The sequence below is a fragment of the Acetobacteraceae bacterium genome, assembly GCA_004843165.1.
GTDB lineage: Bacteria > Pseudomonadota > Alphaproteobacteria > Acetobacterales > Acetobacteraceae.
This window is the reverse complement of sequence record CP039459.1, coordinates 286860-344530: the sequence shown is the minus strand read 5'-3', so window position 1 is coordinate 344530 and position 57671 is coordinate 286860. Positions and strand designations below refer to the sequence as shown.

53 protein-coding genes and 1 tRNA gene (2 of these 54 cut by a window edge) are annotated in these 57671 nt (G+C 42.9%); 36 read left to right on the top strand and 18 right to left on the bottom strand.

Features of this window, described 5'->3' with window-relative positions; translation table 11 throughout:
* On the bottom strand, window positions 1–783 hold the 5' portion of the coding sequence (locus FAI41_01675; protein QCE32394.1) for a citrate synthase. It extends 567 nt beyond the left edge of the window; the window shows 783 of its 1350 coding nt (coding positions 1–783); it begins with the start codon at window positions 781–783; the stop codon falls past the left edge of the window.
* Between the two features lie 156 nt (window positions 784–939).
* Here FAI41_01675 and FAI41_01670 point away from each other — a divergent pair, with 156 nt between their 5' ends.
* From FAI41_01670 to FAI41_01585, 18 genes are all read left to right on the top strand, one after another.
* Window positions 940–1971 carry an NAD-dependent isocitrate dehydrogenase gene (locus tag FAI41_01670; GenBank protein ID QCE33758.1) on the top strand — a complete coding sequence of 344 codons (1032 nt, stop codon included), beginning with the start codon at window positions 940–942 and terminating at the stop codon, window positions 1969–1971.
* The gene (locus FAI41_01665; protein ID QCE32393.1) at window positions 1972–2469 is read left to right on the top strand and encodes a hypothetical protein; all 498 of its coding nucleotides are present in this window, start codon (window positions 1972–1974) and stop codon (window positions 2467–2469) included.
* A 283-nt stretch (window positions 2470–2752) separates the two neighbouring features.
* Window positions 2753–3373, top strand: a complete 621-nt coding sequence (locus FAI41_01660; protein QCE32392.1) for a 3'-5' exonuclease — start codon at window positions 2753–2755, stop codon at window positions 3371–3373.
* Window positions 3370–5193, top strand: a complete 1824-nt coding sequence (locus tag FAI41_01655) for a hypothetical protein (protein ID QCE32391.1) — start codon at window positions 3370–3372, stop codon at window positions 5191–5193. Before FAI41_01660 ends, FAI41_01655 begins: the two co-directional genes overlap by 4 nt.
* Entirely contained in the window at window positions 5190–5531 is a 342-nt protein-coding gene (locus tag FAI41_01650; GenBank protein QCE32390.1) for a hypothetical protein, read from the top strand. The genes FAI41_01655 and FAI41_01650 overlap by 4 nt, the downstream gene beginning before the upstream one ends.
* A gap of 16 nt (window positions 5532–5547) precedes the next feature.
* A complete protein-coding gene (locus tag FAI41_01645; protein ID QCE32389.1) occupies window positions 5548–6519 on the top strand; it encodes a flippase-like domain-containing protein in 972 nt (323 codons plus the stop codon).
* A 109-nt stretch (window positions 6520–6628) separates the two neighbouring features.
* Complete coding sequence (locus tag FAI41_01640) at window positions 6629–6973, top strand: hypothetical protein (protein ID QCE32388.1); 345 nt, start codon at window positions 6629–6631, stop codon at window positions 6971–6973.
* A 229-nt stretch (window positions 6974–7202) separates the two neighbouring features.
* Window positions 7203–7739 carry a hypothetical protein gene (locus FAI41_01635; protein ID QCE32387.1) on the top strand — a complete coding sequence of 179 codons (537 nt, stop codon included), beginning with the start codon at window positions 7203–7205 and terminating at the stop codon, window positions 7737–7739.
* Window positions 7740–7952: 213 nt separating this feature from the next.
* A complete protein-coding gene (locus FAI41_01630) occupies window positions 7953–10001 on the top strand; it encodes a hypothetical protein (protein QCE32386.1) in 2049 nt (682 codons plus the stop codon).
* A gap of 204 nt (window positions 10002–10205) precedes the next feature.
* A complete protein-coding gene (locus FAI41_01625) occupies window positions 10206–10472 on the top strand; it encodes a hypothetical protein (protein ID QCE32385.1) in 267 nt (88 codons plus the stop codon).
* Window positions 10469–11188 (top strand): glycosyltransferase family 2 protein, encoded by a 720-nt coding sequence (locus tag FAI41_01620; GenBank protein QCE32384.1) that lies wholly within the window; start codon window positions 10469–10471, stop codon window positions 11186–11188. The genes FAI41_01625 and FAI41_01620 overlap by 4 nt, the downstream gene beginning before the upstream one ends.
* 747 nt (window positions 11189–11935) lie before the next feature.
* A complete protein-coding gene (locus tag FAI41_01615) occupies window positions 11936–12367 on the top strand; it encodes a hypothetical protein (protein ID QCE32383.1) in 432 nt (143 codons plus the stop codon).
* A 16-nt stretch (window positions 12368–12383) separates the two neighbouring features.
* A complete protein-coding gene (gene rmuC, locus FAI41_01610; protein ID QCE32382.1) occupies window positions 12384–13841 on the top strand; it encodes a DNA recombination protein RmuC in 1458 nt (485 codons plus the stop codon).
* Window positions 13838–14722 (top strand): hypothetical protein, encoded by an 885-nt coding sequence (locus FAI41_01605; protein QCE32381.1) that lies wholly within the window; start codon window positions 13838–13840, stop codon window positions 14720–14722. The genes rmuC and FAI41_01605 overlap by 4 nt, the downstream gene beginning before the upstream one ends.
* Window positions 14723–15005: 283 nt before the next feature.
* Entirely contained in the window at window positions 15006–17798 is a 2793-nt protein-coding gene (gene gyrA, locus FAI41_01600) for a DNA gyrase subunit A (GenBank protein ID QCE33757.1), read from the top strand.
* A 16-nt stretch (window positions 17799–17814) separates the two neighbouring features.
* Window positions 17815–18312: a pantetheine-phosphate adenylyltransferase gene (coaD, locus tag FAI41_01595; protein ID QCE33756.1), complete on the top strand. Its 498-nt coding sequence runs from the start codon at window positions 17815–17817 to the stop codon at window positions 18310–18312.
* 43 nt (window positions 18313–18355) lie between these two features.
* Window positions 18356–18832: a peptidylprolyl isomerase gene (locus FAI41_01590; protein QCE32380.1), complete on the top strand. Its 477-nt coding sequence runs from the start codon at window positions 18356–18358 to the stop codon at window positions 18830–18832.
* Window positions 18833–19081: 249 nt separating this feature from the next.
* Window positions 19082–19157 (top strand) — tRNA-Lys (locus FAI41_01585).
* Window positions 19158–19271: 114 nt separating this feature from the next.
* Here the strand turns inward: FAI41_01585 and FAI41_01580 are convergent.
* Window positions 19272–19859, bottom strand: a complete 588-nt coding sequence (locus tag FAI41_01580; GenBank protein ID QCE32379.1) for a hypothetical protein — start codon at window positions 19857–19859, stop codon at window positions 19272–19274.
* Between the two features lie 695 nt (window positions 19860–20554).
* Here FAI41_01580 and FAI41_01575 point away from each other — a divergent pair.
* Complete coding sequence (locus FAI41_01575; GenBank protein ID QCE32378.1) at window positions 20555–20857, top strand: DUF3792 family protein; 303 nt, start codon at window positions 20555–20557, stop codon at window positions 20855–20857.
* 18 nt (window positions 20858–20875) lie between these two features.
* Complete coding sequence (locus FAI41_01570) at window positions 20876–21463, top strand: hypothetical protein (GenBank protein QCE32377.1); 588 nt, start codon at window positions 20876–20878, stop codon at window positions 21461–21463.
* A gap of 60 nt (window positions 21464–21523) precedes the next feature.
* Here the strand turns inward: FAI41_01570 and FAI41_01565 are convergent, their stop codons facing one another.
* Window positions 21524–22492, bottom strand: a complete 969-nt coding sequence (locus FAI41_01565) for an NYN domain-containing protein (protein QCE32376.1) — start codon at window positions 22490–22492, stop codon at window positions 21524–21526.
* A 263-nt stretch (window positions 22493–22755) separates the two neighbouring features.
* On the opposite strand from FAI41_01565, the gene FAI41_01560 reads away from it, so the two are divergent.
* Window positions 22756–23211: a hypothetical protein gene (locus FAI41_01560; protein ID QCE32375.1), complete on the top strand. Its 456-nt coding sequence runs from the start codon at window positions 22756–22758 to the stop codon at window positions 23209–23211.
* A 339-nt stretch (window positions 23212–23550) separates the two neighbouring features.
* Here the strand turns inward: FAI41_01560 and FAI41_01555 are convergent, their stop codons facing one another.
* The 3 genes from FAI41_01555 to FAI41_01545 all read right to left on the bottom strand — a co-directional run bounded on the left by FAI41_01555 (window position 23551) and on the right by FAI41_01545 (window position 27509).
* Window positions 23551–24267 carry a hypothetical protein gene (locus FAI41_01555; GenBank protein QCE32374.1) on the bottom strand — a complete coding sequence of 239 codons (717 nt, stop codon included), beginning with the start codon at window positions 24265–24267 and terminating at the stop codon, window positions 23551–23553.
* A 66-nt stretch (window positions 24268–24333) separates the two neighbouring features.
* The gene (locus FAI41_01550; protein QCE33755.1) at window positions 24334–25902 is read right to left on the bottom strand and encodes a DNA topoisomerase IV subunit B; all 1569 of its coding nucleotides are present in this window, start codon (window positions 25900–25902) and stop codon (window positions 24334–24336) included.
* Between the two features lie 659 nt (window positions 25903–26561).
* The gene (locus tag FAI41_01545) at window positions 26562–27509 is read right to left on the bottom strand and encodes a hypothetical protein (protein QCE32373.1); all 948 of its coding nucleotides are present in this window, start codon (window positions 27507–27509) and stop codon (window positions 26562–26564) included.
* 128 nt (window positions 27510–27637) lie between these two features.
* Here FAI41_01545 and FAI41_01540 point away from each other — a divergent pair, with 128 nt between their 5' ends.
* Window positions 27638–28168, top strand: coding sequence for a hypothetical protein (locus tag FAI41_01540; protein ID QCE32372.1), 531 nt, complete (start codon window positions 27638–27640; stop codon window positions 28166–28168).
* Here the strand turns inward: FAI41_01540 and FAI41_01535 are convergent.
* From FAI41_01535 to FAI41_01510, 6 genes are all read right to left on the bottom strand, one after another.
* A complete protein-coding gene (locus tag FAI41_01535; protein QCE32371.1) occupies window positions 28161–29372 on the bottom strand; it encodes an OmpA family protein in 1212 nt (403 codons plus the stop codon). The genes FAI41_01540 and FAI41_01535 overlap by 8 nt on opposite strands.
* Window positions 29373–29468: 96 nt before the next feature.
* Window positions 29469–32120: a type I DNA topoisomerase gene (topA, locus tag FAI41_01530; GenBank protein ID QCE32370.1), complete on the bottom strand. Its 2652-nt coding sequence runs from the start codon at window positions 32118–32120 to the stop codon at window positions 29469–29471.
* Between the two features lie 17 nt (window positions 32121–32137).
* On the bottom strand, window positions 32138–33319 hold the full coding sequence (gene dprA, locus FAI41_01525; protein ID QCE32369.1) for a DNA-protecting protein DprA: 1182 nt from the start codon (window positions 33317–33319) through the stop codon (window positions 32138–32140).
* Window positions 33316–33957, bottom strand: coding sequence for a glycerol-3-phosphate 1-O-acyltransferase PlsY (gene plsY / locus FAI41_01520; protein QCE32368.1), 642 nt, complete (start codon window positions 33955–33957; stop codon window positions 33316–33318). Before plsY ends, dprA begins: the two co-directional genes overlap by 4 nt.
* A 17-nt stretch (window positions 33958–33974) precedes the next feature.
* Window positions 33975–34913, bottom strand: a complete 939-nt coding sequence (locus tag FAI41_01515) for an aspartate carbamoyltransferase catalytic subunit (GenBank protein QCE32367.1) — start codon at window positions 34911–34913, stop codon at window positions 33975–33977.
* A 5-nt stretch (window positions 34914–34918) separates the two neighbouring features.
* Window positions 34919–36349, bottom strand: a complete 1431-nt coding sequence (locus tag FAI41_01510; GenBank protein ID QCE32366.1) for a glutamate--tRNA ligase — start codon at window positions 36347–36349, stop codon at window positions 34919–34921.
* Between the two features lie 227 nt (window positions 36350–36576).
* Here FAI41_01510 and FAI41_01505 point away from each other — a divergent pair, with 227 nt between their 5' ends.
* Entirely contained in the window at window positions 36577–38709 is a 2133-nt protein-coding gene (locus FAI41_01505; GenBank protein ID QCE32365.1) for a ComEC family competence protein, read from the top strand.
* Between the two features lie 17 nt (window positions 38710–38726).
* Here FAI41_01505 and nth read toward each other — a convergent pair whose 3' ends face one another.
* On the bottom strand, window positions 38727–39362 hold the full coding sequence (nth, locus tag FAI41_01500) for an endonuclease III (GenBank protein QCE33754.1): 636 nt from the start codon (window positions 39360–39362) through the stop codon (window positions 38727–38729).
* Between the two features lie 185 nt (window positions 39363–39547).
* Here nth and FAI41_01495 point away from each other — a divergent pair, with 185 nt between their 5' ends.
* The 3 genes from FAI41_01495 (at window position 39548) to accC (ending at window position 42547) form a co-directional block, all read left to right on the top strand.
* Window positions 39548–40474: a YihY/virulence factor BrkB family protein gene (locus tag FAI41_01495; GenBank protein QCE32364.1), complete on the top strand. Its 927-nt coding sequence runs from the start codon at window positions 39548–39550 to the stop codon at window positions 40472–40474.
* Between the two features lie 233 nt (window positions 40475–40707).
* A complete protein-coding gene (locus FAI41_01490) occupies window positions 40708–41148 on the top strand; it encodes an acetyl-CoA carboxylase biotin carboxyl carrier protein (protein QCE33753.1) in 441 nt (146 codons plus the stop codon).
* Between the two features lie 37 nt (window positions 41149–41185).
* Window positions 41186–42547 carry an acetyl-CoA carboxylase biotin carboxylase subunit gene (gene accC, locus FAI41_01485; GenBank protein ID QCE32363.1) on the top strand — a complete coding sequence of 454 codons (1362 nt, stop codon included), beginning with the start codon at window positions 41186–41188 and terminating at the stop codon, window positions 42545–42547.
* A 16-nt stretch (window positions 42548–42563) separates the two neighbouring features.
* Here the strand turns inward: accC and FAI41_01480 are convergent, their stop codons facing one another.
* On the bottom strand, window positions 42564–43238 hold the full coding sequence (locus tag FAI41_01480) for a heme exporter protein CcmB (GenBank protein QCE32362.1): 675 nt from the start codon (window positions 43236–43238) through the stop codon (window positions 42564–42566).
* A complete protein-coding gene (ccmA, locus tag FAI41_01475; protein ID QCE32361.1) occupies window positions 43238–43831 on the bottom strand; it encodes a heme ABC exporter ATP-binding protein CcmA in 594 nt (197 codons plus the stop codon). The genes FAI41_01480 and ccmA overlap by 1 nt, the downstream gene beginning before the upstream one ends.
* Before the next feature lie 76 nt (window positions 43832–43907).
* On the opposite strand from ccmA, the gene FAI41_01470 reads away from it, so the two are divergent.
* Both FAI41_01470 and FAI41_01465 read left to right on the top strand, forming a co-directional pair.
* A complete protein-coding gene (locus FAI41_01470) occupies window positions 43908–44702 on the top strand; it encodes an amino acid ABC transporter ATP-binding protein (protein QCE32360.1) in 795 nt (264 codons plus the stop codon).
* Entirely contained in the window at window positions 44699–46252 is a 1554-nt protein-coding gene (locus FAI41_01465; GenBank protein ID QCE32359.1) for a transporter substrate-binding domain-containing protein, read from the top strand. The genes FAI41_01470 and FAI41_01465 overlap by 4 nt, the downstream gene beginning before the upstream one ends.
* 46 nt (window positions 46253–46298) lie before the next feature.
* On the opposite strand, the gene FAI41_01460 is transcribed toward FAI41_01465, so the two are convergent.
* From FAI41_01460 to FAI41_01450, 3 genes are read right to left on the bottom strand one after another with little or no spacing between them, the layout of a single operon-like run.
* Entirely contained in the window at window positions 46299–47177 is an 879-nt protein-coding gene (locus FAI41_01460) for a hypothetical protein (GenBank protein QCE32358.1), read from the bottom strand.
* A 6-nt stretch (window positions 47178–47183) separates the two neighbouring features.
* Complete coding sequence (locus FAI41_01455) at window positions 47184–48440, bottom strand: ATP-dependent Clp protease ATP-binding subunit (protein QCE32357.1); 1257 nt, start codon at window positions 48438–48440, stop codon at window positions 47184–47186.
* A gap of 43 nt (window positions 48441–48483) precedes the next feature.
* Entirely contained in the window at window positions 48484–49092 is a 609-nt protein-coding gene (locus FAI41_01450) for a hypothetical protein (GenBank protein ID QCE32356.1), read from the bottom strand.
* Window positions 49093–49334: 242 nt separating this feature from the next.
* Between FAI41_01450 and rimP the strand changes: the two genes are divergently transcribed.
* The 8 genes from rimP to pnp form a co-directional block, all read left to right on the top strand.
* Window positions 49335–49907: a ribosome maturation factor RimP gene (gene rimP / locus FAI41_01445; GenBank protein ID QCE32355.1), complete on the top strand. Its 573-nt coding sequence runs from the start codon at window positions 49335–49337 to the stop codon at window positions 49905–49907.
* A gap of 67 nt (window positions 49908–49974) precedes the next feature.
* On the top strand, window positions 49975–51531 hold the full coding sequence (gene nusA, locus FAI41_01440; protein ID QCE32354.1) for a transcription termination/antitermination protein NusA: 1557 nt from the start codon (window positions 49975–49977) through the stop codon (window positions 51529–51531).
* A gap of 69 nt (window positions 51532–51600) precedes the next feature.
* The gene (locus FAI41_01435) at window positions 51601–52218 is read left to right on the top strand and encodes a DUF448 domain-containing protein (GenBank protein QCE33752.1); all 618 of its coding nucleotides are present in this window, start codon (window positions 51601–51603) and stop codon (window positions 52216–52218) included.
* The gene (infB, locus tag FAI41_01430) at window positions 52215–54920 is read left to right on the top strand and encodes a translation initiation factor IF-2 (protein ID QCE32353.1); all 2706 of its coding nucleotides are present in this window, start codon (window positions 52215–52217) and stop codon (window positions 54918–54920) included. The genes FAI41_01435 and infB overlap by 4 nt, the downstream gene beginning before the upstream one ends.
* Window positions 54917–55402 (top strand): 30S ribosome-binding factor RbfA, encoded by a 486-nt coding sequence (gene rbfA / locus FAI41_01425; protein ID QCE32352.1) that lies wholly within the window; start codon window positions 54917–54919, stop codon window positions 55400–55402. Before infB ends, rbfA begins: the two co-directional genes overlap by 4 nt.
* Window positions 55390–56364, top strand: coding sequence for a tRNA pseudouridine(55) synthase TruB (gene truB / locus FAI41_01420; GenBank protein QCE32351.1), 975 nt, complete (start codon window positions 55390–55392; stop codon window positions 56362–56364). Before rbfA ends, truB begins: the two co-directional genes overlap by 13 nt.
* A complete protein-coding gene (rpsO, locus tag FAI41_01415) occupies window positions 56348–56617 on the top strand; it encodes a 30S ribosomal protein S15 (GenBank protein ID QCE33751.1) in 270 nt (89 codons plus the stop codon). The genes truB and rpsO overlap by 17 nt, the downstream gene beginning before the upstream one ends.
* A 66-nt stretch (window positions 56618–56683) precedes the next feature.
* Window positions 56684–57671, top strand: partial view of a polyribonucleotide nucleotidyltransferase gene (gene pnp / locus FAI41_01410; protein ID QCE32350.1) — the start only. 1133 nt of this gene lie beyond the right edge of the window; only the first 988 of its 2121 coding nucleotides appear in the window; it begins with the start codon at window positions 56684–56686; the stop codon falls past the right edge of the window.

Sequence of the window (57671 nt, the reverse complement as noted above, 5' to 3'; positions counted from 1 at the left end):
GCCTGTCATACGAACGGTCGAGGTTGAAACATTCTGGCCGTGATCAATATGTAAAATCATGATCTTATCAAAAGCTTTGGCAAGAATTGGATTAACTTTCCAAGGCTTTTCAGGCATCGAAAAAAGAAGATGCAGAAAATTTTCGGCATAACTTAATTCTGGTTTTGGATAAATAAGTGGCAATCCTTGGCGGTAGCGATAAATCCATGCCGCAAGGGTTGGCATTTTGGCAATCATTTTAATTGCAGAAAGACTACGCTCTTCCGGCGTTATCATGTGTCGCTGGTCGGCTGAAGGATCGGCATAAAAGCTCGATAAGGCACCCATTGTGCCGCATAGCATCGCCATAGGATGGGAGCTACGCCGAAAACCGTTAAAGAAATTCCCTATTTGCTCATGGAGATAGGCCTCTTCTTTGAGAGAATTTTCAAAAGAAACAAGCGTTTTAGCGTTGGGAAGTTCGCCATGCAGGAGGAGATAGGCAACTTCTGGATATGTTGCATGTTCGCAAAGCTGGTCAATGGGATAGCCACGATGCAAAAGAATACTTTTATTGCCATCAATAAAAGTGATTGCACTTTCACACGAAGCGGTGCTGGCAAAGCCTGCATCATAAGAAAGGATTTTATGATCGGGATATAAGCGATCTGTCGTGAGTCCCAAAGGCCCCATTGTCGCTTCTTGGATTTTTAAAGGGATATTTATATTCTGTTGCTTTGAGGTGAGTTGCCAGTCTGATTGGCGAGTTCCGTTAGCAAAAGGGGTGTTTAATGTATCAGACATAGGGATTTCCTTCCGAAACAGATTAAGAATATATTTTGCTTCGCCAGATTATTCAGGTATTTTTAGGATATTAGGCAGCGTCATATTCTTTGATAGTAGTAAAGAGACAGCCAGCCGCAAAGCAATATTTTATAAAATAGGGAGGGAACGGTAATGGTGTCATTGCAAGGAAATATTCCAGCAACTTTAATCTCAGGGGATGGGATAGGCCCAGAAATTACGCAGGCGACACTTTCCGTTTTGGAAGCTCTGAGGGCACCTTTTCTGTGGGACGAGCAGATTGCGGGTATGACCGCTCTCGAAAAGACGGGGACACCCTTACCGCCGGAGACAGTTGCAAGCCTTCATAAGACAGGATTGGCTTTAAAAGGCCCCTTAACGACACCCAGTGGCGGAGGATTCCGTTCCATTAACGTGACTTTGCGGCAGGAATTTGATCTTTTTGCTAACCTGAGACCAGCAAGAACATTACTCTCACGCCCTGATCTGTCTCGTTATGACAATCTCGACATTGTTCTTATTCGTGAAAATATAGAAGGCTATTACGCTGCGCGTGAATATTATTTACCTCAAGGGAGTGATCCGCAGGGGATGGCACTGTCGGCTGGCTATGTTACGAAAAAAGAATGCTATCGTATCATTAGATATGCTTTTGAATATGCGTTGCGCCATGGTCGAAAGAAAGTAACACTTGTTCATAAAGCCAATATTATCAAATTAATGTGCGGCATGTTCCTCGAAATTGGTCGTGAAGTCGCCAAAGAATATGCTGGTAGAGTGGCTTGCGAGGAACGTATCGTAGATGCTTGCGCCATGCAGCTTTGTTTAGATCCGTCTCAGTTTGATGTTATTGTAACAACCAATTTATTTGGCGATATTTTATCGGATCAAATTTCTGGTCTTATAGGGGGACTTGGACTTGCACCTGGTGCCAATATAGGTGAAAACATGGCAGTTTTTGAGGCTGTTCATGGCTCTGCTCCGGATCTGGTTGGTAAAGCCTGTGCTAATCCTGTTGCCTTAATGTTAGCCGGTGCTTTGATGTTGGAGCATATTGGAGAGGTAGAAAAGGCGAATATTTTACGTAAAGCGATTGATAAGACTTTGCAAAATAACATTAGAACACCAGATTTGGGCGGGACAGCGACAACATCCGATTTTTCTCAGGCTGTGATACAGCATCTCTAAATGCTTGAATTACCTCAAAAATTTTTTTTGAATGCTTCGGATCAGAACGATATTTTTTATCAGGATGAAGGGGTAAAAGTTACCCATGAAGGCATTCAGACGATCGACCGGTTTTATCCGATAAGGGATATTCGGAAAGTCTATATTCAAAAGGCAGAAAATCGCTTTGTATGGATGCGTGTGCTGATTTGTTTGGGGCTTTTTATACCGGCAATTGCGATGTCAGTAAATTTTTTGGGAAAAGGGCCTGTCGGATTTTTAATGATTGTCGGCTTAACGGCCCCTTTGCTTCTTGTGGGCGGCGGCGGAATTTATAGTCTTTATCGGCCATCCTATTATTTATATGTTCAGAGCTTTCTTCAGGAGAGCAGGGTGCTTGAAACGAATTCCCCTCATCAGATCGTCAGGATAAAAAAGGCAGTTCTAAAAGCTGTAAAAAGGATTCAAGAGGAGGAGAGGCGTTTAGAGGAAAGAGGCAAAGTCCTAAACTTTTTTTAACAAAGTTAAGGATTGTTTTTCTTTTTTGGAAGTAGTTTCAAGATAAGCCAGCTAAAGCCAACGCCAAGGAACATTGCAATGGCTGTTGTTCCAATAATCATTCCGGTACCCATAAGCGCATTTCATCCTTTGAAAATGATATTTTGAAAATAAGAATTCTTTTTAAAGGAGTTTTTGTCTTTAGTCCAAAATATCCCTTTATTTTTTAAGGTGTTTTCTGCAAATTGCTTTCTGAAACTTCCGATAATTTAAAAATATTTAAAAATAAGGTGCCGTAAATTAAATGTCTGAAAGAGATGCTGTCTTATTTTTTGATACAGAAACGACCGGTCTTGTTCGCAAAGATCTCCCAATCGGGGATCCAGCACAGCCACATTGTGTCCAAATCGCTGCTTTATTGTGCAATAAAGAGGGAGAAATACAGTCTTCTTTAAATCTTTTGGTTCGTGCAGATGGATGGCGTATTCCGTATCAGGCAACGCAAGTCCACGGCATTACAGAAGAGCAGACGAGGCGGTATGGTGTTCGGGAAGAGGTTGCGGCTGAAATCTTCTATAATTTAGCTTCAAACGCTTTTGCGGTTGTCGGACATAATGTCGGATTTGATGTTTCGGTCATTGAAACCTTATTTCACAGGGTAAAGAAAAGTGCATGGACTTTGCCTGAGCATAAATATTGTACGATGAATCTTTCCAAAAGAACTTTAAATCTTCCCCCTACCCAAAAGATGCTAAACGCTGGTATGAATGAACCAAAGGCACCGTCTTTGGCAGAGGCGTATCGTTTCTTTTTTAAGGAAGAAATTGATGGTGCGCATGATGCCATGGCGGATACACGGGCTTGCCATCGTATTTTTTATGAACTTAGACGCCGTCGGCAGGAAGAGAAGAGAGGGACGGAATGACGAATTCTTCCACCTTAAAAGCAGAATCTCCTTTGGAAGAAAATACTCTTTCTCAAGAGGCCGCCACAGAAAAATTTGGTGAGGCTCTTGTTGATGAGGTGCAGGCAGAATTTGCCAAAGATGCGCAAGAAACTTTTGCTGCAGAAACGGCTGTCGAGGAGACTATCGCTGCCCAAGAAAACGTGCCTGTAGCTGCCGAGGAAAATAGCCTGCCAGAAACAGAATTTCCTTTGGAAGAAAATACGCTATCTCAAGAGGCTGCCACAGAAAAATTTGGTGAGGCTCTTGTTGATGAGGTGCAGGCAGAATTTGCCAAAGATGCGCAAGAAACTTTTGCTGCAGAAACGGCTGTCGAGGAGACTATCGCTGCCCAAGAAAACGTGCCTGTAGCTGCCGAGGAAAATAGCCTGCCAGAAACAGAATTTCCTTTGGAAGAAAATACGCTATCTCAAGAGGCTGCCACAGAAAAATTTGGTGAGGCTCTTGTTGATGAGGTGCAGGCAGAATTTGCCGAAGATGCGCAAGAAATTTTTGTTGCAGAAACTGCTGTTGAGGAGACTGTCGTTGCTCAAGAAAACGTGCCCGTGGCTGCCGATGAAAATGTCCTAACAGAAGCAGAATCTCCTTTGGAAGAGAATACGCTGTCTCAAGAGGCCGCCACAGAAAAATTTGGTGAGGCTCTTGTTGATGAGGTGCAGGCAGAATTTGCCAAAGATGTGCAAGAAACTTTTGAGATGGAAACTGTGGCAGAAAAGGAATCTCTGAAAACAGATCATCTTCTTTCTGATGCTGGTATACAGGCGCTTTTATCTGTGTTTTGGGAGGGCTTTCAGCATCCGGAAGCAGAGAGGAAAGAATTTTTTAAAGAAGTACTTTCTCAAGAGGAGTTTCGGTTTTTCCCCTTATTGGCAGATCCGATGAAATTATCTCTTTTGCCATTGGAGGCTGAAGAAAAGCAGGTTCTGGAAAATAATTTTGGAAAAGTAGAGACCAATTTATCTTTTGAATATGCAAAGGGATTAGCGCAGATTACCTTACAAATGGGAACATTAAGGGAATTGCGCCGGAATGCTTTGGCACTCCTTTCATGGTGTATTGGATTATTTTCAATTTCCGCTTTGTTCGCCGCAATTATTTTTACAGTGCCGCATCTCTCTCAGGGAAAAGCGACATTTCTGGCCTTTTTGCTGACTGTGCCTGTTATTACCATTATTCTCGCCGTTGCAAGCCTGGGGCGTGTTTGGGAATATTTTACTTTTATTCAGGGGAGTGGAGAGCCGTCACAAGCGGCAAGTAATGCACTTCTTTCGGATAGCGGTAATTTTCTTTCAAAGGGTATCGCAGGAATTGAAGAAAAGCTCACAGAAAACAAGGCCGCTTTACTTAGAGTGTCCAACGCTTTAGAGCAAGCTGTTCAAAGACTTATTCTCTCAGGTTGCTTGATTGCTTTTTCCACAGTGATCTGGTTAAGCCTTTCTATCGCCGCGACATTCCAAAAGTTTCTTTCTTGGGAACATGTCGGTTTCTTTGTGCTGACTTGTTTTATCCTTTTTTTAACGACGTTTTTTGTTCGGATTGGAAACTGGAAAGCACCTTCCGCTGGAAGAAATTGGGGCTGGTGTTTTGCCTTAGTGGTTTTTGTGTTTACCCTGTTCGGTGCAGGAGCTATTGGAAGAGGGCCTATTCGTGTGAACCCTAATGAAATGCCGGAGATTTCCAGCTCATGGATTCATAATTTTTCTCCAAATGGCTTTTTCGAGGGACTACGTGGATGGTTTTACCCCGGTGTCGCCTTACAATGGGTGCCGCCTAAATCGTGAAAAAGAAATTTAAAAATCTTTTTATGTTTTTAGCGCTCTTGGTGTTTTTTTATGATTTGCCTACTTTTGCGCTATCATCCTCAAAATCTTTAAAAGCTCAACAGAATGAAACTTCTGAATCAGAGGCGTCACCGCAAGAAGTTCTGGAGTTTTTATCTTTAGGAGAATATTGGGGTGTTCGCACGGATATTGATGCGGCGCAGGGTGGCAATGCTGAACGAAAGATCATTGACCTCCAGTATGACTGGGATAATGTACGCTCTGCCTCTAAGGAAGAAGAGGCTTTTTCTAAGGCAGAAAAAGAAAGCAAGACCTCCCAAAATCTTCAAAAAGATTAACATTTAGAAAGTTCCTATGAAAAAGAAAATTTTAAAAGTTTTGTTCGCTTTTGCTGTAAGCGGTGTGTTCCTTGCCCTTTTTCTGCACGGTTTGAATTGGCACGAAGTTTGGGAGGAAATGAAGCAGGTGAAAGTTGAATGGTTTGGCTTTGCTGTTCTTTCGATTGCGCTTTCTTTTTTCTTACGTGGTGAACGCTGGCGTCAAATTTTAAAGCCTTTAAATTCAAATGTGCCAACTTTTGCGACATGGCGGATTTTTATCTTAGGAATTGCCGCCAATAGCATTCTACCATTCCGTTTGGGAGATGTTTTGCGGGGAACGATTTTTTCGAAGAAGCTTGGTGTGCCTGTTGGGGCTTTAATGACAAGCATCTTAATCGAAAAAATGTGCGATCTCATTTTTATCGTTCTTTTAGGCGGATTTGCCTTGCTGGTGATTCCTAAAACGGGACATGCTGAGTTTTTTAATATTTTGGGAACATTAATTTTTGCTGTTGGTTTTACGGCGATTATCTTCCTATTTTGCGCACGTTGGTTTCGCCGTCCTGTTGTTTTTACATTGGTAAAAATTTTGAAGAAGACACCTAAAATTTCAGAAAAACTATTGCCGCTAGTCGGGCATATTTTTGATGCGCTTGATATGGTGGCACGCCCGTCTGTTATGCTGAGAGTCATGCTGTTTTCTGCCCTGACATGGCTTGGGGAGTGGGGGGCTTTCGTTTTGGTGGCGCTGGGTACGCCTTCTCTTGTAAAGCCGACAGCTGCCTTTTTAGCGATGCCGATGGCAACACTTTCAACGGCAATTCCAGCAGCGCCGGGCGCCATTGGTACATTTGATGAAGCCGCTAAAAAAGCGATGAGTATGCTTGGAAATACGTCAGCATCCGCCGCCGCTTATGCCTTGCTTATTCATGCGGTGATCTGGGCTGCACCCATCATTATGGCATTCATTGCATTGATCGGTTTTCGTTGGAAAAAGGCTTCTTAAGTGATAGGGGCTTTGGATAGAAAAGAAAATGCGGCGCTTATAAAGCAAGTTTTTTTTAGCTTATCAGATTGGCGCATTTTGCTTTGTCTTTGTGACAGCTTTTCTTTTGATGAAATTGGGAAAATATCTTGTTTCTTTAAAAGCCGGCGTTTTTGCTGCCCTTTTATATATTGCCGCTTTTAATTGTTTTGAGGGTAGGGGGCAAAGCCCCATTTTTTATAGTTTCTTGGTGCTGTTAGCCTTTAGCAGTGTCATTGTGAATTTCGAGAAAATAAAAAATGATTCAGCTTCTCTGCTGAAAACAGGTGTATTTGCCATGTGTTTTCTAGGGGTTGCGATCGAGATAAAGCCAACAGTTGTTTCTGAAGGGATATCTTTAGGGCTATATCTTGTATGGTTGACATGGCAGCATGGAAAAAAGGGAAAAGCCGTTTTTTCTCATATGCTCATTTGAATAGGGATTGCTTTCTTACTAACTTTTTTGGTTATCTTATTTTATATTTCCATTGGGCTTTTGCAAATATTGTTTCCTTTTTTCAAAAGAGCTCCTCACAGCCAATGCATTTTTACAGCATCTCTGCAATTGTAGAGTTGTTTTTTATCATTGCGCCTTTGTTATCGTTTATTTTTTCTTCGAAAAAAAGAGAATAATCGTTTGGTATTTTTTCCGTTTGGCTGGGTAATTGTTTCGTGGTTTGCCCTGTTTAGCATTTTGCCTGCATGGCCACATTATGCCTTGCCGGTTCTTTTTCCTGTTTTGTTGTTGTCGGTATATTTATGGGAAGGTAATTTGTTTTTTAAAATACTTTTCATGCTTTTCTTTACTTTTATCTTTTCGCAAGGCGCATGGTCTGAGGAACAAAAGAAGTGCTGTCTATCCGGATATAAAAGACCTTATCAAGGGTAAAGAAGGATGCCTTTACAGCTATAATACCTATATTGTTTTATCAGATATTACGAAAAATATTGCCGTTTGCCATTTAACAAAATATTCATTCCCTCTTCACCTTTCTTCCTTGCAAGAACAAGGCGCCTTGGGTTTAAAAGATGAGGAGGCTGAAGTGAAGAATATTTTAAATAAATCTCCATGGTTGATCGCTGTCACATCTTACGAAAAAGAGAATTTTTCCGAAAGTACAAACCATGTCTTACCTCAAGACAGGGATGTGGCGATTATTTTGAAAAATTTACCATATGATTTATGCCGCTTCAGAAAATGATCGTTATTCTATGTTTAGATTATATGAAATAAATACTTAAAATTTCTTATTTAGGCATTTTTTATAGAAATAAGATTAGGGACGCTTCTTTTAAAAATATTCGCTTCTCAGAGGCCTGGTTCCATTTTTTAGAAACTTGTATCAATGCTTGCTTTACTTTAGAAAAAAATCTTGTTTTCTGTTCCTAATGCTTTCCGGTAGATGTTTCAACGAATGCTTTGCTTCAAACAAAAGATACTTATCAAAAATCTTTTACCTATTATTTTCATTATTATAGGGCTATTTCAGTCTTTTCGGCAGGCTTTTTCGGTTTGGTATGCCGATCCAGATACCGCAGCACTCGTTTTGACGGCCAGAGGTATGCTGGACGGCGGCCTAGCATTTTTAAAATCTTTTAATTTTCCAGTTGATAATTGGCTCTTTACTTTAATTATTCCCGATAGTGTCGTGATAGCTCTTTTGGGGGACAGCCCAACTATTCTGTTGGGGACAGGGATTGTTTTCTTTTGGATGGCAGCTCTGATGACAGGGCTTATTGTTGCTAAAATTGCTGGATGGCCACGTGGATTATGGGCAATTGCTTTTGCTTTGTTTGCAACACAGCCAGCTCTGGGAAGCGCAGGCTATCTGACAGCTTCTGTCGCACATCATATTTCCATGGTGTGGGGAATGTTTGGCATTTTCCTTTTGCTTTTTTGGATAACAAAAAAATCTTACATTGCCTTAACAGCCTCAATGCTCATTTTGAGTATTACAGCTTTTTCTGATCCATGGTCGCTTGTGACTTTTTGCTTGCCGCTTCTGTGCGCATCTGGAATTGTATTTTGGCAGGATTTTAAGAAGTTTTCATCTATTAAACCCTCTCTTCTGTTGTGGGGTGGGGTCGCTTTTTCAGCTTTTTGTGCGCTTTTTCTCAGTAAAACCCATTTTTTGGGGACTTTGCCGCTAATGGATTGGAATGGGGCGCAGGAAAGTCACTTAAAATTTGCACCAGATAAGCTCTTAGAGTGTTTCCTTTTTCTACCGTATCTTTTGAATTTTATACCATGGTTTTTTCATACGCCGGATTTTTTACCAAGTGCATATGATTATACCTCACTGTGCAGACCGCCTCTGGCTATTTGTATTTTAGATGGTTTGCTTTACGCCTTCATTTTATTTGTTTTTATTCGTGGATATTTTAAGGGAAGAAAAATTTTCAGCAATGCTGAAAATTTTATTCTCATTTTTAATTTATTTTCTTTACTTGGAATTTTAGCAGCCTGCGTTTTCTTTAGGCTGATCGATGAATATTCAGATATGCGTTATCTTGTAAATATTTTTTATATTTTCATTATAACATTATGTATTTTACCTAAAAAGATTTACCCGATATCCTTACGTCCAGTTGTAGTTGCTTTGGTGCCGTTATGGTTTTTTTCTGGGTTTGTCAGCAATATAAATATTTGGAAAACGCAAAGAATCCCACTTTCCGTCTATAATCCCGATGCGCTTACGGAATTTTTGCAAAAGGAAGGGATTTCTCAGGTCTATGGAGATTATTGGCATACAAATGTGCTGGGAATTCGTTGGTTTAGTCATGAAAAAATCAAAGCAGGATCTTTGAATTATTATAAGAATAGCGGTTTCTTCCCGCATATTTGGAACGATCCTAAGTGGGATGAAAATATATCTGGAAAATGGGCTTATATTGCTCATAATCATCAGGGTTCAGATTGTCTTCCATTCCAGAGTTGCGCAGATGCTTTTATTGCAACTTATGGGGCGCCGAAAGAGATAAAGCATAGCACAGAAAATGATCTCTTAATTTATGAAAATACGCCCTTAAATATTCAAAAGCTTAAATCTCTAGAGGATTTGCCATTTCGCTTGTTTCGTTCAGAAAAAGGATTGCAGGCAAAAAAAATTGCAAACAAGGGATGGGGTTCTGTTAATAATAATTTGCTAAAGAGTAGGAATAATCTGCCAGGATTTACCTTCTCCTTGCCAATACCGCATCCTGAAAATTTAAGGATGACTTTCGTGATCTCCTCCTCTTCTCGTTATAGGTCAAGAAAAGCCGGCTTCATCTATGAGGGGAAAATGATAAAAGAGATTAATTTTCATCCCCATTCTGCGAGCTATACATTTCCGCTCTTAGTCCCTAAGACACAAAGAGAATTTTCTATCGCTTTCGATCTAAAAAGGACCTCACTTTTTGATCCTGCCATTGAGCTTGAAAGTATTTTTTTGGAAACAGAAAGTACTAACGCTAAGGGTTAAGCTAGAACATTATGAAAACAGCAAGTTTTACATTGGCAACAAAGGGAAGCTTTGCGTTCGCCTCATGGCTTTTTATTGGTTGGGATACAAAAGAGGGAGGGATGATGCTGGCGAAAGGCTGAAAAAAAATGCTCTTGGGCTTTTTGCAATATGTGGTAAAAACCAAGGATATTCTTTAATCTTCCGAAAAATCATGGGGATAATTTGTCTTTTCGTTTGAAAATGGAATCCACAACAGGAAAAGTAAAAGATGTTGTTCTTTCTTATAAGGGGAAAGAGATTAGGCCGTGGCAGGTTATAGAGGCAGAGCGGATTTATTTATTTGATATTCCTCTGGAGAAAGACCAAGAAACAGTTACACTGGAATTCTATATTAAAAATCTAGAACAAAGCGATGATAAGTTTTGGCATAAGGGCATTGACCTTATGGAAATGTTTTATCTGGATGCAAGCAGGGGAGATGTTACGTGAGAACGAAAGAAATACCAAGTTTAACGCTCGCAGTACCTTGCTATAATGAAGAGGAAATTCTTGAAAATACAGCGAGCAAGCTCGAAGAACTCTTGCTTGAATTAATTGCTTCTCAAAGAATAAAAAAGGGAAGTTCGCTGCTTTTTATTAATGATGGGAGTACGGATAAAACATTAGAAATCTTACATCATATCAAGCAAAAACAGCAGAAAGATGATCTAAATATTCAGATTTTAAATTTAGAGCAAAATAAGGGGCATCAGGAGGCGCTTTTAGCTGGTTTAGCTTTTAATAGCTCAGATGTTATGATTTCTATAGATGCAGATTTGCAAGATGATATCAATGTCATTCCTGAAATGCTGAAGGGCTGGCAGGAAGGCTATGAAATTGTCTTGGGTGCTAGAAATGACAGGGTAACAGATCGTCCATTTAAACATTTTACAGCTAGCTTTTTTTATTGGGTGATGAAATATGTTGGGAGTAAGCAGGTACCGCAACATGCAGATTTTCGCCTTTTGAGTCGGCATGCTGCTAAAATTTTGGTGCAAAAAGCAACACGTCCCCTGTATTTGCGGGGATCTGTTGTCCAGATGGGTATTCCATGGAAAGTTGTTTTCTATCAACGTAAAAAACGTGAAGGCGGTGTGTCTAAATATACATTAAGAAAAATGTTATTTTTGGCCTTCTCGGGTTTGATTTCCCACTTTAAATCATAAATTCTCTTAATACGAAAATACGTATTTTACCCCGAATTTAGTGTAAAGGGTTGCTCTTATTGTGGAAAATAGTTCTGCTGAGTAATGGCTAAAAAACTAATTTAAACAAGTATTTTTATAATGCAAGATTATGGCAAGGCAGGCCATAAGCGGTTTTTTTGGTTGAATGCGCATAGGGGCTTAAGCGTTGGATGGAGAAAAGAATAATCCTTGGCTCTTTTTAAGGCGCTTTCACCATAAGGCATTTTTAAAATCAGAAATTGGCTTAGATCTCTTCTAAAAACAGTTTAAATCAAGAGACAATTTAAAGAGATATTTTTAAAATGAAAGTTTTATTTTGTGACGGTATGTTATCGCAGGCTAATGCTCTTTCGCTTTATTCTATCTTCAAAATAAGACGCAGAATGTTCTGAATCTAAAGAAATTTCTGTGGTGGAAGATTTTTCATTCCGCCTTAGAGAGCGAGGATGTGTTGGATGGATTTGCGGATGTTTCAGGCAATGAAAATTGATTTGATGCCATATCTTCTTTATTGGCATTGGAAAGTTTAAATAAAAAACCACCAAAACCTGCAATTGCAATAAAAAGTGCAATGGCAAGACCGATAAAAAATGAAAACATATTTTCCCCCAGCGACACGACAAAAAACGCAATGATAAAAAGAATCTCAACTTTTTCTAAACTCTATACTATCATGGGAACCCGTTTGAAGAAAAATCTCTTTTAAAATTAAGAAAAGTTGTTGTTATGTTTTTAGAATGCCCTTTTTTTTCTTCATCTTTTTTTAAATTTTTTCTTTTTATACTCTTTGTTCTTGCTTTTATTGTCTTACCGATCCGTGTTAAAGCCCAAAATTGTCAGGGGAAAATTCTTCATAGTTTAGAGATTAGACCTTTTGGACGACAGGGAGATGTCTATCATTATAGACAGGGTGAAATCATTCCCGATGTGCGGGCGCATCGGGCTTCTTTTTTCGGAAAACCTTCTTATTATCTTTCTAAGGGGATTGGGCCGCTTCCTGCTAAAGAAATCGAGCTCTTAAATTGCCATCCGGTTTTTCATCCTTCTGAGGGTTTTTTTGATCCAGGATATGATCTCATCCCCAATGAGTGGGCGCATAAAGATATAAATGATTCTGATGGCATTCCATATCAAAAACCAACAAAGATTGAAAAATGAACTGCAGGTTATTTGAATGTTAATGATTTTTCTTTGTGTATTTTCTGCCATAAGCTGTTTTTTGACAGGGCTTTTGTTTGTGAAATTTTCTGCGCTGCAAAAACAGGCAGACGGGCCGGTATTAGAACAAATTCTCCAAAATTTTCGGATGAGTGCAGAGCAGGAAGCACGTCATACACGTGAAATTTTATTGGCGCAGATAGATCGCTCAACCAAGGCACAGCGTGAATCCATTGCGCTTATACGGGATGGTTTAGCCACATATTTGCAAAGTTTTTCTGAGAAGTTAGATACTTTTCGACAGGAAAATTTTTCAGCTTTAAAAGAGACTTCAGTTTCTCTAAACGAGACACTTCGAAAATCGGCAATGGAAAATCGTGAAGATTTTCAAGCACAACGTGAACAAATGCGCCAATTTGGCGAAAAGAATGACCGCCGTATGGAACATCTACAACAGGGTGTTGAACAGCGTCTGGAAAAAATGCGCGAGGCGAATGAGCTAAAGCTTGAGCAGATGCGCTTGACCGTAGATGAAAAGCTTCAAGGAACCCTTGAAAAGCGTCTTGGAGCTGCTTTTTCGACAATGAATGAAAATTTAGACCGTGTTTCTTCCAGTGTTGGTGAAATGCGTAAGATTGCAGATAATGTTGGCGATTTAAAAAAGGTTTTAGGCAATATCAAGACAAGAGGAATCTGGGGTGAAGGGCAGCTTGGCGCGATGTTGGAGGAGATTTTAACGCCGGAGCAGTTTTCTAAAAATGTTGAGATATGCCCAGGCTCTAGAGAGCGGGTCGAATTTGCTGTGCGTCTTCCCGGATCAGGTGATACAGAAACTTCTAAAGTTTGGTTGCCAATTGATGCGAAACTTCCTGTGGAGGATTATGAGCGTTTGGTGGATGCGCTGGAAATGGGTGATATTGAGGCAGAAAAAGAGGCAGGGCGGGCTTTGGAGCGCCGTGTTTATGAATGCGCTAAAGATATTCGTGATAAATATGTCCATCCGCCTTTTTCGACAGATATGGGAATTATGTTCTTACCGACCGAGGGACTTTTTGCAGAGGTCGTCCGTCGTCCGGGCTTAATTGATAGACTTCAGACGGAATTTCGAGTGATCGTTGCCGGGCCGACAACTTTAATGGCGCTCTTATCTTCTTTGCGGATGGGATTTCGCTCTTTGGCTGTGCATCAGAGATCGGGTGAAATTTCAAAGCTTCTCGGAGGAATTAAAACAGAATTTGGCAAATTTGGAAATATGCTTGATAAAGTGGAAAAGAAGCTTTTTGAGGCACAAAATGTTTTAAGCAAAGAAGGCCGAACACGTTTTCGTGTGATGAAACGTGCCTTGAGGGGCGCAGAGGAAATTTCAGAGGGGGAGGCACAGGCGATGCTGGGAATATCGGAAGAGGAAGAAGTTGGAATTACCTTTCATCAAGATGAAAAATCGCCCAATTTTCTTATGGGAGAAAATGCTTGATCGGTAAATTAGAAAAGAAACACGTCATTATTGAAACAACACCAGCCTTTTCTAATGGCGCAAAACTTGATGCCGCAGTGGAAATTGCACAAGCGGGGGAAGGGGAAAGCGAGTGGATTGATTTTGACAGTGATTTTACCTTTTCAGGGGAAGAGGATACTGAAAGCCTCAATGGTTTCACGGTCAAAAAATCACGGGATTTGATGTTGGCAGAAACGGTTGCCTTGGCACAAAGACTGAGTGCCCAGAAGAAAAGCAAGATTTTTCAGCCAGAAGAAGATTTTTCCGATGCAGAGGAGGAATATGATAAGGCGGATCTGCCGACTTACGATAAGCGCACGGCGGAATCTTTATCATCTACAATAAAAACAGAAAAAAATAGTGAGGCAATGGCGTGTGGTGCCTTTTTTGCCAGCATTGCGCTTTCACTGGCTTCTCTTTTGCTCTCCTTTGCGATGCTTGGTATGCCGCATTTCCCGGGTATTTTAGGCTTTGTCTTTTTTGAGCTGGTCGCTACGCTCCTTCTTTTTGCCGCTTGGAAATTTTTAAATGGTTGGGGATATCCAGAACGCTCTTTCCGAATGGGATTGATGTGCGGATTTTTATCTTGGGAAGTGCTTATATTCCTATTTTGGAGTATGTTGATCACAGCCTTATGGAAAGATCATACGCTCTTTTTATTAGAGGATAAGGAAAATTCTGCCATTCTCATCTCTTTTTTAGCCGGTATAGGCGTTTTTGTGATGAGTTTGTATTTCTTGCGGGGAATGGAATGGGCGCGTGCGACAGTGTTTGTCGTAGGAAAAAGCGGCCTGATTTTTGTTTCACTGGCAGTGGCTGGCATTGTCGCTGCGCTTGCGGATTTGCTACTCTTTTTATAGAAGCGCAAAATGGCTTATAAAAACAAGGAGGAGAAGACTCATGAATACAATTATTTTTAGAGCGGCGCTTTTCTCCTGTATGATTTTTGCTTTGCTCATCTGGTGGTATTGTTACGAGACAATGTAAGATATGCAGAGCGAAATTATGCGCATTTTTTCATTTTAAGATGTTTTTTCTATGGTGTTTGAGTTAATAATTCATCAGCCATATAGTTTATAAAACGGGGACTTTTTCTTGACCGAACCCAATCAACCTGAGACAGCACTTCCTGCAAAAATAAATATGCAAGGTATCGTTGAAATCCCAATCGAGCAGGAGATGAGATCCTCCTATCTTGATTATGCCATGTCGGTCATTGTCTCTCGTGCATTGCCTGATGTGCGGGATGGCTTAAAGCCGGTGCATCGCCGTATTCTTTATGCGATGAAAGATAGTGGTGTTACAGCGGATAAGCCTTACCGTAAGTCGGCCCGTGTGGTCGGTGAAGTGATGGGTAAATTCCATCCACATGGTGATAGTGCTATTTATGATGCGATGGTGCGTCTCGCCCAAAGCTGGTCAATGCGGGTAATGCTTATTGACGGGCAGGGAAATTTCGGATCTGTCGATGGGGATAGTCCTGCGGCGATGCGTTATACGGAGGCGCGTCTTGCAAAATCCTCTTCGTGGCTGTTGGATGATATTGACCGCAATACGGTGCCCTTCCGTCCTAACTATGATGATAGTGAGCAGGAACCTGAAGTTTTACCAGCGGCCTATCCAAATCTTTTGGTAAATGGGGCAGAGGGGATTGCCGTTGGTATGGCAACCAGAATTCCGCCGCATAACCCGGTGGAAGTCATTGATGCAACATTGGCATTGATTGATAATCCGGAAATCACTTTAGAAGAATTGATGTTGCATGTGCCTGCCCCTGATTTCCCAACGGGTGGTATTATTATGGGACGTAGCGGAATCCGTAAGGCTTATGCAACGGGCAAGGGGTCCATTCCGGTTCGTGCAAGAGCCTCAATTGAGGAAATCAGAAAAGACCGCCATGCGATTGTTGTGACGGAAATTCCTTATCAGGTGAATAAGGCTGTTTTACAGGAGAAAATCGGCGAACTCGTCAAAGAAAAAATTCTTGAGGGGATTTCTGATATTCGGGATGAAAGTAGCCGTCAGGGGATGCGTCTTGTTATTGAGTTAAAACGGGATGCAACGGGCGAGATTGTTCTTAATCAGCTTTTCCGCCATACACAGCTCCAAAGCAGTTTTCCTGTAAATATGGTTGCATTGGATGGGGGAACCCCACGGATTTTTGGCTTAAGGGAAGTTCTCGAAGCCTTTGTGAAGTTCCGTGAGGAGGTTATTCAGCGCCGTGCCCGTTTTGATCTTGGAAAGGCACGTGATCGTGGGCATCTTTTGATCGGTTTAGCTCTGGCAATTGCCAATATTGACCGTGTCATTGCCATCATCCGTAATGCGCCTAATCCTGTTGAGGCCCGTACATTGTTGATGGCACAGAATTTTCCAGCAGCGGATGTACAATCTCTTCTTGAACTGGTTGATGATGAAAATAATCAAATCATTGAGGGGCATGTCCATCTGACAGAGGTGCAGGCCAGAGGGATTTTGGAATTGCGTCTCCACCGTTTAACCGGCTTGGAACGGGATAAAATCGTTGGAGAATTGGATGACATTGCGGCACAGATCCGTGAATTCCTTTTAATTCTTCGGGATCGTGAGCACCGTCTTTCTATCATGCGAGAGGAACTCTCAAATGTTCGCAATGCCTTAAATTATAAGCGTGCGACAGAAATTTCAGATTCTTTGGGCGATGAATCCGATGAAAGTCTGATTGAGCCAGCTTTAATGGTCGTGACCATCACCAGAGAAGGTTTTGTCAAGCGGACACCATTGGAAGAGTTCCGTCTTCAAAATCGTGGTGGACGTGGAAAAACAGCGGCAGGTCGTCGTGGGGATGATGTCATCATCCGTAGCTTTAATGCGCATACCCATCAATGGGTTTTATTCTTTACGAGTGCTGGGCAGGTTTATCAAATGAAGGTCTGGCGTCTGCCAGAAGCCTCTCCGACCTCAAAAGGTCGTGCTATGATTAACCTGTTGCCGGGTCTTGCTGAAAATGAACAGATTACAGCTGTTTTACCGCTGCCGCAGGATGAAGAACTCTGGGATGATTTGCATCTTGTTTTTGCAACCGCGGGAGGGAATGTTCGCCGTAATAAGTTGAGTGATTTCAGCAATATCCGTTCAACAGGGATTATTGCGATGAAACTCGATGAGGGGGACAGTCTCATTGGCGTGAGAACCTGCCATCCGAATGAAGATCTTTTCTTGGCAACAAAAAATGGCCGTGCGATCCGTTTCCAGATTACAGATAGTAATTTGAGGGTATTCGCCGGAAGAAATAGCACCGGTGTCCGAGGTATTCGTTTGGATGCAGGGGACCGTGTCGTTTCTCTTGCTGTTCTGCCGCATCCGGAGCTCAAGGATAATGATGAGCGCCTTGCTTATCTCAAAGAGGCTTCGGCACGTCGTCGTGAATTCTCAGGTAATGTTGACGGAGAAATCGATGAGGTTCTGGAACAGGATGAGGATGATGCCGTCTCAGAACGCCTAGAGGCGCTTTCTCCAGAAAGATTTGAGGAGCTTGCACCCGATGAACGCTGGCTCTTGGTTGTAACAGATCAGGGATTTGGGCGTCGTTCCTCTTCTTTTGACTATTCTACCAAAGGCAGAGGCGGCAAGGGCGTTCAGAATATGTCCCTGCAAAATAAAGCCAGAGGAAAGGCCGTTATTGCGACTTTCCCTGTGTCTGCTGGCGGAGATGCGATGATGGTGACAGATACAGGACGTTTGATTCGTATGCCTGTGGATCAGGTTTCGATTATGTCCCGCATGGCTTCAGGGGTTCGTCTCTTTAATGTGGATGAGGGCGAGACAGTCATTTCTGCATTTAAAGTGCAGGAAGAGGATCAGCAGAATGATGAGGATGCTCCCGAAGCCGCTCCAACAGAAGTTTCTGCATCTGTTGAGAGTGTTTCTGAGGGTGAAGAGAATATAGAGGACTGAGGATTTGAAAAGCCGTTTGAGAGTAGGATTTTATTCCGGTACTTTTGATCCTGTAACGTTTGGGCACTTGGATATTATTGAGCGTGCCTCTACCCTCTTTGATCGGTTGATTATTGGGGTAGCGACAAATGACGGAAAGCACCCGCTTCTTGGATTAGAGGAGCGGATTGCACTGGTGCGTGACGGAATTAAAAATTTCCCGATGAAAGAGCGCATTTCTGTGATTGGCTTTTCAGATTTACTCGTAAATGCCATGCAACGTGAGAATGCAGGGACAGTTATTCGAGGTTTGCGCTGTGCAGGGGATTTTGATTTTGAAACCCAGCTTTCCGCAGCGATTAAGCGTTTGGCACCGGAGATTGAGACAATCTTTTTGCTCGCTTCTGAGGGGCAAAGAGCAACGTCGAGCAGAATTGTAAAAGAAATATCTCGTTTGGGAGGGGACGTTTCCGCTTTCACAACGGATAAGGCAAAGGAGGCCCTTTTGATGAAGAAGTCTCTTTTGTCCGCTTGAAAAGATAAAATATGATATTTTGTCATCAGAAAGAGGAGATTTTATGAGCGAAGAAAGAAAGAAGCTTGTCTTTGAAATTGAAAATGGCGGTAAAATCGTTATTGAATTAAGACCTGATTTAGCCCCTAAAGCTGTAGAGCGCCTGGAAACACTGGCATCAGAAGGTTTTTATGATGGTGTGCCTTTCCACCGCGTCATCGAAGGTTTTATGGCGCAGGGCGGTGATCCGACGGGCACTGGTACGGGCGGAAGTGAATATCCTGATCTTCCTGCAGAATTTTCAAAAGAAGCGAAGTTTGAGCGTGGTACTTTAGGGATGGCACGTTCTGCAAATCCTAACAGTGCAAACAGCCAGTTTTTTATCATGTTTGAACCAGCACCTCATCTTAATGGCCAATACACAATCGCCGGTCAGGTGATTGAGGGCATGGATGTCGTTGACCAATTAAAACGTGGCAGAGCGGGTTCCGGTACGGTTGAAAATCCTGATCGTATTCAGAAAGCTTATATCGAAGCATAAGTTTTCGAAGAATCTTTTTAAAAAAGGCAGTCCTGACGTTCTTGTTGGGGCTGCCTTTTTGCATATTTTGTGGAAAAATAACCTGAAAAGAGACAGATTTTGTTCAAAAATAGCTTTTTTTTGTTTTTTTTCATAAAAATAGAAAAAAATGCGGTTTCCTGCTTGACGCTCATCACTGGAGGGGGTAAACACACATTCAAGACAGCGAACAAACGCTTCTGAACAAAACGAGAAGACAGTTTGTTCATTGAACCGGTAGCTCAGTTGGTAGAGCATTCGACTTTTAATCGAATGGTCGTGGGTTCGAATCCCACCCGGTTCACCAATCTCCTTTAAAAAAAGAATAAGTTTTAAGAAGATATTTTTTTTCGTGTATTATTATACCGCCAAAATATCATTTCTATTCTGGCGGCTTTTGCAGCAAAGAATAAAATATTTTTTAGAGGAAAGGTTTTGACTCATCTGCATAGGCAGGAGAATCGCCTGTTTTTAATTGCTCATATTTTAGCTCTTGAACTTGTTGTTTGTCTGTCTGAATTTGATATCTGACGAGCTGTTCTTTTTCTAATTTCGCCTGAAGGGCTCCTTCATCTCTTTGTGCTTCGCATTTTCTTTGGGCTCTTTTGAGAGAGGATGCTTCAAAGCTGGCAGAAATGGCTGTTACAGGTAGGCTGATGACATTTTGGAGACCTAGATAGGGGATGCCGCTATTTTTGGGATTCATGGGGTCTTTCTCAAACATCTCACCTCTGGGAATATTGTTGTAAATAACAGCATCGGCTTCTGATTTATTGAGACGCATACCTTCAATGAAAGGGCGTTGCTTTTCTTGCGCATCAATGAGATTTGCCCAATGAACAAGTTTAATGCCATGCGGTGCATAACATTTATTACCGCTTTCGTTTCTTTCAATATCTGGAACGAAAACACCTGTTTGCATGGCTTTTGTACAGCCGGCTAAAAGGGGTAAAAGTGAGCAATAAATAAAAATTTTTTTGGATTTTTTGTGTTTGAGGGATTCATGCATTTCTAATTCATTTCCTGTAATATCGGCTTTTATAATTTTGAATAAAAATTCGCCGGTAATCTTCTTTGTGCGCTAATATCAGAACAAAGAAATGCTTTAGTGTAAAGTTCTTTGATTTTAGAAAAAGGCTTGGGATAAAGGATAACAAAGAGAGAAAGAATTTTTAAAATATTTCGTTTTACTTTCTTTTTTTCGTATATTTCCCTTTTTTATGGTTATTCGTCATTGGCATGATTTTTTCTCATAATTGTTTAGCGATTAGCCTAAATTGTCGTTCTTTTGCACCATCCTATCATCTGGCTATGGTAAAGAGAATCAGACGACTTTATGTGGGGCAGAAATTTTAATTAGGGCAGGCATCGGGCAGTTCAAAAAAAGAGTGGGTAATTGATCTTGTGAAAAGAAGGGACAATTGATCTCGAAAGATTTTAGCTTTTCTGCGATGCCGGGTTATCACGGGCAATATATAGAAATTAAATAGTGGCACTTTGCGGCGCTTTATAGCGAAATAATGAACAGGCCTATTGTTATGAATCTTCTTTAGAAGGGGGAGAATTAATTGGATTTTCTCCTTTTCCGGCTCTGATTGGGCTTGGATCTACGCTATGAAATTTTTCAGCCTGTTTGGATTGAATAGGCTATGATATTTGAAGTATTTTTTGAAATAAGAAAAATAAAGAAAAGAGGTTGTTAACATGAATATACAGTATTTAGAGACGGTTATCTTTATAATCCTCTTTTTTTTATTGATGTTTTTAGGAGGATGGACAGCTGCAAAGCGGAAGGGACGTCGTCCTTGGCTATGGGGTACGCTTTGCCTTTTTCCTTTGCTCTTTATTTGTTTAGAACTTTCACAGAGTTTTGATCAAAATGGGGAAGTAAAGCAGGAGGTGACGCAAAATCTATCTTTCTTGGAATATGCCGCTCTTCTGTGTGTTTTCTTCTTTGTTGGCATTCTTTTTATGATGATTTTCTCTCTTTGCTCTTTTTTTCTTTAAAGAAAATAGGAATTTCGAATGTTTTTTCCCCTTAAAAGCTTTTCCCAAAATTTTTCGCTAAAGCATTTCGTGCTTGTTGGGGGGCTATCTCTCTTGCCAGCATGTCACCACACGCTCGGTCATGTCGTTTTAGGGATGGATGAATATGATAGCACGCCGGGAGGGCTCTATCTTTCACAGTCAGCGCTTGCAGAAGTGACAAAAGATTTTGGTGAATTAGAGGATCATTTAAACAATTGCACGGAGACAGGTTTGCCAACAGAAGATGAATCTGCTTGCTATAATCGTTCTTGGCGTGTCTGGGGCAGGGAGATGCATGTTTCTGAAATTGAAATGGAGCCTGTTCTGATTGCAAATGATGAGGTGCCAAGGGCAGTAGATACCGGACAAATCACACGTTCCGCCGGGGCCGCTAAAATGCTTGAGGCTTATAGTAAAGTGCGGCAGGTTTTAGTGGATAGGTATCTCTCTCAGGGATTGAATAGCGGTCTTTTACTGGCAGCGGCGAATTGTCAGACCCCTTACCGTGAGAGAGGAAAATGGAAAATTAAATGCGGTCAGCTTGTTTGGGATGCAGGGGTCGTAAATTTACCTTCAAAAGTTTGAAAGTTTGATAAAAAAAAGAGGGACATTGAGAAATGTCCCTCTTTTTTATGAAAAAGTTAATCAGCCTAGATCATCTTCTTCATCTGTCAGACGAAAATTTTCTAAAAAAGCGGCTCTGACAAAACGTCTCCAGTCGGGATCAATCCGTGGAACACCAAGAACTTGACAGCCAATTTTCAAAAGTGGTGCATCATGTTCAGGGCGAATGGGAAAGGGCTGGCCGATTTGAGCTGCATCTGCAACACCATTTTCGTAGTAAATCTTTGTTTCTTCATCAAGAGAGTCAACAAAATGTGCGATACGTTCCCTTAGGTCCGATTCAAATGTTTCAGGATCATCCATGAGAAAATCTGAATCCATTTTATTTGAAAAAGCACTTGCTGCAGGACGGCCGCCGGCAGCATTAGGGATATAAGTATCAACAGAATTTAAAAAGGCAGGATCTGTATCACCATATTCATTTGGTGTTTTTCTAAAAAAGAGCGGATCTAATTTATCCCGTCCCCATTCTGTAAAGCTATCAGCCTCATGGCGAAGTTTTTGGGAGACATTACGAGCCCCTTCCATCGCAGGCTGAATCCCCAAAAGATGAACACGAACACCTTTGCGTTGAATCATTTCAACCGCTGGGACAAGATCCTCGTCACCGGAAAGAATAATAGCATCAGAAATCGCACGCTCAGAGGCAAGTGTCACTAAATCAAGTGCGAGTAGCGCATCTACCCCTTTTTGTACGCCATTTTGATTTAAACGACCTAAACGTAATTTGATAGAGGGACATTGCGCAAGAGAAGAGAAAAGGCCGTGTCGTGCATCGCCAGCATCATACCAATAGATGCGTAGGAGGCGCCCTCGTTCTTCAGTTTTTATCCTATTGCCTTCGGTAATCGGCTCAACGGCTGCGGAGAGCTCGTTGGCGATGGCGTTTGTATTGAGAAATAGTGACCCGCGCCCCGATCCGTAAAGCAAATGACCCGAAGATTCCAGAAAATATCCGGCATCAACAAAAAAAGCGGTCTGCTTAAACATGTAAGATTCCTATGGAAAAAAATGTTTTTAAAATATAAATGGGGAAATAAGAAATGTAGTTATTGAAATCTGCTTTAGTTAAAATGGAAAACAGTCCATATTCTTACTCCCACCCCCAAGAATAAGAACTAAGAAATAGCTCTTATTTTGGTTTTAGGCACTTTATTTCAAAAAGGCAAACCAAGAGAAATTTTTAGTGATATTTTAAGAAAATATGGCATATTCTATCTTTAATTTTTAAGTTCTTTTAAGAGATTTTTATTTTGGAAATTCATGCTTCTTCGTTACCCACTGGAAATATAGAAGAGGGCTCTCAACAAAGCGCTGGTTTGCGATTTGTCGCTCTACAGCTTGAAAAATTGGCAAGCGATTGGTCAAGATTAGCCAATCACGTTTCAAGATGTAATTATTATCTTCCTGATTTAACGGAAGAGCAGATTTTAGAAATTTCAGAGCAGCTTTCGCTGTCTATTGAGCAGGCGAAGCATCTTATCCTTGGTGCGATTAAAGCGCCGCTTTCATCCGAAGAAATTGAGGCGGCGGATCAGCTTATGAATCTTGCGCTTTATGCAGAACATTCGATTCAACCTGTCCGCCGAACGACATTATTTAAATCCCTTGTGCGGCAAGAAAATATGGTAGAGAAATCTATCAATGAAAGTGCTGAGGATTTATTTGTAAAAGAATTGTCTGAAATTTTGGGAGGGGAGGAAGGATGAAAAAATTTATAAACATCCTTTTATGTTTTATAAAACATAAAAATTTCAAACCTGTCTGGTCTATTTTTGCAGGGCTTGCTTTAGGGTATCTTTTGGCCTCTATTTTCTAATGTTTAAACATTATTTGGCTCTATCTTAAAAAAGATCTACTTACGTAAGTATTCTTTGAATTACCTAAAATAAGGCACCTTATTATAATGTATGTCACCCCTGCAGAAGCACAGACCCCTTGGCTCGGATGGGTTATGGATTGGCCATGGATGTGTATCTGGCTTATCTTTTTATTGATTGTCGGCCTGATTCTTTTTATGGAATCAGACCGTTAAGAAAAAAGCTCGTTCAGGGCTGAGACCATTGAATGGACCAGCCATCCGGGAGTGAAACCATATCGGGATTAAGAAGTTTCCCTGTTGTCTTATCCAATTCAATTTTAATGGTTTTCTCGATCGTTTCTAGTGGATCAACCATAGGACCGCACCAAATAGAGCCATTAAAACTCAAGCTATTGTTAAAAACAGCCGGCATTGCTTTAAGAGAGTAGGCAAAACGGAAAGGATTTCCGTCAGGACCTTTAAGGGACGCATCTGAAGGTAAATTGGGATCTGGAAGATTGGTATTATTTGTGCCATCCACTGTTTTCGGTGGTGGCGGATTCATACCGTATCGAAGAGGGTTTATCAGCGTACCTCCCTGATTGGTATCAGGATTGACGTAAACTTCCCAGCTTGTATCAATCTCTTTTGTCGAAATCGCATTTTGTGCCAAAATATTACTGTTGTTGTCACGGCATGTCAGCGTAAATCCTGAGCCGGGCACATTCATAGGCTGGATCTGCATCCGTCCATATTGTTTGGCATCTGCTGTACCTTGGGCTTTTTGATAACCGGCTGCTTCGCCAGAAAAGGCAGAGGGAAGGGCGTTATCATCACTATCAGGTGTAGACGGACCAACGGGTAAGCCGTCTGGTAAAGAGGCATTCGGTTCAGCAAGAGGATCTGCGGCACAGAGGAGAAGCGTTATCCCCATTCCGTATATAAAAGAACGTACTTTCATCATTTACACCTTGTATTAGAAGAAAAGGAGGCGGAAATCTTTCCCATTTTGTTTATTGATTTTGTTGCTTTAAATATCAACATCCTCATCTTTGATAAGAGAGGCATTCTCTGTAATGAAACGGAATCTTGGCTCTGCATGACGCCCCATTAACTCATTGACACGGGTATCGGTCATTTCAAATTCTTCAACAGGGAGATTAACACGTAATAAGGTTCTATGTGCAGGACTCATTGTCGTCTTTTTAAGATCGCTAACAGGCATTTCCCCTAGACCTTTAAAACGTGAAACCTCTACTTTACTGCCCGCTTTGAATTCTTTGCTACGTTTTTTCTCTAAATCAGCATCATTCATTGCATAAACGGTTTTACCTTTATGGGAGAGACGATAAAGGGGAGGCTGCGCCAAATAAAGATGACCTTTTCGAATGAGATCACGCATTTCCATATAGAAAAAAGTCATCAGGAGAGAGGCAATATGGGCACCATCGACATCTGCATCTGTCATAATAATGATGCGTCCATAACGCAGTTTCTCAATATCAAAGCTTTTTCCGATACCGCAGCCTAAAGCTTCGGTAAGGTCACGCAATTCTGCATTTGCACGGCATTTTTCTTGTGTTGCAGAGGCGACATTGAGGATTTTTCCACGTAGGGGAAGGATCGCCTGACTTTTGCGGTCTCTCGCTTGGCGGGCAGATCCGCCAGCTGATTCCCCCTCAACAAGAAAAATTTCGCTTTCACTCGTTTTATGGTTGGTGCAGTCTGTTAATTTTCCAGGAAGGCGTAATCGGCGTGTTGCGCTTTTACGGTCAATTTTACGGGCAGCTTTTTGGCGTTTTCTTTCCTCAGCACGTTCAATAAAGAATTCGGTGAGCTTATCAGCCTGCGCTGGATTACCGGCAAGCCAATGATCAAGAGGGTCTCGCAGGGCATGTTCAACCAATCTCGTTGCTTCGGGATTGGTAAGGCTTTCTTTTGTTTGGCTTTTAAATTGAGGCTCTCTAACAAAAATGGAAAGCCGAACCTGACTATATTTAAAAATGTCATCTGGTGTGATGCTTCCAGCATTTTTAATTTTTTGTTGTTGTCCCCATTGGCGAAAACCTTTTGAAAGCGCTGCACGTAAGCCATTGATATGTGTGCCGCCAAGAGGTGTTGGAATGGCATTACAGTAAGATTCTGTATCCCCATTTCCCTCACCGGTGAAGGCGATAGCCCAATCAACTTTTTCACCGGATTCGCTCTCTTCATTACTTTTTTTTGCGGTGCTCCAAATAGGCGCTAGGAGTTCAACATCTGAGGGCAAATCCTCTTTGAGAAGATCACTGAGGCCATTGGGAAAACAGAAAACAGCTTCAGGGGTTGGACGAGAAAGATTTTTGGAAGCAGAAGATTTTTCTTCATTTTCCTCCTCCTCTTCCTCGTCATTCTCCCTATCTTTTAATTCGTCCTGATTTTTTTCAATCTCGTTTTTATCAGCGGCGAGGGAATTCTCCTCTTTTTCTTGTCCTGTTGGGAGAGAGAGGAGCGCTGGATTACAATGCCACTCAATGATAATTCCGGCAAAAAGGGCGGCTTTATGACGGCAAAGCGCAAAAAGACGTGCAGGATCAAAGGTTAATTTTTCACCAAAAATTTCGGGATCAGGTTGAAATGTAACGATTGTACCTGTTTCATATTTACGTTCTTTCGGAAGACGTTTCTTATTCAGAGGAGAGGCTGTGATGCCACGCTCAAAAGTTTGAACATGGTGATAGCCGTTACGTAGCACTTCGACGTGGAGTTTTTCAGAAAGCGCATTGACAACGGAGCTACCAACGCCATTTAAACCGCCGGAAAAGGTATAGGCACTATCTGAGGAGAATTTTCCGCCGGCATGAAGGGTTGTAAAAATAACTTCAAGGGCAGATTTTTCAGGAGAATCAGGATGGGCATCAACAGGAATGCCACGGCCGTTATCGGAGATTGAAATCTCTTTGGCGGATTTCAAAAAGACACGAATGCGTGTGGCATGGCCACCAAGCGCCTCATCCATTGCATTATCAAGAATTTCTGTCGCAAGGTGATGAAAGGCTTGGCTATCCGTTCCGCCGATATACATGCCGGGACGTTTTCTGACAGCTTCAAGTCCTTTAAGAATCTGAATATCAGAGGCCGCATATTCTTTTTTGCTAGCATTTTTACGTTTTTTTGGGGCAGATGCTGTTTTCGCAGCATCTGTGTTTAACGGCATATTAAACAGGCTATCGTTTAAATCTGTACTCAAGGGAAGCTCCGGCGAACGATTTTGGCTGGTTAGGGATGAACGGAAAGGTCTGGATAGGGTTGAGGGGCTGGAAGTGGCGGTGGTGGTGTTTGATTCTCTTGTGTCGGATGATTTTCAGGAAAATGGATTTGGGAAAGATCATTTTCTTTCGATTGAGAGGTCGAAGAGAATTTAGGCTCTTCCAAGGGCGGTCGGGTTTTCTCTTTTTTGATAGGCACAAAACTTGTTGGTTTGGGGTTTTGATGCGGTATCGCTGGTTTGTTCGGGGAAAAAGAAGGATGTGCAAAATTTGCGAAAGATTCTGATTCCGATAAAGTTACGGGGCTGGAATCCCGACGTCCAGTAGAGGATTTTGGAAGAGGAACGGCAAGATTTTTTCCTTCTGCATAAGCTGCAATATCTTCGGGATCTTTAAAATATTCTGCCTCGTGAAACATTTTCTCATGTGTTTTGCAAAAATTTCCCCCTTCACGTGCTGCTTTTAAAGAGGCCGCATCGGCGAGATCTGTCATATATTGATCTAAGCGGATTTCTCCTTTTTCAGCATATAATTTTTGGAATTCAATTTTAAGCGAATTATAATCTTGTTGCAAAATAGGCCTGAATTTCGTCATAAAACGGTCATATTCCTTTTGCATATTGCAGGTAAGCGCAATGAGCATGAATTCAGATCTCAGGGCGGAAATATTGAGAAGATGCCGCAATTCCTGACTCATTTTAGGCGTTTCTGGTGCCTGTGGTGCTGTAAACCCTGATTCCTGGGGCAGATTTAAGGGGGTGAAGTCGCCATTTTCTGCCGTTTGATGCTCCGGCATCGGTAAGTTGGGAAGAGGGGTTTTTATATTTTGCGGATCAGCAGATGTAGGAAAGGCTCCTGGACTTACAGTAGCGGCAAAACAAGAGGGCGGAAAAAGAGATAATCCTGCCATGATCCATAAGGAACAAAGAAAAATCTGCTTGTCTTGGCGTAAGTTCATTTTTCTCCAATGAAGAAAACATCTGTAAAATCTTAGCATAATGATATTTTTTAATATCGAAAAGCAAGGGGAGATTGCGCTAGAATAGTATTATTGAGCACGTATGCTCTCTCAAAGAGAAAGAGATTATGCCAGAAATTTTTAAAATGATGAAGAAAGTTCAGGGAAATAGGCTTTTTTTTGGTGTGTTTCTTTTTTTTGCGGCTTGTCAGAATCTCCATATCCCTTTTTTGGAAACGAAAAAAGATCAGAAGGAGGCGCCAGCTTCTTCAGATACATTTGCTCCCGGAGCCTTCTCTCCCTCCTGTAAACCGGGTGAAATTTCAGTCATTGAGGGAAACGTGCTCTCTGTTGGAATGCGGATGGTTTCGGATGGCAAATGGTGTGCCTTAGAGATGGCCACGGATGAGGGGGGGAAATATCCGTCTTTTGGTGTTCCAGTTTCACCAGAACATGGAAAGGCCTATCTTTATGATGGGGAGGACGGCGTGACTTATGTCGCTTATCAAGCTGAGTTTGGTTTTGAGGGGACAGATCGGTTTCGGGTTTTTCTTTTACCTGAGGCGGATAAGCCCCGTAAAAATGTTGAAATTACAGTGAATGTGACAGCGCCAGAATCCGTTATACCGGCCGCTTCTGTTAAAAGGAACGCTAATTAAAATTAATTTCCACACGGCGATTTTGCGCATCTCTAACGCCGGGACCTGTCGGCATTAAAAGATTGGTGGCACCTAATCCTTTGACGGAAACCAAACCGGCGGCAACCCCATCATGTACAAGCTCTGCTTTGACGTTGTCAGCACGCCGATAGGAAAGATTATCATTGTAGGAAGGGCCACCTTTGATCGTCTCACCAGATGTGTCGGAGTAGCCTTTTACAAGGATTTTTGTATATTGCACATTGGTGGAATTTCGTGCCGCAAGGCCAATAATTTCACGTGCCCGAGGCGTTAGGGCTGTTGAGTTCCAATCAAAAAAGACCATATAGGTGCGCTGTGCAGCTGGAGGTGGCGCTGGCGGCATAAGGACAGGGCGTTCAATCACATCTGGCGGAATAGGGTTAAATTCGTAACGTAACCCTAAAAGAATGGAATCGTTAAAATAGGTTTTTGTACCAAAAGTGGTGCTTACTGGTGTTGGAAGATGTGCGCCATTGGTCGCATCAATGATGGATTGCCCAGAGGTAGAGACAGTATGGCCATGTCCGCCAATCATCGTATTAAAACGATATTCCAATGTTGTGGAAAGGCCTAAAACCCAAGGGACGGGGAAGGAAGCGCCACCAATTGCCTGATAGGCAAAGGCACCTGTCGTTCCGCCAATTTTCTGAGTGTAAGGATTAGAAGCTTGGGCGGTATTAACAAGAGTCATATTGTCTTGTTGCCATTCATATCCAACGCCAAAGCCAATATAAGGATAAATCCAGTTGAGACCGATATCCATATCGAAATAGGCATTGGCAAATCCGCCATAAACCATTTGGTGTCCGCTGCCTTCTCCGGGAAAGCCACCGCTTTTCAAACCAGAAAATTCATTTTTGGTCATTAGTCCTTGTACTTCAACACGGAAACCGTTTCCCAGCCCATAGCCAGCGGCTGCCTGTACGCCGTAACCTGTATTGTAAAGCAGTTTTCCGATAGAAATAAGCGGATCTTCATCTCTTGGAAAATAATTTCCGACAGCAGGATTAATTTGTTGTCCTTGATTAAAGGAAACGCCGCCGCCGCCGGAAACATATGCCCCGCGCACAGGCTGTGCATGGGCTATCGGCATAAGCGCAAATAGCAACAAGCCTGTCAAAAGAAGGGCAGATAAAATCTGTTGCCAGCAAAAGAAAATTTTTTTTTCTAAGAAAAAAGACATTATCGGAAAAGTTTGAAAATCTTACTCACTTTATCCTTTTCGCCCAATTAGAGCGGAAAGGCAAATGAGAAGAAAAATGGGAGGCAGAATCCCATTTTATTCTTCTTTTTTTGAAGTCTTTTTCTTAGTCGTTGTGGTTTTTGCTTTTGCTTTTGTTGTCTTCGCTGTTTTCTTGGTTATTGTTGTCTTTTTTACAGTAGCTTTTTTCGTTGTTTTTTTTGTGGTGGTTTTTTTTGCACCACGAACAGGTTTCCCTTTTTCTTTTAGGGCTTCCAAAGCCATTTCCAGCGTAATGTCGTCCAGCTCTGTGCCTTTTGGAAGCGGCGCCATCATTTTTGCATGTTGTGCATAAGGCCCAAAACGTCCTTTTTTGGCTAAGACGGATTCACCGTCTTTCGGGTGAGGGCCTAAATTGCGGATAGAAGCGAGTTTGGCAGTTAAAATTTCAAGGGCACGTGGCAACTCAATTGTTAGAAGGTCATCCTCTTTGGTAAGGGTGCCGAAAATAGAACCCATTTTGACATAAGGCCCAAAACGTCCAAGATTGACCTCGATTTTTTCATTTGTCTCCGGATGATTCCCAAGAAAACGGGGGAGGGATAAAAGATCAAGTGCTGTTTCCAAAGTCAAAGAATCTGGATTCATTGTTTTGGGTAAAGAAGCTCTTTTCGGTTTTTTCTTTTTATCCGTTTCGTCAGCTTCACCTTCTTGAACATAAAGACCGTAAGGGCCTTTCTTTAAGGTGATTTCGAGTTTACTTTCGGGGTGAATGCCTAAAACACGCCCATTACCTGCCATATCAGTTGGCGTTTCATCTCCGGAAATCAGCGGTCTTGTATAAGCACAGATGGCATCTTCTTTTTTATAATTAGAACAGCCAATAAAGGCGCCGTGGCGTCCAAGACGTAGACCAAGTCTTCCCGTTTCACAATTAGGGCATTGGCGTGGATCTTTTCCTGAGTCATCAATAGGGAAGAAATGCGGTCCTAAATCCTCATCTAGCGCATCAATGACATCGGAAATTTTAAGATTTTCCGTTTTTCCGACCGCATGTGAAAAACCGTTCCAAAATTGCGCCATGACGTGATGCCATTCCAAACGCCCATCTGAAATTTCATCGAGTTCTTCTTCTAATTTTGCGGTGAAATCTGTCTCAACATATTGGTTAAAGAAAGAAACGAGGAAGGCTGTAACCAAACGCCCACGATCTTCAGGATAGAAACGCCGAGATTCTAGGCGAACATATTCCCTGTCTTTGAGAACCCCTAAAATAGAGGCATAAGTGGAAGGGCGGCCAATACCGATCTCTTCCATTTTCTTGACCAAAGAGGCTTCAGAATAGCGGGGAGGGGGCTGTGTGAAATGCTGATTGGGTGTGACTTCGAGAGCTTTAATGACTTCTCCTTCTGTCATTTGAGGTAGGATGGAATCTTCATCCTCATCGCCTGCCCGGGAAGTTGGAAGTCCGGTAATTTTCATAAAACCGTCAAAAACGATCACAGAGCCTGTTGCACGGATCTCTAAGTCTTTTTCTTTATTTTGAATGATAATCGTTGTTTGATCGATTTCAGCAGAGGCCATTTGGGAGCCTGCAGCTCTTTTCCAAATCAATTCATAAAGCCTTGCTTGATCATGATCTAAATATTTAGCCACTTCCTGAGGGGTATGGGTAATATCTGTAGGACGGATCGCCTCATGCGCCTCTTGGGCATTTTTGGCTTTTGTTTTGTACATGCGTGGAGAGGCTGGAAGATATTTATCCCCCAAATCTTCTTTAAGATAATCACGAACAGAGAAAATAGCCTCTTTTGACATGGTAACGCCATCTGTTCTCATATAGGTGATGAGACCTGTTTGTTCACCCTTGTAGGTGATGCCTTCATAAAGCTGTTGTGCAATACGCATCGCATATTGTGGCGCCATCCCTAATTTGCGAGAGGCATCTTGTTGCATGGTTGAGGTTGTGAAAGGTGGCGGCGGATTTCGTTTGACACGTTTTTTTTCAATTGAAGTAACCGAAAGGGAAGCCGCTTTAAGTGTATTGACGGCTTTTTGTGCTTGCGTTTCATTTTCAAGATCGTATGTTTCGAGCTTTTTGCCTTCAAAATGTGTTAGGCGTGCTTCGAAGTTTTTACTTTGAGCGGTTTGGCAAAGACTTGTAACGCTCCAATATTCACGTGCTGTAAAGGCTTCAATTTCAGATTCACGTTCACAGATAAGGCGAAGGGCAACCGATTGCACACGCCCTGCACTCCGACTGCCGGGAAGTTTGCGCCATAGCACAGGAGAAAGGGTAAATCCGACAAGGTAATCCAGTGCGCGACGTGCTAAATAGGCATCAATAAGCGGCTGATCTAGATCACGAGGCGATTCCATAGCCGTTTTAATGGCATTCTTCGTAATTTCGTTAAAAGTTACGCGCTCAACAGGGATATTTTTCAGCTTCTTCTTATCTTGAAGAATTTCTTTGATATGCCATGAAATCGCTTCCCCTTCACGGTCAGGGTCAGTTGCGAGAATGAGGCAAGAGGCACCTTTGAGGGATTTTTCAATATCGCCCATTTGGCGTGCGCCACGTTTATCCACTTCCCACTTCATCGCAAAATTTTCATCAGGAAGGACACTGCCGTCTTTAGAGGGAAGGTCACGGACATGCCCAAAAGAAGCGATAACTTTATAGTCAGACCCAAGGTAACGGTTGATGGTTTTTGCTTTTGCAGGACTTTCTACGACAACTAATTTTACCATTATTTTTACCAGTAGTTTTATTTCTGAGGAGCAATGGAAACCGTATCACCTTCATGAAGTGTGAGCATTTCCAGCATATTTAAAAGGCTAATAGAGGTTAAGACGTCTTGGACGGATAGCTGAGATTGGCGAATTAGATTATCAATGGCTATCGGGACAGGAGAAAGAAGGGAAAGAATTTTTTTAGCATGCGGGGGGAGATCCTCTTCTTTGCAATTTATGTCTGTTGAAGGTTTTTTTAAGGTGTTTTCAGAGAAAAGAGAAGGCGTTAATTTTTCTTCAGCCCTCTGTTTTGACGTTTTTTGTACAGGGGTCGAAAAGGCAGTAGGGGAGAATTTAGGGAGTTGCGGTAGAATATCTTGAACATTCTCAACTAAAATAGCCCCTTCTTTTAAAAGATTATTTCCACCTAAAGACCTTGGGTCAATGGGAGACCCAGGGACAGCGAAGACAAGTCGTCCATAATCAAGGGAGAGCTGTGCAGTAATTAATGTTCCAGATTTTCGAGCTGCCTCAATAATTACAGCACCAAGTGAAATTCCGGCAATAAGCCGGTTACGACGTGGAAAATGCCGGGCAAGGATACTGGCACCAGGAGGCGCTTCCGTTATCACACAGCCGTGATGTGCAATTTCTTCATAAAGCCCCTGATGTTCTCTGGGATAGATAACGTCTAATCCACCGGGCAACGCCGCAATGGTGCTACCGGTATCGGAAGCGCCTTGGGACAGGATACTTAAAGCCGCACGATGTGCTTGTCCGTCAATGCCCGAAGCCAATCCAGAAACAATCGTGATATTTTCTTTCGCAAGGTCTTTGGCCAAAAGATTTGCGATTGAGAGGCCTGCACTTGAGGCATTTCTTGCACCAACAATAGCAATGTTGCGGTTTTTAAGAAGGGCCTGTTTTCCCTTAAAATGCAAAATAGGGGGGGCATCAGGAATGACCGCAAGGGATTGCGGGTAGTCTGAGTCACCGTAAATCAGAGTCTCTCCCCCTAATTTTTTGACGTCTGCAATTTCATCCTCAATTTTTGCCAAAGAAGGTGGCGAAATTTTTTTATCGGCAATAAGTGTTTTAAGGGCATTTTCAGCCGTTTGGAAACGCTCTAAAGCTTGTAAAAAGCGTAGTGGGCCAATTCCAGCAGTGCGGGCGAGACGAAAACGGCTTAATCTCTCTATTGTCCAGTCTTTACTCACCCTTGTGGGCGATCTGTTTGAGAGACGGAAACTTTACTTTCTGTACCTGAGCAGAGACGGGTAAGGTTGCTTCTATGACGCCAAAAGATCAGAATGGAAATTGCGTCTGTTGCCAGAGGCGCTGGGGAGAGAAAAGAATAATGCCCAAAAAGCGGGACAAGCACGATCATTGCAAGGCAAGCGGCTAATCCGCCGAGGGAGGAGTAACGTGTTCGCCAAACGATTACAAGCCACAAAAGAAAACCGCTCAAAGCCGCCAGCCATGAAAGAGCCAGCATTGCACCAACGCCTGTTGCAACACCTTTTCCGCCTTTAAAACCCAACCAAATAGGATAGCAATGTGCAAAAACAGCGGTAAAGCATGCAATACCAGCTAAAAGCGGTTTTTGTGTTTCCGGGGCAAGGATATAAATCACAAGGGCTGGTAGCGCCCCTTTGATCGCATCTAAGAGAAAAGTTGCGCCAGCGAGCTTTTTATTGCCTGTGCGAAGAACGTTGGTTGCCCCGATATTTCCAGAACCGACTTTTCGAATGTCCCCTGATCCAGAAAATTTTGTCAGCAATAATCCAAAGGGAATAGAGCCGCAAAGATAGCTGGCAATCACAACAATGAGAATTAATTCAATGGTGTCGGACATTCAAATTTCTTTCCAGATTAGGCGTTACGCATCTGCGCAACATGTTCTAAAATACTCATTCGTGCAGACACGCCTAAGCGAACCTGTTCACGAATAAGACTCCGAGGGCCGTCCGCAACGGAAGAGGTGATTTCGACCCCCCTATTTGCAGGGCCTGGATGCATGACAACAGCATGTTGCGGAAGAAGGGCAAGGCGCTGATCGTCAAGCCCCCAAAGTTTCGCATAAGCATCGCCATCGGCAACGAGGCCTTCTTTCATCCGCTCACGCTGAACACGTAAACAGATAACAGCATCGACATCTTTGATGGCCTCGTCCATTTCACGGAAGATTTTAACATTTGGGCGGTCTGCCAATGTTTCCGGTACGAGTTCTTTAGGGCCAGTCAGGTGAATCTGCATCCCTAAAAGGCTGAAAATTTCAATATCTGATCCAGCAACACGGCTATGGGCAATGTCACCGCAAATAGTAACGGTACGCCCTTCTAAATCACCAAAATGGCGGCGGAGTGTCAGCGCATCAAGAAGCGCCTGTGTTGGATGTGCATGGTTGCCATCACCCGCATTGATAATGCCGGAATGCGCCTTTTCCGCTAGAAAATTTGCTGTCCCGGTCTCTTTATGGCGGACAACAAAAAGAGAAACATCCATCGCCTCCAGCGTATGGAGTGTATCCAAAAGGGTTTCCCCTTTACTGGTAGAGCTTGTCGAAATATCAAGGTTTAAAACGGTTGCGCCGAGACGTTTTGCAGCCAGTTCAAAACTGGCCCTTGTTCTTGTGCTGTTTTCAAAAAAAAGTGTTGCAACGGTCTCTTTTGCAAGAGATTGCGGAAAGGCTTTTTTATCATTGGCACAATCTGCAAAAAAACTGGCCCGATCTAAAAGTGTTTCGACTTCTTTCCGGTCTAGGCCTTTGATTTGTGTGAAATGTTGGGGAAAAAGCTTTTTTTCCGTCATAAAAATCAGCCTTCCGCTTTTTCAAGTTTTTTTGTTGCCCGAATACGGGAAATGACTTCTGCTTTACCTAAGGCGGCAAGGGTGACATCAATGCCCGGAGAAGCTGTTGTTCCCGTCACAGCAGCACGAAGCGGTTGTGCAACTTTGCCGAGTTTCAGTTCTTCTTTTTCAGCAAATTCTTTTAAAGCATTATGGATGTTTTCTGGAGAAAAATCCTCTAAGACTTCGAGCATATCGCCAGCTTTTTGTGCAATTTCGATGCCTGTATCGGAAAGAATTTTCAAAGCCTTGTCGTTAAAGCTCGGAATTTCTCCGGGAATGGCAAATTTTGAATTTTCAGCTAATTCATTAAGATTTGCTGCACGTTCTTTTAAAGAAGGCATAAGTTGCTCTAAACGGGTTTCCAATAAAGAGCGTGTCTCGTCCTTGATAAGATTTTGATTTTTGAATTTTTCAATCACATCAGCGCTGAGACGTGCATCATCGGCACGTCGTAACCAAACGCCGTTCAGGTAATTAAGCTTGGCATAATCCATGCGGGAAGGGGATTTTCCAACACCATCAAGGTCAAAAAGCTTAATTTGCTCTTCTCTGGTAAGAATTTCCTCATCGCCATGCCCCCAGCCAAGACGAAGGAGATAGTTACAAAGCGCTTCTGGCAAAATCCCTTGTTCACGGAATTCAATAACAGATTGCGCACCGTGACGTTTGGAAAGCTTACCGCCATCAGGCCCGTGGATGAGAGGAAGATGAGCAAATTTCGGTGTTTTCCATCCCATAGCTTGATAAATAAGCATTTGACGGAACGTATTGGTTAAATGGTCATCACCCCGCATAACGTGCGTGATTTCCATATCATGGTCATCGACAACAACGGCTAAAAGGTAAGTTGGTGTGCCGTCAGAACGCAAAAGGATGAGATCATCCATTTCGGCATTGGCAACTTCGACTGTGCCTTGAATCAAGTCATTGAGAATCTGTTTACCTTCTTTTGGGGCTTTGAGACGTACCGTAAAAGGCTGGCCTTCTGGGGCTTCGGAAGGATCACGGTCACGCCAAAGGCCGTTATAACGAGGGGGCTTTCCAGCGTTTCTTGCATCTTCACGCATTTTTTCAAGCTCTTCCTGCGTTGCATAGCAGCGATAGGCTTTGCCTTCCTCTAAAAGCTGTTTGGCGATTTCGGCATGACGGGGCTGATATTTTGCTTGAAAGCGAACATCGTCTTTATTATCGAAATCAAGTCCCATCCATTCCAAGCCACGGAAAATAACGTCAACGGCTTCTTGGGTTGATCTTTCCCTATCGGTATCTTCGATACGGAGGAAGAATTCACCGCCGTGATGACGGGAAAAAAGATAGTTAAAAAGGGCAGCTCTGGCATTGCCGATATGGAGCAAGCCAGTTGGAGAAGGGGCAAAACGGGTGCGAATAGTCATAGTTTGAGAGTTTACCATTGGCTTAAGATGAAATGAATATACCAGAAGAGAGCTTTAGAGATATAAATGAAGCATAAAAAGACAAAAGGGAATAAAGCAGCATAAAATTATAAGGAACCTCTCTTCTGCTTTTAGAAAATATAAATGCTGTACCTAATGTAAAGGGGACAGCAGAGAAAAAAGAATCTTGTGAGTCGGAATCACACCTTTTCATCTGTTGGGTGGTTGTGTGGTTTGGGCTAGGGAGTGCTTGTTATTTCGAACTGTCCTTTGAGCCGAGCCTTCTTTTCCTTTACGCTTTTGGAGGGATAGCGCTTACCTTTATCGGCTTGGCTATTTTTTCCATTAAGACAAATCTTTTATTCGAGTTTATTCCTGAAACGCTCAGAACATGGATTATTTTTGTCTTTGTTCTTTTTTTAGCATCCGTGACAGGTTTTTTAGGAGCCGCTTTTCAAGCGCATCAGCAAACGCCGTTTCCAAATGTTCCAAATAGCGCCGTAACGGTCGAGGGAATTCTTGCCGCAGCCGAATACCGTTCAGGAGATTTGCCTGAGGCACATTTTTGGCGCCTGAAAATAAGAAATCCTATTTTAGACAGGCCATTAGATCAGGGAATGAAGCCCCTCTCACGGTATTTTGATATTTCATGGAAGTCCTCTCTGCCGGTACCGGAACTTGGAAGTAAAATAAGGCTTCGCACGCTTTTATATCTTCCTTCGCAACCGGCGATTCCAAATGGGTATGATCCGCAAAGATATGCTTTTTTTTCTGGATTGGGAGGCAGAGGAAGAGCGTTGGATGCACCAATTATTTTAGAAAAACCACGTTCTTCAGTTTTTCGTCAGATGGCTTATCATTGGGACGGTTTACGCAATCTCGTTGCTTTAAAAACAAGATCTGTCCTTAAAGATTCTGAAACGGCTTCTGTTGCTGAAATTTTGCTTTGCGGGAAAGAGGGGGATCTTTCACAATCTTTAAGGAATGCGTTTGCCGCATCGGGACTTGCGCATATTTTGGCTGTCGCAGGCTTGCACCTTGGGATGGTGACAGCTTTTGTCAGTTTTTTAAGTTATTTTATTCTTAGTCGTTTTGAGTGGGTTTTGTTGCGTTTTTCGGCAAAACGCATGGCAGCCCTCATTGGACTAATGGCCGGCGCAGGTTATATTTTTTTTACGGGGAGTCATTTGCCGGGGCTGCGTGCGCTTGGCGTAGCGAGCTTAGCTATTTTGGCCTTTCAATTTGGACGCACACCTTTTTCTTTGAGATCTCTTGCCTTTGTTGCTCTGGGATTTGAAATTTTTTCGCCGGCGATTGTTTTGGATGCCGGTTTTCAAATGTCTTTTTGTGCCGTTATGGCGTTAGGGGCGGGCTATCGCGCATTAATCCCCGTAACTTATTGGCTTCAAACGAAAGGCGGGCTTGGCAAATATATTTTCTTACCGTTGTTTGGCCTTTTTATGACATCTATGATCGCTGGGCTAGCGGTGATGCCTTCTGTTTTGGCCCGTTTTGGATTTTTTCAGCCTTGGTTCGTTTTAGCTAATTTAGTCGCTGTTCCTTTGATGGGAATGTGGGTGATGCCATTGGCGATTTGTGCGCTTGTCGCAATGTTTTTTGGTCTTGAAGAGCATGTTTTATTGCTAATGGGAAAGGGAATTGAATATATTATTCTCTCTGCAAATTATGCTTCCCATTTACCTGCAGCAAGTCTTCCCGTCCCGGCAACACCGGGGTGGGCGTTGGCAATTTCAATTTTGGGTCTTTCTTTGCTCTGCCTTTCCTGCGGAAGAAAAAGATATTTTGGCTTGATAGCGATCTGTTTTGGCGTGAGCGTCCCTTTTTTTCTCCCAAAACCTTTTTTGCTCTTTTCAAATTCTGGCAAGGTAAGTGCTATTTTCCAAAAAGATCATTTCGAAGTTTTTACTTTTCCAAAAGGCGAAAATAAAAATGAAAAGAAATTTACACTTGAGAATTGGGAAGGTGCGCTTGGCCTTAAAAAAGGCGGTTATCAGCAATTCTCCTGTGAGGGAGAGGGAAATTGCCTGAAGATTTTTTCTGGTAAAAAAATCGCATTGGTTGGTCTGGGGCGTGATTTGGAAGAGGAAAAATTGGAAATTTCCAATTTATGCAATAGAGCCGACCTATTGGTTTCTTTTATATATGGCACCGAAAAATGTCCGCACATTTTCACTCTAACCCCCTCAATGACTTGGCAAGAGGGGAGTTTTTCAGTTTGGATAAATTATAAAGGCGCATTGGAGATGCAATCAGACATTGACGCAAGGGGAAAGCGGCTTTGGGTTTATCCGTCCTCCCGTGCAGGTTTTCCCAATATTCCCTTGGCACCTGCTGAATAAAGATTGTTAAATAAAGGCTAGAGCATTGTTTTGTCGGGAAAATGACAGAACTCAGACACAGGACATTGAAAACATTCTGGTTTTCTCGCCTTGCAGATATAGCGTCCTAAAAGAATAAGCCAATGATGCGAGGGGCGTAAAAGATCTGCGGGAATGCGTTTGAGAAGTGCGTTTTCAACTTCACGCACATTTTTGCCCTTTGCAATTCCGGTTCGGTTTCCGAGGCGGAAAATATGCGTATCAACCGCCATCGTATTTTGGCCGAACGCAACATTTAAAACAACATTTGCTGTTTTGCGCCCGACGCCGGAAAGGGCTTCAAGGGCTTCTCGATTGTCCGGAACAATTCCTTGATGACGTTCAGAAAGCTCTTTTCCAAGAGACGCAAGATTTTTTGCTTTATTACGCCATAACCCGATCGTTTTGATATAATTGGCAATTTTTTCGGCGCCAAGATTTGCGAGCGCCTGGGCATTAGGAGCTTCCTTAAAAAGAGCAGGGGTAACGAGATTAACCGATTTATCTGTGCTTTGTGCGGATAAAACAACACTTACAAGAAGTTCGTAATGATTACGGTAATTTAGCTCACTTTCAGCATTGGGAAAATGTTTTGATAATTTTAAAAGAAAAGACTTGATTTCAGCAGGCGACATTGGAGGGACGTTCGGAATTTTTTTTATTTTTGTCTCTTTCGAAGATTTAGGCATAAAAAGCACATCCAGTCGTAAAATGTTGTAATATAAGAGCTTTTAAAAATTGATTTAAAAAAAATCTTATCTTGAGTGCAGAGTTATCATAAAGAAGAAATGTAAGATTTTTAAAATAGGGATAATCTTTGGTGAAAATTAACGCAAAAAAATATGTGCCGTTTTGGCGTGGGGTAATGTTACATGCGGCGAATAGTCAAACAGGTTTATCAGCTGCTGGCTGCGCCTTTTTTGCGACGCTTTCCCTTTTCCCGGCACTCAGTGCATTGATTCCGCTTTATGGATTAGCATTTGATCCGGAAACAATTGGTTCTCAGCTGGAAGTTCTTCAAGAAATGCTTCCACCGGAGGCTTATGAGCTTATTTTACATTGTGTTAACATTTTATCTTCTAAATCCTCTGCCTCGATGACGGTGAGCCTTATTATCGCCTTAATTGTCGCTTTGTGGTCTGCTTCTGCCGGGAGCAAAGCGATGTTATCTGCGATCAATATCGCCTATGGGTTTAAAGAAAACCGCTCTATCTTTGCATTTCAATCTTTAGGTCTTTTGGTGACATTGCTGGGGATTTTAGGAACAATTTTAACCATTTCTTCGATGGTGGCTCTGCCGGCTATTGTGGACAATCTGCCGCAATATTTAGATCAGCCGGACTACATGCCCCCTGATTCGGCGAGGATGCTACAAAATTTTACACCGGTTTTGGCACATTGGGTTGCGCCGGGCTGCATGGTTTTCTTTGTTTTTCTTGTTTTGACATTCTTATATCGCTTTGCGCCATGTTGGATTACACAGCCTTCTTTTAAATGGATTCTTCCAGGAGCCTTTATGGCAACGATTGTTTGGATTGCCGTAACGATTTTATTTTCATGGTATTTGGCGCATTTTGATAATTTTAACAGTGTCTACGGTCCTTTCGGAACGGTAGCTACGGTTATGATGTGGTTTTTTGTTAGTGTTTACGCGGCTTTGTTCGGTGCTGTTCTGAATGCTGAAATTAGAGAATTAGAACGTTTAAGAGAGCTTAATCAAATACAGCTTGAGGAAGGGACTCTTTAAAAAAAGGTTGTTTTTGATATAAACAGATATTTTCTGTATAGAAGAGAACTCTTCTCCGAGAAGAAAAAAGAGATAGGCTTTTCCTAACGTCTCTAAGGATGTATGAAGAGGGAGGCTTTTCTTTGCCAAAATTTGTAAAGTCTGGGCCAATTTTTTTTGGGTTGTGACGATTAAATCTAATTTTTACGAATAATGGGTAAACCCAATAGATTCAGGAAGACAGGATGGGCGGAATGAAAGTGGATAAAGACGCAATTCGTGACTTGGCGGATATGCTCCACGAAACGGGATTAAGCGAAATTGAAATATCCAAAGGGGATCACCATATCCGTGTGGCACGTCAGTTGGCAGTTTCTTCTGCTCAGGTAGCTGCATCTGCTGTTGTGAACACACCTCAGGCGGCCCCTGTTTCAGCGCCCGTTCAAGATGACAGCTCACATCCAGGCGTTGTTAAAAGCCCAATCGTTGGCGTGGCTTACTTAACACCGGATCCAGCTTCTCCTCCATATTTTAAAGAAGGGGACAAGGTTCAGGCAGGAGATACACTTCTTTTGATTGAAGCCATGAAAACATTCAATCAAATCAAGGCCAGCAAATCGGGCACTTTGCGTAAATACTGCGTAGAGTCAGGTGAGCCTGTCGAGTTCGGTGCACCTTTAGCGATTATTGAGTAATCGTTAGCGAGCCGTAAACCTTAACGCAGGATAGATCATGTTTTCAAAAATTTTGATTGCCAATCGCGGTGAAATCGCTCTTAGAGTTTTAAGAGCCTGCCGTGAAATGGGCATCCGAACAGTTGCTGTCCATTCAACAGCAGATGCTGATGCAATGCATGTCAGGCTGGCAGATGAGGCCATTTGCATTGGGCCACCAAGCTCAAAAGATTCGTATCTTAATATTCCAGCTATTCTTTCTGCAGCGACATTAACCGGCGCAGAAGCCATTCATCCAGGTTATGGATTTTTGGCGGAGAATGCTGATTTTGCCGAAACGGTTCAGGCACATGGCATGACATTTATCGGCCCAAGCCCTGAACATATGCGGACAATGGGAGATAAAATCTCAGCAAAGACCACAATGCAGATGCTTGGTGTTCCTTTGGTGCCAGGATCAGATGGCGCTGTGGAAGATGTTGTGACTGCTAAGGAAGTCGCTGCAAAAATTTGCTATCCTGTTTTAATTAAAGCAGCTGCCGGCGGTGGGGGCCGTGGCATGAAAGTCGCTCAAAATGAGAGCGAAATCGAAAATGCTTGGCAGATGGCAAGGGCAGAGGCACGTGCAGCCTTTGGCAATGATGCCGTTTATATTGAGAAATATCTTGATAAGCCACGCCATGTCGAGATTCAGGTTATGGGCGATGGTGAAGGCGAAGTCGTCTATTACGGAGACCGTGACTGCTCTTTGCAGCGTCGTCATCAAAAAGTTTTAGAAGAGGCTGGGTCACCAGCGGTCACACCTGAAGAGCGTGATGAAATTGGAACGGTCGTTGCAAAGGCACTCGCAAAAATGAAATATTCCGGTGCGGGAACGATTGAGTTCTTGTATCAGGACAAGCAATTTTGTTTCATTGAAATGAATACACGTCTGCAGGTGGAGCATCCTGTGACAGAGATGGTCTGCAATGTTGATCTGGTCAGAGAGCAGATCAGAGTTGCCGCCGGTGAAAAGATGAGCCATCGTCAAGAAGATATTCGTGTGACAGGCCATGCGATTGAATGTCGTATTAATGCAGAAAACTCTGACAATTTTGCCCCATGTCCAGGTCTTATCACAATCTTTCATGCGCCAGGCGGTCCGGGTGTTCGTGTTGATAGTGCGATTTATTCTGGATATAAAATTCCGCCATATTATGACAGTATGATCGGAAAATTAATTGTGCATGCTCCGACACGTGATCAGGCGATTGCAAGAATGAAACGTGCTTTGCAAGAATGTGTGGTTGAGGGGGTTGATACCTTAATTCCGCTTCATCGTAAGATTTTAGAATCTAAAGAATTCCAAAGCGGTGTTTATACAATTCATACGTTAGAGGAATTTGTAGAGCGTCTTGCTAAAGAAAAAGCTTCCTCTTAAAGAGGAAGCTTTTAAATTAATATTGAGAAATCTGCTCTTTTAATGCGACGCCACTCATGAGCGTACAGAGTGGAAGAGTTAAGAAAAGTAATCCTGTTAGCATTTCAAAGGCCATTTGAGCGGTAGCAGGATTGTTTTCGATGGTCTGACAGCTGAGTGCACCAAAAATAATCACGGGCATACAGAGCGGCAACAGAATAAGTCCAAGTAGGCTATTGCCTTTTTTCCCATAAGGGATGAAGGCAGATGACATTCCGCCAATAAAGCAGAAAATAAGACTTCCGATTCCAAGGCTTAAAAGAAGCTTTGGAAAATTTTCAAAGGGATAATTAAAGAAGATAGCCAGTAGAGCGCAGGCTATTAAAACAGGTAGGCAACGGACGATCCATGTCGCAAAAATTTTTAAGAATGCGACCATCGAAAGAGATGTCTTGTTGCAGGCAAGCCAGTCGAGAGATCCGTCTTTGAGGTCGGTGGCAAAAAGACCATCGACAGGAATAAGACAGCCAAGCAGGGCACAAGACCAAATAATACCAGGACCTAATTTTAGGAGGAGTACTGGAGAGGCTGAAAGTGCCAAAGGGAAAAGAATACCGCATAAAAGCGTCTGTATCGCCCCATTAAAACAACTTCCGCCCTCAAGATAAGCTAATTTTACTTCCCTGAGGAAGTATGATTTCCAAAAAATCATTATTCCTCTCTTGATTTTAAAAGAAAAATACTCTCATTTTTATCAAGATCTTCTTTTTGTAAATGTGTTGCGATAAGAACAGCGCCGCCTTTTTGCGTATGGAGTTTTATTTCATTCTCTAAAATATGCACGGACCGATGATCAAGCCCAGTCTCAGGTTCATCTAAGAGCCAAAGAGGTGATTTTTTTAAAAGCATTTTGGCAAAAGCAGCACGTCGCTTTTGTCCTGATGAAAAAGAGGAGATTGTTTTGTCAGCAAGTGAACGAAGTTCTAAACGAGAGAGAATATCTGTAATCTCTTGAGCTTTTTTAAACGGCGGAAAAGAGAGATTTTCATACAGCGTTAAAGTGGATTTTAATCCATTATTTTGACCCAGCCAACAAGGGGAGGCTGCTTGATAGAGGGAGCCTTTCTCAATTTTTTTTAATCCGGCACAAACACGTAAGAGAGTTGATTTTCCACTGCCGTTTGCGCCATGTATTCTAATAATTTGACCTTTTTTAAGACATAGGGAAATGTCTCGAAAAATAGGAAGCATCCCTCGAAACACAAGGATATTATCGATTCTTAGTAAGGTATCAGCAGAATTCATATCCAAATCTTAAAACATTCTAGAAGGAAGAGGAACAAATCGAGATTGATAAAAGCATTTAGAACAGGTGGACATCATGGCTAAAGCGGCAGAAAAAAACTTTTTGCTCCCTAAAAAGGATGCCGCTTTGCGGGTTCGTAAATTGTCCAAAAGCTTTTCAGGTCAACAGGTATTGAAAAATATTTCCTTTGATATTGGAAAAGGAATGCTTGTTTCCCTTATTGGCTCTTCCGGCTGTGGTAAAACAACTTTGTTACGTTGTCTAAATTTTCTTGAAACGCCTGATAAAGGAGAAATTGCGATTAATGAACTCTCCTTTCAATGTTCTGGAAAGTGGGGACGTGAACAGGAAAAAAAATCACACTCTTTACGTGCCAAAACAGGAATGGTTTTTCAGAGCTTTAATCTCTTTCCCCATTTAACAGTTTTACAGAATATTATTTTAGCGCCTGTTCATGTTCAAAAACGATCTTCTGAGGAGGCAACGGCACAGGCTAAACGGCTTTTAGAAAAGGTTGGTCTTGCCGAGATGGGGGGACGGCATCCTGAATCTCTCTCTGGTGGACAAAAACAGCGTGTGGCAATTGCACGTGCTTTGGCAACCAGTCCAGCTGTTATGTTTTATGATGAGCCGACTTCTGCACTTGATCCGGAAAGGTCAGAAGAGGTGCGATCTGTTTTGCGAGATTTAAATCAAGAAGGGATGACGCAACTTGTTGTAACGCATGATATGCGTTTTGCTAAAAATGCTTCTGATTATGTCATTTTTATCGAAGAGGGGCAGATTGTCGAGATTGGAAAACCAGAGCAAATTTTTGTTAATCCTGAACATGAGCGGACACGCCGTTTTTTAAGGACAGTTTTAGGATGAAAAAATTATTTAATTTTTTATATCTTCTCGTTGCATGCTTTGCTTTGCAGATAGGGGTGGCAAATGCTGTCTCATACGCGAATGCACCATTTTTTCCAAATGGGGAGTTCCGTTGGGCTTCTGACGGTGAGGCAAACGTTCCGTATGTCTTTCATGATCCTTTAGATGAAAAACATATTACCGGTTTTGAATATGAGCTGATGGAAAAAATTAGCCAGTATTTAGATGTAAAATCGGTTTTTGTTCAAAATGGCTGGGATGGACTCATCCCCGGTCTAACACGTGGGGATATGTATAAAGCCGTTATTGATGGTTTGGAAATTACGCCAGAACATGAAGAGGCTGCTCTTTTTACACATCCATATTATGTTACCTCTGAAAAAATTGTTATCCGTCGAAGTGATTTAGCAAAAAAAGACTGGTCCTCATTGAATTCTCTTAAAGGCCTGGTCGTTGGAACTGTTAATAATAGCGCTGCGGTGCGGATGATTGAAAAAGCAGGAGGAACGCTCAAGGGCTATGACGAAGAGACTAATCTTTTCGCCGATTTAAAAAATAATCGCTTGGATGCTATTCTCGTGGATACGCCGATTGCGATGTATTATCAAACCAATGGTCTCATTGTTACAGATGAATCTTTCGGACGTATTAGCTATGGGATTGCGCTGGATAAAAAGGATAAACAGCTTTGTGATATTTTAAACAAAGCTTTGAAGCATGTCTCAGAAAGTGGTGAACTGCATCAAATCCTCGCAAGATGGAATCTTTGGACGCCTTTGATGGCAGACTATACAAAAGACCATTCCGAAAAAAATATCGCTCCAGAGGCATGGGATAATTACCATCGCATTATGGAAAATATGATGGGCACCAGTTTAAAGTCACTTTTGTTGCGTTATGCAAGCTTTTTGCCTGCGATCGCACATGGCGCTTTAATGACTGTTGTGGTGTCTATCTTAGGGATGTGTATCGCTGTTAGCTTAGGGGTTGTTCTTGCCTTAGGCCGACATTACGGTAATCGCTTTTTTCGTACGCTTTGCGTCTTCTATATTGAAACAGTAAGAGGGACGCCGCTCTTAATTCAGATTCTTTTTATTTTCTATGCATTGCCGAGCTGGGGAATTACTTTAAGCCCCTTCTGGGCTGGTGTTGGGGCGCTTGGTTTGAATTACGCCGCCTATGAGGCGGAAAATTATCGTGCTGGTCTGATAAGTGTGCCTAAAGGGCAGATGGAAGCGGCACAGGCGCTTAATTTTACACGTTTACAGGCTTTGAGATTTATCATTACCCCACAGGCATTTCGGAGTGTTCTGCCTGTTATGGTCAATGATTTTATTTCCTTGTTAAAAGATAGTTCATTGGTTTCGGTCATCACATTGACGGATTTGACACAAGTTTATGTCAGGCTTTCCGCTACTTATTATGATTATATCGGTCCGGGGTTGATGGTTGCTGTTGCTTATCTCTTATTGGGATTGCCCTTTGTGAGATTGGCAAATTATGCGGAGCGCCGCATAGGCAAAGCCATGGTTCATGGTGGACATCATTAAAAAATATTAAATGAAAATGAGATAAAGGGCTTCAATTTGAAGCCCTTTATTTTTGCCCTGCCATTAGCGGAATTTTAGGGATCATATCCACTTCAAAAGCTTCATTAAGTGTTTTTGCCCAAAGTGGAAGCTCTAAGCTAAGTTTGTTAAAAAAACGGTTCCATTCTCCTGATCCCGGAAGAACAGAGGTGAAGTTTTCTGGAATTTCCCAAAAATCAACATTTTCAAAGCTGCGACCTTTTCCGGGGACTCTTTGTACCCGAAGCCATTCCCGTGAAAACATCATCGTGGGAAATTCGAAGGCAAGTGCTGTTGTGGCACGGTTTAAGCTATTTCCGAGAAAAGGATCAGAGGCTAAAGATGGATCATTTAAGGGAGAAATCGGCTCTAAAAAGGCGCAATTTGCTATAATGTTGCGGTAGGTCGGCGCATGCCAGCTGGCGGCGACACGGTCATCATGGCATTTTGCATTTGCTTCTTCCAATCGTGGAATAAAAAAGGAAGGGATTGGATGTTGCGTTGCAATAATTGTTAGAAAACCGGTTACTTTGCCTTCTTTTTCACGCAGAAGGGAAAGAAAGGAGAGATCATTGTTTGAGGCGGTTAGAATAGGATGCCAGTTTCCTTTTGGTAGCGGGAAATTTCGACCTGCAAATTGAAGAGAACCAAAAACAAAACGTGCCGGATCTGGCGCATCCATGTGAAAAAAAGTTGGCGAAGCTTGTTGAGGCGGGGCTTGCTGTGGCTGAGGATTTTCAGGGAGAGGATGTTGCGGATAATGGGCATTTAGAAATGGAAAGGCTTTGCGTATCAAAGCGGATGGAAAAATCAAACTTAAGCATAAGAAGAAAAATCCAAATATAACGCTCCATCGCCAAAGAGTAGCACGTTTCCAAAGATTATGAGTGTAGGCATTTTGCGGCACAACAAATCACCTTGCCGAAGAGGAAACGGCACGAACGCCATTTGAATCTTGTTCTAAGCGAATTTTTGTTGCACCGGATTGTCTGGCAAGAATGAGACTTTCCCCGAGCATATCTTCAACAGATCGGGTGAGATCCCTTGCACTTGCAATACTGCCAAGCTTTTGCTGTTTTGTTAAAAGAGCAAAGAGAAGTGCAGGGTCAATGCCCTCATTTTCAATTTGAAGGTCATAGCTCTCAATAAGTTTTTCAATTTCCAATGCAGCAACACGGGCTAAGTTTAGCCCTTCAAGGGCTTTAAAAACGAAAATACGGTCAATGCGATTTAAAACCTCAGGCGCCATGCCGGACTTGGAGAGAACTTCAACAGATTCAGCTCTTGTTTTCTCTGGCTCATTTACTGTGCGCCTGACAATTTCGGTGAGAGCCTCTGTCGCAATATTGGAGGTGAGAACAAAAATGACATCATTGGTGGAAACTTGCTCACCGGTTGAGGCTTCTGTTACGTGTCCGTCATTCCAAGCTGTTAAGAATTTTTTTAAGACATCCGGATGTGCTTTTTCAATTTCATCTAAGAGAACGACGGCATTGGGCTGCTCTTTTAAACCACCTGTTAGTCCACCAAAGGTATCTGAGCCAACATAACCTCTTGGGGAGCCAAAAAGGAGGGTTGCCGCATGTGGGCTCGACATTTGTGTCATATCAAAATGCAGGAGAGGACGTTGTGTTTGTTGGGAAATTTGTTTTGCGAGGTAGGTTTTTCCTGTTCCTGGTGGACCCGCAAGTAGAAAAACACCGACAGGACGGTTGCGGACACGTAAGGCAAGGCGGCGGCGCAATTGATGGGAAATATCCTCACAGACTTCGTCCTGACCAATAATTTTAGAGCGTAAAGCGGCAGATAATTCTGCGGCATCAAGGGTCGCTTCACGCTGTTGGCGTTCAAGCATTTCCTCAAGCTTTTCGCGGTTTGTTAGTCTTCGTAAAACATCCATAATAAATCCTTTGCGAAGGAAAAGTCCTTTCTGCGCTAAGCGAGAGGCGAAAAAATTAAAAATTGCCCCTGAAATAACAACAAAAGTAAAAAAAACAGAGAGGGGAAAATAAGCGGGGCGTGCCCAAGATAAAAAATCATAAAGATGCCCCATAATGTCTTGCCAATGTGGAGCAAAAATTAAAATAACCTGTAAGAGAGCCAGTGCTAAAAATGCAAGCATAATAACAGGCATCATACGATTAAGATATGGAATGAGAGATTTTATCATAATTACAGGTCAGTATAATCTTCTATTAAAAACAATCAAAATATTATTGGCTGACGATCAAGAGGGTTATTTGCGCATTTTTAACGGGTTGGAACGGCAGTGGAAAAGGACCAAAACTGTCGAAGGCAATCACTGTTCTTGGAGATTTTTGCATTTCGGTAAGTTTGATATTCACAACCCCTGTACGATCAATAGGCAAAATCACGGATTGTCGTTCAGGGCTTAGGATTAAATTTTGTGTCATACCTGCTGTCGTAATTTCGATAGGAAGCGGTGCATTTATCTCTGTTTGGAGGGGCATTTTTACCAAACGTAGCCGTTTATTATGGGAGGCCGCAAGGAGAGCTTCTTTAATATTCGAGGCGGTTTTGGGCGATGCAAGAGCGGCTTCGATTTCATCTTGAGAAAGAATTGGTAAAGAGATGCTTTTATCTATTGGAGAAACATTTGTATTGGAAATATTCTCCGATCTTTGCGGGAGTGCTGTTTCTGTTGAAAGATTTTTTAAATAATACTGTGAAAAGAGCATAAAGCCAGAAAGGAAAAGAATGATAATAAGCGACCAGAAGGATTTTTGGTGCGGAAAATCCTTTTTGACTGAAGGAGAAGGGGCCTCTCTTTGAGAGGAAAGCGGATCTTTCTGGGGAAGCATAAGGAGTATTTATCGCCTAAATGAAAAATTTAGATAAAGCTTACAATTATTTTAAAAAATATTTCAAACCTGCTTTGGTCTGTGTCAGTGCTCGAAAGAGCTTATTATAATAAAAGCAAAAGTAAATTAAGCCACTTCTCTCTCTTGCGTAAATGTGCAAAGCTTATTATGTCTGTCAAGACTAACACAATTCTTAATCTTATAGGATGGTGACCCGATTTAAGGTCACCTTTTTTGTTTAAATGACAAATATATCAGATGATTTTTCTAATACACCTGTTGTGCCGGACAGCTTGGAAGAACGTATTCTTGCAAGAATCTCTCCGGCTTTGCAGGAAATGGGCTTTGACGTTGTTCGTGTAAACGTGCAAGCGCAAACCCCGCCAATCGTTCAAATTATGGCAGAACGCGAAGATGGCTCTTGCATTACCGTGAGCGATTGCACACAGATCAATCACGCTGTGGGGGCGATTTTGGATGTTGATGATCCGTTACCGGGTGCTTGGATGCTTGAAGTCTCCTCGCCAGGCGTGGACCGTCCATTGACCCGCCCTAAAGATTGGGAGCGTTATGCAGGATTTCTTGCGAAATTAGAGCTTTCAACGCCGTTGGATGGGCGTAAACGCTTTACCGGAAGAGGTATTGGCACCAAAGAAGAGGGTGTCGAGTTTCGTTTGGAGGATGGTGAAGTTGTTTTCCTTCCTTACGAAAATATTCGGAAGGCGAAACTGGTTCTTAATGATGAGCTTCTTGGAAGTGTTGGTCGTAAAGAAAAAGGTGGAAAAGGGAAGTCATCCCCTGGACTTCGTCATTAATTTTTGACGTTGAATATATTTGTTATTTAAAGAGATTTTCAAAATTATTTTGAAGTGGGAGAGGTAAATGGTGACGGAGAATTCAGTATTTCGTCCTGAATTATTGTTGGTAGCGGACGCTGTTTGCCGGGAAAAGAGCATTGACCGGGATCAGGTTCTGGATGCGATGGAACAAGCAATCCAAAAAGCTGGACGTGCAAAATATGGCCACGATAAAGATATTCGTGCGCATATTGATCGCAAAACAGGTGAAGTGCGTTTGAGTCGATATACAGAAATTGTCGAAAATGTTGATCGGGAAGAAACACAAATCCCCTTAGCAGAAGCACGTAAATTCAAACCTGACGCTCAGGCCGGTGAGTTTATCATTGACCCGCTTCCACCTATTGAATTTGATCGTATCGCAGCACAAACGGCAAAGCAGGTTATCATTCAGCGTGTGCGTGAATTCGAACGTCAGCGTCAATATGATGAATTTAAAGACCGTGTGGGTGAAATTGTTAACGGAACCGTTAAGCAGACCGAATATGGTAACCTGATGGTTGATCTAGGGGCTGCGGAAGGCTTGTTACGCCGTGATGAGCTGATCGGCCGAGAAGCCTTTAAAAATTCGGATCGTATCCGTGCTTTCATCTATGATGTTCGTGAAGAGACACGGGGTCCGCAAATTTTTCTTTCCAGGACGCATCCAGGTTTCTTAACGAAACTCTTTGTGCAGGAAGTTCCAGAAATTTATGATGGGATTATTGAAATTAAAGGCGTTTCACGTGATCCGGGTTCACGTGCGAAAATGGCTGTTTTTTCAAATGATCCTTCTATTGATCCTGTCGGTGCCTGTGTCGGTATGCGGGGCTCACGTGTTCAAGCTGTTGTGGCAGAACTTCAAGGGGAAAAAATTGATATTATTCCTTGGAGCCCGCAAATTGCGACATTCGTTGTAAATGCTCTGGCACCTGCTGAAGTCTCAAAAGTTGTGATGGATGAGGATGCAAAGCGCTGTGAAGTTGTTGTCCCAGACGATCAGCTTTCTCTTGCTATCGGTCGCCGTGGACAGAATGTCCGTTTGGCTAGTCAGCTAACCCGTTGGGATATTGATATCTTGACAGAGGCCGAAGAGGGTGAGCGCCGACAAGAAGAATTCCGTAAGCGGACAGATCTCTTTGTTAAAGCGTTAGATGTTGATGACGTTATCGCAGGCTTGCTTGTGACTGTTGGCTTCCAAAGCGTTGAAGAGCTTGCAATGGCACAAGTTGAAGAATTGCACGACATTGAGGGCTTTGATGAAAATCTTGCCGAAGAGTTAACAACCCGTGCAAATCGTTACTTGGAAGAGCAAGAGAATGAGCTGGATTCTAAACGTAAAGATTTAGGTGTCAGCGATGACCTTATTGAATTAGGTGTTTTCTCTGGGCATCATCTGGTGGAGCTGGGAACAAAAGGTGTGAAAACACTGGATGATCTTGGAGATCTTTCAGGAGATGAACTGGTTGAGTTGCTAGGGACAGAAGTGATTACTTTAGACACGGCGAATGACATTATTATGACAGCGCGTGCCCATTGGTTTGATGGGGAAAATGGACAGAATGAGGAAGAGCATTCTGCCGAAGGTAGTGAGGCTGAGTAAAGTAACGGATAGTTTAGTTTTTATATGTCTGTTATAGATACTCATGACTCAGCGCTGGAAACGCCTCTGATGCGAAAATCCTCTTTACGAACTTGTCTTGTGACACGGAAAGAAGGGGATAGACGTTTTATGATTCGTTTCGTTCTTGACCCGGAGGGCTGTATTGTTCCAGATTTAGCTGGAAAGCTCCCTGGTCGAGGCCTATGGCTGATGGCTTCGAGAGAAGTTGTTGAAAGCCCAAAGCTTAAACAGGCCTTTTCGAGAGGTGCAAAAACCGCTGTGAGCTATCATGGGAATGAAGCTTCTCAAGGGTTGGTTAATATTGTTGAGGCAGGTTTGCTTCGACGACTTGTGGAGGGCGTTGGCTTAGCGCGTCGGGCAGGAAATGCAGTAACTGGCTTTCAAAAATGCCGTGATAAGCTTAAGGCAGGGAAAGCAGGTTTATTGATTTATGCTAAAGGGGCGAGTGTAGAAGAGTTGCGGCGACTGCGTTCTGGTTGGGTAAATGTTCCAACCTGTGCGTTGGATGCAAAAATATTAGAAGAGGCTTTTGCAAAAGAAAAAGCAGTTTATGCTGTTATTTCTTCGGGTCCTCTGGCAGAACGTCTTTTGGCAGATGCAACGAGACTTATAGGAATGGCAAAAGGGCAGGTCGATGCCCACTCGAGGAGTGAAATTAGATTATGACCGATCGCAAGGACGCTAAAGACGATAACAAAGTGAATAATATTACAGAAAATAATCAAGAAAATTCTCAGACTCGTTCCACTGGAAGATTGTCTCTGCGCTCCTCAAGACAGGAAAGGGGAAGAACAGAGAAAGCTGGTTCCGTACGGCAGAGCTTTAGCCATGGGCGCTCAAAAGAAGTGCAGGTAGAGGTTAAACGTCCTAAACGTGCCGCAACAGGAACGGTCGGCGCACGCCCTGCACGTGGTGTAAAAGGTGGCCAGCGCGGTCTAAATGCTTCTGAACAAGAGCGTCGTAAACAGGTTCTTGCACTTGCGCTTCAGCGTAAGAAAGAAGAAGAAGTTGCAGCGGTTAAGGCAGAGCAGGAACGGAAAGAAGCCGAGCAAATCCGCATCCGCTCCGCCGCAGAAGAGGCTGAGCGTCAGAAGAAAGAGCAAGAAGACGCCGTTAAAGCCAAGGTGGAAGTTGAAAAAGAATTAGAAGCTCAAAAGGCAGCGGAAGAGATAGAAAAAAAACGTAAGGCCGAAGAAGATGCTATTCTTCCGCCATTACAGGCAACCGCCTCAATGGGTGGCGTTCAGCTTGCGCCGCCAACACAGCGTTTACGTCCTTTAGCAGAACGTGCTGTGATGGCACCGCCGGAAAAACGCCGTACAGTTGTCGAAGAAAAAGATAATTCTGAAGCTTCGCAAACACTTCATCTTTCACGTGGCGGCGAAGAGCCTGCTCGTGGACGTGCAGCTGTTGGAAAAGGCGGTGGAGCCTCCAAGCGTACTTCTTTAAAACGTGCAGGAAATGATCAGCGCCGTCAGGGCCGGATTGATATTCGTGCCGCAATTGATGGCGATGACGGGAAAACCCGTTCTTTGGCTTCCGTTCGCCGTCAGCGTGATCGTGAGCGCCGTCAAGCCCGTGCAGAACGTGCACAGGCAGAGCAAGTGCGAATTGTCAGGGATGTCGTTATTCCAGAAACAATTACGGTTTCTGAATTGGCAAACCGTATGGCAGCCCGTCAAGGTGAAGTGATTAAGGCTTTGATGAAGCTTGGGGTTATGGCCACAGGTCCGCAAAGCATTGATGCTGATATGGCAGAACTTATCGCAACAGAATTTGGTCATCGCATTAAACGTGTTGCCGAGAGTGATGTCGAACTTGGTCTCGAAGGGATTGAGGATAAGCCTGAAGATCTATTGCCACGCGCACCGATTGTGACGGTCATGGGGCATGTTGATCATGGTAAAACAACACTTTTAGATGCTTTGCGCTCCGCAAGTGTTGCCTCGCATGAAAGTGGTGGCATTACACAGCATATTGGTGCTTATCAGGTTAAAGGCGATGATGGTAAGGCCATTACCTTTATTGATACGCCAGGCCATGAAGCCTTTACCGCAATGCGTGCCCGTGGTGCATCTGTCACAGATATTGTTGTACTGGTCGTTGCTGCGGATGATGGCGTGATGCCGCAAACGATTGAAGCCATTAAGCATGCAAAAGCGGCTAATGTACCTTTGATTATTGCTATAAATAAAATGGATAAGCCGGATGTTAATCCGGATCGTATTCGTAATGCATTGCTTTCGCATGAAATTGTTGTTGAAAGCCTTGGCGGTGATATTCAGGAAGTGCCAATTTCAGCCTTGAAAAAACAAGGTTTGGATAATTTGATGGAAGCGATTCTGCTTCAAGCAGAAATTTTGGATCTTAAAGCAAATCCAAACCGTCCTGCGGTTGGATCTGTTATTGAGAGCCGCCTTGACCGTGGCCGTGGCCCTGTCGTGACCGCTTTAGTCGAAAATGGTACCTTAAAGGTCGGTGAGATTGTCGTTGTCGGTACGGAGTGGGGACGTGTTCGTGCTCTGCTTGACGATCATGCTAAGCAGATTAAAACAGCAACACCAGCAACGCCTGTTGAAGTTTTAGGACTTTCCGGTGTACCTGCTGCCGGTGTTCAGCTTGTTGTTGTTGAAAATGATTCCCGTGCCCGTGAAATTACAGAATTCCGTCGCAGAGTTGAACGCGATAAAGAGGCAGCGGCACAGCTTGCGGCTCGCGGAACACTTGATCAGATGCTGGAACGTATTCAGGGAGATGTCCGTAAGGAAGTTTCTTTGGTTATTAAAGCGGATGTCCGTGGTTCTGCAGAGGCGCTCTCTGCCATGCTTTCCGGCTTGGGAAATGAGGAAGTTGGTGTTCGTGTTTTGAATGCGTCAGTGGGCCAAATCACAGAAAGTGATGTTCAGCTCGCCAAAGCTTCCGATGCTGTCATCATTGCTTTTAATGTTCGTGCAACGTCTCAGGCACGCCAGATTGCACAGCATGAAGGGGTTGATTTCCGCTATTATTCTGTTTTGTATCATGTTGCCGATGATGTTGAGGCGCTTATCAAGAAACGGATTGCACCAAAACATAGAGAAAAATTCCTTGGTTATGCTGAGATTCGTCAGGTCTTTGAAATTACCAAAGTGGGTAAGGTCGCTGGTGCCTATGTGACAGATGGCATTGTTAAACGTGGCTGTGGTGTTCGCTTGCTTCGTGATAATGTTGTTATTCATCAAGGGGATCTTAGCCAGCTTAAACGCTTTAAAGATGATGTCCGTGAAGTTACAAAAGGCTATGAATGTGGTCTTTCCTTTGAAGGTTACAACAACATTCAAGTGGGTGACGTGGTCGAATGTTATGAAATGGAGGTTGTCGAAGCTTGAGCAGGCAGTCCCAATTTAAGTCCAACTTCTCCGCCTTTTCAGGCGGGGAAGAACAAGGACCGAGTGTTCGGCAGCTAAAGGTTGGGGAAGAGATTCGTCGTCTTTTGGCACAGATTTTTTCTCGCTTTCCTTTTAGAGACCCTATTTTAAGGGATGTTGAGTTCACCATTACAGAGGCAAGAATGTCGCCAGACCTTAAAAGTGCCACTGTTTTTGTGACGCATTTAGGGCATGACGATATTGAAACCTATCTTCCTGCTCTTAAAAAAGCAGCGCCTTTTTTAAGAGGGGAGCTTGCACATGCAGCTGTTTTGCGCTCGGTTCCAAAATTGCAGTTTCAAGGAGATGCTTCTTTGGAACAGGCAACACATATTGAAAGTCTTTTAGATTCGCCTCAGGTGAAACGGGACTTGCAAAATAAAGATTCAGAATCAGATTTTTCAGAAGAAGAATCTAAACAGGATGAGGCATGGGGCGTATAAAAACAGGTCTTTTTTTAGACGGATGGGTTCTGCTAGATAAGCCTGTCGGTGTCAGCTCTGCCTTTGCTGTTAATAAGGTTCGACATTTTTTAAATGCCCGTAAAGCAGGCCATGCAGGAACTTTAGATCCGCTGGCCTCCGGGGCGTTGCCGATTGCCTTTGGTAAGGCGACTTCTACCATTCCTTATGTTATGGATGGCGAAAAAATGTATCGTTTTCTGTTGGTTTTCGGGGAAAGCCGAGATACAGGTGACGGAGAGGGAGAGGCGATTGCAACTTCGGATGTTATACCGACAAAAGAAGAGGTTGAGGCTGTCTTCCCTCAGTTTTTAGGGGATATCTTACAACATCCTCCGATTTATTCTGCTTTGAAGGTTAATGGCAGACGGGCTTGCGATCTCGTTCGAGAGGGAAAGTCTGTTTCACTCGCGCCAAGAAAAGTCAGAATCAATCAGTTAACAATTATTTCAGCAGACGAGCCTGGTCAGATGATGATCGAGGTAAGCTGTGGAAAAGGGGTTTATGTTCGCTCTTTAGCCTATGATATAGCGCAAGCTTGTGGGGCTGAGGGGTATGTTGGTAGTTTGCGCCGGATGCGTTGTGGGCCGTTTTCCTTGGAAGAGGATCTTCCACCGGAGACACTTTCTGAAGCATTTTTACGGTTAAGACTGGACAAAACGGACAAAAATCCCGAAAACAAGTCTGAACCCTCTTTGTATCTTTTGCCAATAGCGACTGCTCTGGACGACATCCCGGCTTTATGCGTCATGGCAGAGGAGGGAGAGAGGCTAAGCTGGGGACAGAAAGTTTCTGTACCTTTGGATCTTAAAGAAGGGATCTACCAGATTCGCTGGGAGGATCACCTCATTGGTCTTGGGCAGGTTTCCGAGGGTGAGCTTCGGGCTGCCCGTATGTTTGAAAACCATCTATTTTGGAGAAAAAATGATGTCGAAGAATGTTGAAAAACGTAAAGAGCTTATTGAAAAATTCCGTTTAAGCGCAACCGATACTGGTTCAACAGAAGTTCAGGTTGCTCTTTTAACTGACCGTATTGCAAACCTTACAGAACATTTGCAAACACATAAAAAAGATTTTCATTCCCGTCGTGGTTTGTTGATTTTGGTTGGACGTCGTCGCAGCTTGCTAGACTACCTAAAAGGTAAAAGTGAAGAACGCTACAAAGGCTTGATCGAAGCTTTAGGATTGCGTCGTTAATTATTTGTTAGAGGGGGCATCCAATGGGGGATGCCTTGTCCTGTGGACTGAATCGGAGAAAGCGAAATGAGCGGATATTTTCGCAAAGAAATCGAGTGGGCGGGACGTCCGCTTGTTCTAGAAACTGGCAAAGTCGCAAGACAGGCAGACGGGGCTGTGGTTGCCTCCTATGGCGGAACAGTTGTTTTATGCACAGTCGTGGGGGCAAAATCTGTCCGTCCTGGACAGGATTTTTTCCCACTAACTGTAAATTATCAGGAAAAAGCCTTTGCAGCGGGTAAAATTCCGGGTGGTTTTTTCAAACGTGAAGGACGTCCTTCTGAAAACGAAGTTTTAACCTCTCGTTTGATTGATCGTCCAATTCGCCCTCTTTTCCCAGAAGGCTTTAAAAACGAAGTGCAGTTGGTTGCAACTGTGCTCAGCCATGACATGGAAAACAATCCCGATATTCTTTCGATTATCGGTTGCTCAGCAGCTTTGACCCTCTCAGGAATTCCATTTTTTGGTCCTGTTGCTGCCGCACGTGTTGGCCGTATTAACAATGAATTTGTGATTAACCCAACGCTTTCTCAATTAGAAGAGAGCGCTTTGGAACTTGTTGTGGCAGGAACCAAAGAAGGGGTTTTGATGGTTGAATCCGAAGCGGAAGAACTTTCCGAAGCGGAAATGCTTCAGGCCGTGACAGAAGGGCATAATTCTTGCCAAGCTGTGATTGAAGCCATCCAAGAGCTTGCGGCACATGCAGCACGTGCACCTTGGGCATTGGATTCAGAAGCACCGGAAACACTTGAACTTCGTGAAAAGTTAAAAGCCGCTGATAACGGCCAGTTCAAAGAAGCTTATCAAGAGCGTCAAAAACAACAGCGTCAGGAAAAACTTTCTGCTGTTCGTAAAGGTATTGTCGACGCCTTAGAACTCGGTGAGGAAGGGGCTGAAAAAGCAAAATCTCTCTTTAAAGAGATTGAAGCGCATGTCGTTCGCTCATCTGTTTTGGAAGGTAATCCAAGAATTGACGGTCGCGACTTGTTCTCGGTTCGTCCAATTACTTCTGAAG

Bases quoted from the DNA above. Each gene is read 5' to 3' on its own strand.
- rimP (QCE32355.1), top strand. From the start codon at position 49,335: ATGACAAATATATCAGATGATTTTTCTAATACACCTGTTGTGCCGGAC.
- FAI41_01545 (QCE32373.1), bottom strand. From the start codon at position 27,509: ATGAACTTACGCCAAGACAAGCAGATTTTTCTTTGTTCCTTATGGATC.
- FAI41_01655 (QCE32391.1), top strand. From the start codon at position 3,370: ATGACGAATTCTTCCACCTTAAAAGCAGAATCTCCTTTGGAAGAAAAT.
- FAI41_01590 (QCE32380.1), top strand. From the start codon at position 18,356: ATGAGCGAAGAAAGAAAGAAGCTTGTCTTTGAAATTGAAAATGGCGGT.
- FAI41_01630 (QCE32386.1), top strand. From the start codon at position 7,953: ATGCTTTGCTTCAAACAAAAGATACTTATCAAAAATCTTTTACCTATT.
- FAI41_01515 (QCE32367.1), bottom strand. From the start codon at position 34,913: ATGACGGAAAAAAAGCTTTTTCCCCAACATTTCACACAAATCAAAGGC.
- FAI41_01660 (QCE32392.1), top strand. From the start codon at position 2,753: ATGTCTGAAAGAGATGCTGTCTTATTTTTTGATACAGAAACGACCGGT.
- accC (QCE32363.1), top strand. From the start codon at position 41,186: ATGTTTTCAAAAATTTTGATTGCCAATCGCGGTGAAATCGCTCTTAGA.
- FAI41_01435 (QCE33752.1), top strand. From the start codon at position 51,601: ATGCGAAAATCCTCTTTACGAACTTGTCTTGTGACACGGAAAGAAGGG.
- topA (QCE32370.1), bottom strand. From the start codon at position 32,120: ATGGTAAAATTAGTTGTCGTAGAAAGTCCTGCAAAAGCAAAAACCATC.
- rmuC (QCE32382.1), top strand. From the start codon at position 12,384: ATGTTAATGATTTTTCTTTGTGTATTTTCTGCCATAAGCTGTTTTTTG.
- FAI41_01510 (QCE32366.1), bottom strand. From the start codon at position 36,349: ATGACTATTCGCACCCGTTTTGCCCCTTCTCCAACTGGCTTGCTCCAT.
- FAI41_01615 (QCE32383.1), top strand. From the start codon at position 11,936: ATGTTTTTAGAATGCCCTTTTTTTTCTTCATCTTTTTTTAAATTTTTT.
- plsY (QCE32368.1), bottom strand. From the start codon at position 33,957: ATGTCCGACACCATTGAATTAATTCTCATTGTTGTGATTGCCAGCTAT.
- FAI41_01565 (QCE32376.1), bottom strand. From the start codon at position 22,492: ATGTTTAAGCAGACCGCTTTTTTTGTTGATGCCGGATATTTTCTGGAA.
- FAI41_01465 (QCE32359.1), top strand. From the start codon at position 44,699: ATGAAAAAATTATTTAATTTTTTATATCTTCTCGTTGCATGCTTTGCT.
- FAI41_01480 (QCE32362.1), bottom strand. From the start codon at position 43,238: ATGATTTTTTGGAAATCATACTTCCTCAGGGAAGTAAAATTAGCTTAT.
- FAI41_01645 (QCE32389.1), top strand. From the start codon at position 5,548: ATGAAAAAGAAAATTTTAAAAGTTTTGTTCGCTTTTGCTGTAAGCGGT.
- FAI41_01450 (QCE32356.1), bottom strand. From the start codon at position 49,092: ATGCTTCCCCAGAAAGATCCGCTTTCCTCTCAAAGAGAGGCCCCTTCT.
- infB (QCE32353.1), top strand. From the start codon at position 52,215: ATGACCGATCGCAAGGACGCTAAAGACGATAACAAAGTGAATAATATT.
- FAI41_01470 (QCE32360.1), top strand. From the start codon at position 43,908: ATGGCTAAAGCGGCAGAAAAAAACTTTTTGCTCCCTAAAAAGGATGCC.
- ccmA (QCE32361.1), bottom strand. From the start codon at position 43,831: ATGAATTCTGCTGATACCTTACTAAGAATCGATAATATCCTTGTGTTT.
- FAI41_01535 (QCE32371.1), bottom strand. From the start codon at position 29,372: ATGTCTTTTTTCTTAGAAAAAAAAATTTTCTTTTGCTGGCAACAGATT.
- nth (QCE33754.1), bottom strand. From the start codon at position 39,362: ATGTCGCCTGCTGAAATCAAGTCTTTTCTTTTAAAATTATCAAAACAT.
- FAI41_01665 (QCE32393.1), top strand. From the start codon at position 1,972: ATGCTTGAATTACCTCAAAAATTTTTTTTGAATGCTTCGGATCAGAAC.
- rpsO (QCE33751.1), top strand. From the start codon at position 56,348: ATGTCGAAGAATGTTGAAAAACGTAAAGAGCTTATTGAAAAATTCCGT.
- gyrA (QCE33757.1), top strand. From the start codon at position 15,006: ATGCAAGGTATCGTTGAAATCCCAATCGAGCAGGAGATGAGATCCTCC.
- FAI41_01570 (QCE32377.1), top strand. From the start codon at position 20,876: ATGTTTTTTCCCCTTAAAAGCTTTTCCCAAAATTTTTCGCTAAAGCAT.
- FAI41_01540 (QCE32372.1), top strand. From the start codon at position 27,638: ATGCCAGAAATTTTTAAAATGATGAAGAAAGTTCAGGGAAATAGGCTT.
- FAI41_01575 (QCE32378.1), top strand. From the start codon at position 20,555: ATGAATATACAGTATTTAGAGACGGTTATCTTTATAATCCTCTTTTTT.
- FAI41_01555 (QCE32374.1), bottom strand. From the start codon at position 24,267: ATGATGAAAGTACGTTCTTTTATATACGGAATGGGGATAACGCTTCTC.
- FAI41_01580 (QCE32379.1), bottom strand. From the start codon at position 19,859: ATGCATGAATCCCTCAAACACAAAAAATCCAAAAAAATTTTTATTTAT.
- FAI41_01490 (QCE33753.1), top strand. From the start codon at position 40,708: ATGAAAGTGGATAAAGACGCAATTCGTGACTTGGCGGATATGCTCCAC.
- truB (QCE32351.1), top strand. From the start codon at position 55,390: ATGGGGCGTATAAAAACAGGTCTTTTTTTAGACGGATGGGTTCTGCTA.
- FAI41_01640 (QCE32388.1), top strand. From the start codon at position 6,629: ATGAAATTGGGAAAATATCTTGTTTCTTTAAAAGCCGGCGTTTTTGCT.
- nusA (QCE32354.1), top strand. From the start codon at position 49,975: ATGGTGACGGAGAATTCAGTATTTCGTCCTGAATTATTGTTGGTAGCG.
- FAI41_01455 (QCE32357.1), bottom strand. From the start codon at position 48,440: ATGATAAAATCTCTCATTCCATATCTTAATCGTATGATGCCTGTTATT.